We start from the raw sequence: 57,671 nt of genomic DNA, 5'->3' as shown, positions 1-57,671 counted from the left end.
GAACACTACGAAGTGAACTACCACCAAAAATACTATACAAATGACCCATCATCACCGCAAACCTCAGTATTTGGGTTCCATTATGAACATTTTTATATACTCAATACCTTCTAAACTTTTTCATCAAATTTAATATCAACTATCATTGGGCATTGCTTCATGCATTTTTCCTTTGCTTAAAGAATTAATTAGAGATACACATATTGTGCTGAGTTCAAGAAAACTTGCGCTAGAATAGCAGGTGTGAATGAATTATCAAATATTAGCAAAAAACAAGATATGGTTAGTAGTTAGAGTACGAAGCGTTCCGATTGTAGAAGTACAAAAAAAGTTATCTTTTAGAAGTACACCTAATGACTATTATGATAAATAGCAGTTTTATTAAATGTAAATAAGAATTTCATCATCGAGCTAACAGAATATGCCTAAAAGCAGCAGGTTACTAATGGGTATTGAGCTTAAAAGATAGAATTTAAAATTTGTAATTAATGACTGTTTTCTGAGCATAAAAATGTTTTTTTCATTTCGAGTGTTTTTTAGGCTCAAACGGCTACATATGTTAGCAATTCATTTCCTTACTTTCTCAAAGAATCAAAGGAGATATCTATAATTCTGTAATCTTTACGATCGCTATTGGGAGAAAGCGAGCCTAAATGAAGCTGTCTGAACAGCGTAATAAAGCAAAACCTCTAGCTCGGTTTGTGCCCCTTTCTGAGATAGAACTGAAAATTAATAAGGGCTGCTGAGAGCCTAAAGCGGCCATTAAATAAGTTGCTTTTTTATCTCTTTGGGCACATTGAGATACAGATAATATTACTTGTTATATTCTAAATTAGTGGTCAAAATCACTTACCCACTGCAAAGAGACTTGAAATTATTTTAGAATAAAGGAATAAAGGAATAAAGGAATAAAGGAATAAAGGAATAAGTATGAAGCTAAGATTTTTATCCCCTTACGTGCTTTGGTTATTTTTATTTTCAGTTAGCGCCCAAGCGGAAATGTTCACTTTTGCGGTTGCGGATAATGAAGCGCCTTTGAGTTATCAACACGAGGATATCGTGGCGGGTATTATTCCTGAAATAATTACGTTGATTTTTAGTTATTTGCCTAGTCACCAAGTAACGTTAAAAGCATACCCTTGGGCCCGAGCTCAGGTACAGGTGGAGTATGAGCAAGCAGATGGCTTTTTGACGTACCCATCAAAAAAACGGAAACAGTATGCGTACTTTACGTCAAGCCATGTCTATGAGTTAGATTTTGGATTTCTTATTTACCATAAAAATAATACTAACCGCTCTATCATTGAATCAGCAAAGAGCTTTGATGATTTAAGAAGTCTAAAAATTATTATTCAAAAAGGGGCTGAGTGGGAGTCCGATAACATTCCTGAATTTATGCCAAAGCTTGAAGCGAATAATTTGTACACGATGCTTCATTGGTTACTGTGGAGAGAGCAGGCTGATTTTTTAATTGCAATGCCTGAGCAGGCTAAATACATTACTAAAAAGTTTGGTTATCAAGAGATGGTTGCTTACCGACATGTCGACTTTATAAACGACTCCCTGATCCCCTTTCATATTGGTGTTCGTCAATCGCACCCCCTTGCCAGAGAGCTTACTGACAAGGTTGATGTTGTACTGAAAAATGAAGTGTTTCGTAAACAGGTTCAGGATATAGTCGCTCGTTATCGCTAGTTATTTAAGCTATTTGGTGTATGCAGTGGATGAGTGATATTGGCCACACAGTCATAAATTTCTAAGGCGCAATGGTGCGAAAGAGACTTAGAAATAATGTCTGCTTTGTCGGAACAGCTGACGTTACACATTCCCAAAGTGCACATAAATTCTAAGGCGCTATGTGCCGACCCAAACCGCCTTAGAAAACGTCCAAATTTGTTGCCACTATTACTTACTCTGCGATTGAGTGTCTGCGGTGACAGCCATGGTTATGTTTTTGCCTAACAGTTCAATCCTGCGTTCATTGCGTAAGGATATGTTTGGAAAGATCAGAAGTAAGAAGGCTGATCTCTTCATCACTAACAACATTTTTCTGTTTGAGATTTATTTTGGAAGAGCTTTTGGATTTAGACCCCAGCCCAAACTCTATTTTTTACATTGAGAACGTTCTCAATGTAGCAATCAGGAAAAACAATGACAGGAATAACACCGAGCGCGGTACTCCAATGCCGAACGTTTAAGAATATTTTAAAAAAACTTGAACGATCTGGAAAATAGATCATAATTCTCAACCTTATCTAGGGCGGTAATTACAAATGTCGCGTGCATTACCGAAAATGTTGAATTTTTTGATCTATAGATATATAAATGTACAAAAAAGGTGAAGATCTACTTTTTTTGGTAAATTGCTGGTTGAGTTGGTTAAACTTAGTTGGCATTAAAATTTTTTGCTCTGGTTAAGTTAGTTTATTAGTCTGCTGACTGGACGATGCTAAATATTGGATGTATTAAATGTTAGAAGTTGTTGCATATTTTGTAATACCCGTTTTAGTTATACTTGTCATTGCCTATTTTTATGTAGAAGCGCAGAAAAAAAAGGTCATAGAGGAAAATAAGAAAGCCATTGTTTTACGTATCGCTACAATGAAATATAATTTTAAGGCGGATCTGAAACGACTAGTCGAACAAGAAATATTAACAATAAGAGAGCAGGAGTCTGTCTATCGAATTGCTAATAACTTCTTTGTTTTTCAACCAGTTACAGTTGTAAATATAGAACATTGTGAACAGTTGCTTAAGAACGTTATCAGCGCTATGCCGACTGGTGGTCCCGATAGTATTAACTTCGATCTTGTACAAGAACAAGTTAGCTTATTTGTACGTTCATTACCTGCCGCCGCGCGTGGCCATAACGCCGCCTTTTACCGCAATGAACTTCCTGAATTAATTAAGCAGCTAGTTGATTCTCAAGAAAATATGTACGAAAATGAGAACGAAAATAGCAACGAAGAATCACAGGGTCCTGTGTCTGCGACAGCAGCTTAGAGAGGTAATGGCGTCTTTCCCACCAGAAAAGGCTGGACACTCAGAGCTTCTTTTCTTTAAATCATTACATTAAAGAAAAAGTCGTACTCAAATCAACTACAAGCTAAGGCGTTTTGTGTCCCATTATAATATTAGTTGTCTACAAATATCTAAGTATTACCAACGGCAGCTTTGAGCTTGAAGCAGTCGTTAGTAAATGTTCGTAAGGTGTGCCAAAGGAAGGCATTAGAGTTGGCTTAATTGTCTTGGTTTTATAGTGGGTCAACCACCGATAATTCTGAAAGCGAGTCTGATAACAGATCGAAGACTGCACGGATACGCTTACTACTCTTGAGCTGCTTATGAGCAACCAGCCAGATCGGGAAAATAATTACTTCAGAATCAGGGAGTACACGTTCTACCAGCGGTTCTCTGTCTCCAACGGCTTCTATCATCATTCCAAGTGTTATCCCTAATTTTGTATTTTCCCATTGAACCAAGTGGTTTTCAGAAACCACTGAAAAATTATTTTGTGTAACGGATAGACCAAGCTCACACAGGGGGATTATTGATTCATCGCTTCTATTAAAACCTGCAAACTCTGCTTTGTTAAGTTTGGCAACGGTAATGGGGCGACCTAATTTGTCGAGATATTCTTTAGATCCATAAAGACGAGCCGCTACATCACAGATTTTTTTTGCGACAAGATCTGGGTGAGTAGGCTGGATGTTTCGAATGGCAATATCCGCTTCTCTTTGACCCAAATTACTAAGCTCATTTGATGTTATAGCCAAGAATGGCGGGACAGCCAAACCTTTTATTTTTAAATCTAGCAAAGCATTATTTTTAACTTTTTATTCTTACTGAAGAAAACAAGATCCATTCCAATAAATCCCCTCTAAATGCAGAGATATTCATCTTACTATCTGAGCTAATGAAGCCTATTTTGCACGTTATTGGGATCTTTTGAGCCTTAGCGATTGGTGCTCGTAAACGGGAATTAGCGAGCATAATACGATCGACTTTTTACGTTAAAAAGATTCAGAAAAGATGATAGACACACAAAAACTCGACCGTTTAGGTCGCCTTTTGGATTGTTAGCGCAAGTTTAAAATGCCACATAATAATGATGGTGCAGGTTTTTACTTACTTGTATCTGCCACTAATACTACTTTCCCTATGTTCCAGCTAAGTAACTAACTCAATTAACACAACCTCAACCAACCCAATTAAAAGCCAATCTTCCCCATCTAGCGATGGTGAAATTGGCTTGATATTTTTCTGGCTGGTTAACTATCTGTTTTGTGGTGGATATAGGGCGTTATAATAAAGTTTTTGATACTGTTTAGCTGAATTTAACCAGTAAAAATGAGCGCGCATCGCTTGCGTTTTTAAGCGTAACATCTCTTCTGGGTGTTCTACATAGAGTAGCAATACACGTCGCATCAAGTTAAGTAAGTGACTCGGACTCGGCTCGTAAAATACGAAACCATTAGCATTATCTGGGTCCTGGTCATAGTCCAAAACCGTATCTTTTAAGCCGCCCACGCCGCGAACAATGGGTAAAGTACCGTAAGAAAAACTATATAGTTGATTCAAGCCGCACGGCTCAAAAAGGGAGGGCATCAGAAAGAAGTCTGCGCCCGCTTCAACCAAGTGGGACAGTCTATGACTGTAATTATTTATAAACCTAAATTTATCAGGAAAATGTGCTGCAATCGCGTTTAGTTGTCCTGTTATAGCCGGATCACCAGAGCCTATAATGATAAGTTGTAGGTTATGTTTTAACAACTGTTGTAACATTGGCAACAGTAAGGCAAACCCTTTTTGCTCGGTAAGCCGACAAATCATAGCGAAGATAGGGTTATCATTTTCGGGTAGACCTATCTCTATTTGTAACTCTTTTTTACAAATTAGTTTACCGCTGAGATCCTCCGCAGAAAAGTTTGCCGGTATTAATGTATCGGTTGCAGGGTTCCACTCATTGTAATCGCAGCCGTTTAAGATACCCTCAAAATCGCTAATTCGCTCAAGGAAGTGCTGCGACATACCATGAGATCCGAGCGTGGTTAGTAGTTCGCTGGCATAATTGGGGCTGACGGTGTTGATCTTGTCACTATAAATGACACCCACTTTTAGATAATTAATGTGGTTAAAATTTTCTAACACCCGCTCATCCATGCACGCACTCACTTCTGGAATTAAGTTAAGTTGCGATTTATCAAAAATCCCTTGGTAGCAGGCATTGTGTGTTGTTAATATCGTTTTAGTGTGGATAAAATATGGGTTGTCTTCGTAACGCGTTTTCAGTAGATAAGGAATTAAACCAGCATGCCAGTCATTACAATGGATAATGTCGGGGCTAAAGCCGTCAGCTTCGCAAGCCTGCAAAGAAGCTAAGCAAAAAAAAGCAAAACGTTCACCATTATCAGGGTAAGCGTGATGATCTTCTCCGTAGAGACCTGCTCTGTCAAAATAGTGTGCGTTATCAATAGTTAAAACAGGGATACCATCTAAATCCAGTTGTCGTACTTTAAATTGAATTTCTGGGCGTGCACTGTCTGTATTTAATGTTAGGCTAAAACGATGTTGCGCCTGTTCTCTCTGATTGATACTGCGGTAAAAAGGGGTGATTATTTTAACTTCGTGGCCGAGATTACGCAGCTCAAGGGGCAATGCTCTCGCTGCGTCTGCTAAACCACCTGTTTTAGAAAATCCTTCTACTTCGGCTGAAATAAATAGTATTTTTAGCTTTTTATGGTTCAATGCAATGCTCCTTTGATAATTTCACTTTATATGTGCCAGTAAAAAATATACAACTTTACGCTTTATGCGAGGTAAGCTGAAAACCATTGGGGCTTATACAATCATTAGTTAAAGCTTAGTCTAGAAACCGATCCGAGCACCTTTAGGAATAACAATAATGCCATTATCTGAAACGGTAAAGCGTTTCTTGTCGTCTTCTAGATTAATACCGATTTGCACATTGTCTGCAATCGATACATTTTTATCAATAATAACTTTAATCAATTTACAGTTTTCCCCGATTTTGGTGTTTCCTAATAAAACACAATGAGAAATGGTTGAGTTTTGCTCCACAAAACAGTTAAAACCTAAGATAGATTTTTTAATTGTAGCTCCTTTAATAAAACAACCATCGGAAATTTGTGATTTTCGAATAATACAATTAGAGTCATCACTATTTCTAAAATGAGCAGCAGGTAGTGCCGGATAGTAGGTATGCATTGGCCATTTGCTGTTATATAAGGAGATCGGCGGCTCTGACTTAATTAGGTCCATATTAGCTTGCCAATATGAATCAATACTACCTACATCGCGCCAGTAAGGAGCATCTTTTTCACCGGGAATGGTATTTGTCGTAAAGTCATAAACAAATACTTTTCCCTGTGGATAGAGATAAGGAATAATATCTTTGCCGAAATCATGGCTTGAGGTTTCTAATGCGGCATCTCGAAGCAACTCTTTTTGTAGCTCATTTGAGTTAAATATATAATTTCCCATTGACGCTAAAACATGATCAGGATCGCCCGGAATTGTCTTTGCCTCTTCGACCGTTGGCTTTTCAACAAAACCAATCATACGCCCCTCACCATCGACTTCTATGATACCAAAGCGGTAAGCTTGTTCTTTTGCTAGCTTGATGGCTGAAACTGTCAGAGTGGCTTCTTTTTTCTCGTGAAATGCAATTTTTTGGCGAATATCCATTTTATATATATGATCACTGCCAAAGACACAAATAAGCTCGGCATCATCTGATTCGATGAACTGTAAGTTTTGATAAATCGCATCTGCAGTACCACTGTACCAATGTTTACCCATGCGCATTTGTGCTGGGATCGCATCAATAAAAGTATCCGTAATACTGCATAATTCCCAAGCTTTATCAAGATGTTGATTAAGTGATTGGGATTTAAATTGCGTTAATACATAAATGCGCAATAGCTCAGAGTTTACAAAATTATTTAATACACAATCGACCAATCGGTAACTGCCACCAAACGGGACTGAGGGCTTAGTACGAGATTGTGTTAAAGGGTAAAGACGAGATCCTTCACCACCTGCTAGAATCATAGAGAGAACTTTTGCCATTTTGAGAACCTGCTTTTACTTAGAATACAAAATATTTAATTAACAACCGCTTGTTGTTAATATTTTTTATTTATCACCACAGTCGTGTTGTTGCAAACTGCAGTTTGCTGTGTCGTTAAGGTTGCTTTCAAAACCAACCTTACAGCCCTTGGCGATCACAACAACGCCACTGTCTGAGACTGTGAATTTTTGTCGATCTTCTTCCAAGTCTTCACCAATAACCGTACCAGGGGCAATTTCTACATTTTTATCGACAATCACTTTATTTAAACGCGCATTGCAACCGATTTTGACGTTACCTAAGAAAATGCACTCATTAATTACCGCTCCCGTACAAATATGACTCCTAAAACCTAAAATAGAATTACTTATCTGTGCACCGTTAACATAAGAACCTGCGCCAATCATCGAGTTAGATATATCATTTACAGAGTCACCCTGGTCACGAAATGTTGCCGGAGGCAGTGGCGGATGATAGGTGTGTAAAGGCCAATTTTTATTATAAAGAGAGAAAGGCGCTTCATCTGCGAGTAGCTGCATATGTGCTTCCCAGTATGAGTCAAGATTACCTACATCACGCCAGTAAGCGGTCACGGGTTCGCCCTTAATGTAATTATCACTTAATCTGTAAACAAATACTTTCCCCTTAGGATAAAGTTTTGGAATGATATCTTTGCCGAAATCATGGCTAGAGTTTCTATCGGCAGAATCATCATATAACTCTTTAAGCAGCACATCAGATTTGAATATATAGTTACCCATTGAGGCTAATACGTGTTTGTCATCTCCGGGAATAGTTTTAGCTTCTGCTATAGAGGGTTTTTCGACAAAACCGATCATACGGCCTTGGTCATCTACTTCAATAATGCCAAAGTTATAAGCCTGCTCTTTAACGACTCGGATCGCGGCAACAGTTAAAGAGGCTTGTTGAGTCTTATGATGTTCAACCATTTGCTGGACATCCATTTTGTAAATGTGATCACTGCCAAAAATGCAAACATGGTCTGGGGCGTGATTTTCAATAAATCGTGCGTTTTGATAAATCGCATCAGCTGTGCCTGAATACCAATTTTTATCGACTCGTTGCTGTGCGGGTATCGCTTCAATAAACTGTTTTGCAACGCTAGATAAGCGCCAAGCTTTGCGCAAGTGAACACTTAATGACTGGGATTTAAATTGGGTTAAAACATAGATTTTCATTAACTCGGCATTTACAAAATTATTTAATGCAAAATCAACAAGGCGGTAATTGCCACCAAAAGGGACTGCGGGTTTGGTGCGTGTTTGTGTCAAAGGGTAAAGGCGAGAACCTTCCCCTCCTGCAAGAATCATCGTTAGAATCCCAGCCATAAATGTCTCCGAAAAGGGGAATGTTATGTATATTTATACATAGTCGTTTTGTGATTATGCTAATTCCATTAATTAAATTTTCTATTTAGGCGTAGCAAAAATGCTTGAGGCAAGGTGTTGATTGCAGTCAATAGTTGTTCTAATTACTGCAATCAATAACCCAGCTAATAACTATTTTTAATAGGTATAAATGAATAGGAGATTATTGGATTTGGTATTAATCCTTTTATGGTTTATCCCTCTTTATTTACCCATGCTAGTTTAGTCGCTAGCTTGAATATAGATACTCCCAAAAAGAGATCAACTTATATGAAATGATTATTTATAATTTTTTGATGCAGGTCAAGATTTTAAATTTGTTATTTTCATCTGTTTTAAGTAAAACCGGAAAGACTTTATTGAGTAAGGGCTCATATTTCAAAAACTTATTAGCTACAAGAGATAGAGTCCCTTGTTCTTTTAAGTGCTGAGCTGATTGATTAATAAATGTTTCTGCCGCCACGTAATCAGTTTGCTTGCCTGAATGGAACGGTGGGTTAGAGAGCAATGTATTATATTTTTTGTGCACTTCTGAAAAAACATCCGATGGAAAAACATTACCTTTAAGTTGGTTTTTTATCAAAGAAAGTTTTGCACTTTCAAGTGCATAAACATTAATATCAACAAGATCTATTTCTACATGAGGGTGCTTCTTTTGAATATAACAAGCAATAACGCCAGCACCACAACCAAAATCAAGTACTGAACCAGATAGCTTTTCAGGTAAATTCAGCAGTAATAATTCACTACCCTTATCTAACTCTCCATAGCTAAATACGCCGGGCAATGAGCAGATCTGCAGTGCAATATTATCGATGTTTATCGGGTAAGTTTTTATCCATGATGTCTGATCAAATGGTTGTACAGTCTGATCTAATTCACTGTACAAAAGAGTGCAATGACGGGCCGAATCAATATTATTAACTGCTGATGAATAAGGTTTTAATAAAGCGTCCGCACTTTTTATACCACACTTTTTTTCACCTACTAAAATAATACTCGCGCCTTGTTGCAGATGCGGGATCAGGCTTGCCAGTAAATATTGCGTCTCTTTTTTTGCCTTGGGTAAAAAAATCAATAGCAAATCAAACTTTTTCTCCCCTTGATAATGTGCAGTAAAATGTAGCTCAGAGGCCGTTAATTTTGTAGATAATGCGCGATAGTAACGATAATCACTAAAACAAAATATGCTAGATAATGCGAGTTTTTCGAGTTGCATTGGATAATCATCATCAATATTGCCTGCAACTAAGATGTTTTTATTAGCAAAAAGCGCCTCATTACGCTGCAATAACTGGCTAGGATTTGAATATATTTGCTTCGTGAGTGACATTAGGTTTTCCTGTATTTAGCATGCAGCGTTTAGCGGAAGGGTTTCTGCTGGCCATTATGCCGCATTATAGGTTGACTGGCACAGAGATTAAAATATTTCGTCGTTCAGGAATGTAAATTCCTGAACTGCAAGTGATTAATGTGACCGCCCTAGCGATTTATTCGACACTTCACTGTGCGCCTAATATATAATAAATACTCATAGATTAGATAGGTTAACCACCTATTACCTATCATCGATTATTAGCTTGTTGTTTAATGAGAAAAATAAAATCAATATGTTGAAAACTATTTTTTCTAAAAAAGTACAAACCAAAATCAGCTTGTTCTTAGGAATAAATAGAATTGCTATTTGTTTATTAGAGAGCGGAGTAACCCGCTTACTTGCCCAAGCCACTGTATCGTCGGATTTGAAGTGGCCACAAGCATTTGCAGCTCTTGTTGATGAGCACAAACTCCATCAGGCTCAGGTGTCGGTTGTTTTAAGTCGTGATTTTTATCAAACATTTGATATAGAAAAACCCAAAGTAGAAGACGACGAGTTAATGGCTACGCTGCCTTTTGCCATAAAAGATTTGGTTTCTGAGAGTATTTTTGATCTCGTCGTTGATTACTATGATGTACCGTTCCAGCAACATAAAGGTGAGCAAATCACCGCTGTGTGCGTACCTAAACAACGTGTTATGAGCATCCGAGATATGATTTTAATAAAAGGGATGAAACTCAAAGAGATCATAACAGAAGAGTTAGCGCTTACTCGCTTATTGGGTGTTAGTGAAGAGGTTAATCTGCTTCTTTCACAGCAAAAAAGTGAATTGGTATTAACTGTGGTGAAAGAAGGGCAGTTGTTTTTTTCTCATCGTTTACGCGGTTTCAATGAACTATTGCCTCAACCACTGAGTGAGGATGAAAATACCTTGCTAGATGGGTTGAGTTTAGAGTTGCAACGGGCACTTGATTACATGAGTTCGCAATTACGCATCACGTCTATCTCACACCTTTATTTGGCGCTGGTTTGCCCTGATCTTGCCCTGTTAGCTGAAAAGTTAGGTAGCTATTTAGGGCGAAATGTTCAGCCCTTTGGCGAAAAAGATCAGTATGATTTTATCAATATTATCGCTTACGGCCCATTAATGGGAGGTGATGGTAAATGAAAAAACAAATAAACCTTTATCAGCCAAGTTGTTATCCAAGACGTGAAAAATTCACCTTCAAACATTTTTTATTGTTAGTGGCAGTGAGCGTGCTTTCGTTAATTTTGTTACAGTTTATTTTAAATAAACAACTGAGTAGGACAAAACAAATCGAGCAACAACAACAAGCCATCTTAGCAACAAAACAGAATGACTTGAGTGATCTCGTGATTAAATTACAAAACAACCGAGCCCCAGACGCTAAAGTACGCCAGCAACTCGCTCTGCAGGAGGAGGTGGATGCAAAACAGCGTATATTAGGGAGTTTAGCGGGTATTGAATTTGCTGTCGTAGTGAATTTCTCTGCTTTAATGAAGGGGCTTTCGTTAGCCAGTATGGATGCCATTAGTATTGATTATTTTTCACTACTTGCAGGGCGTCTCAATATATCTGGACAAGCTAAACGAAGCGATTCAGTTCCGTTATGGTTAAGTAAAATACAATCTACTAAGGAACTCTCGGGTATTGCCTTTGAAAAGTTAGCAATATCAGAGAATGCTGGTGGTTTCTTTTTCCAATTAAGCAACAGCCTTGAAAATAAATCCGTTAAGGTGCGCAAAAAATGATTAAGCTTAACTTTAATGAAGTTGAAAAAGCATTTAATAAATTGCTTTTGCGTGAACGTATTATTATTTTTTCTGGCTTACTCATTTGTATTATTTCAGCTGCTTATTTTTGGATAGCTACACCAGCGATGGAAAAACAGACAAAAGCCGAGCAAGCATTGCAGTTAAGCTACGAACAGGAAAATAAGCTTAATAGTGAGATTGCTGAACTTATATTACGTTTACAAAAAGATCCGCTACAAGAAATCAATAATAAAATTGCTTCTTCTTTACAGACTTTATCTGCGCTTGATAAACAGTTAGATAAAAAACTAGTTAAGTTTATTCATGCGCAAAAAATGCCGACTGCATTAGCGAAAGTACTGAGTAAAAGCCCGGGTGTGAAAGTGGAGTCATTAATCTCATTGCCTATTGAAAGCATCCGTTCATCTGCTGAAATTGTTGCCGGGGAGCGAGTACAAAATCTCTTTTATAAACACACCTTAGAGTTGCAATTAAGTGGTGATTACAACGCGATTTATCAATATTTGTTGAATCTTGAAAGCTTGCAAGAAAAGTTTTATTGGTTATCAATCACTTACCAAGTAAGCGATTATCCACTTGCCAGAGTGACTCTTCAGATTTACACCCTAAGTGATCAACAGGATTTAGTCAGTGGTTAAATATATTCTTTTACTTTGCGTGATAATAAGTAGCGATTTGATGGCTAATGCAGAGCCGTTAGTGGATCCAACAAAACCACTAAATAGCTCAACGAAAGCGATCTCAAAAGTGCTTCGTGCTACATTGCCTCAATTGCAGAGCATACTGTCTGCAGGTGAGCAACGCAGCGTTATTTTAAATAATCAATTATATAAAAAAGGGCAGTGGGTTAGTGGTTACCAGATAACAGGTATTGAATCTGATGCAGTGTTTTTACGTGATAAAGAACAGTCATATAAATTAAATTTATACACAAAAAAAGAGCGTTTCATTAAATAAACCTCTTATGGCCTTATGGAAAATAGATAAAATGAGAAAAATTCTTTCAATAAGTTGTTGTATTTTATTATTAACAGCATGTCAGGCGACTAAAAAAAACACAGCTGAAGAGCAAAAATTGCTGTTACAAACAAATATAGATAAACAAGTTGAAAATCTTGTTTTACCAGAAGATATCGCATCGGAATTGTATGCAGATTTGTCGCAACAATCTGAATTAGTGGCGGTTGAAGAAAAACGTTTTGATATTTCGGCAAGAGATGTTGATGCCGCTGTGTTTTTTGCTTCGTTAATTAATGATGCGTCACATAGCGTCGCCGTTCATCCTGACGTGCAAGGGAAAATAACGATTTCTCTCCAACAGGTAACGTTGACCGAAGCTTTACGCGTTATCGAAGATATGTTTGGCTATGAGATTAAGCAGAAAGGGCATATTTATTATATTTATCCAGCGGGTATGCGAGTCGCAAGCTTTACCCTCGATTATCTCTTTATGAACCGCATGGGTGGATCGCGGACGAGTGTTTTATCAGGCCACTTAAGTACACAAGACAGCGATTCTACTTCAGATTCCACTTCAGGTTCAAGTAGTTCAAGTAGTTCAAGCAGCAGTTCATCGAGCACTAAAGATAAAGAGTTTACCGGTGAGTTCTCGTCAAACAGTCTGCAAGACGGCACTGAAATTATTACCGTAACCAGTACTAATTATTGGGCTTATTTAGAAGAAAAAATAAATAAACTATTGGAAAACAAAAAAGGGCGAGATGTGATTGTCAGCCCGATGTCTGGGATGGTAACTATTCGAGCTTACCCTGAAGAAATTCGAGAGGTACGCAATTTTTTAGAAAAAGAAACGGATAACTTAAATCGCCAAGTGATTTTAGAAATTCAGTTGATCGAAGTCCAGTTGAATGACGAATACCAACAAGGTGTTAGTTGGAGTGATGCGGGGGACATGGTCAATAATACTAATATATTATTCAATGGTGTACATAAGATAGCCGATAGTGTTATTCAAAATACAATTGGTGGAGGCGGCGCATTAACCATTGCCAATGGTTCATTTACGGCGGTCGTTTCTATGTTAGAAACGCAAGGTGATGTGAATGTATTATCTAAACCGCGTATCACGGCGATGAATAATCAAAAAGCAGTTATTAAAGTGGGAGGGGATGAATATTTTGTAACCAATGTTTCAACAACAACAGTAACGGGGACGGCCACAACTTCTACGCCTAATGTTGAGTTAACCCCTTTCTTCTCGGGTATATCGGTGGATGTCACCCCAAAAATTAATGATGATGACTCCGTTATATTACATATTCACCCTGCGATTGTTGATATCGAAGAGCAGATAAAAACCATTAGTTTTGGCGCTACTTCCACGAGTGATTTAACTATTCCTGTTGCCAAAAGCGATGTACGGGAATCTGATACAATTGTAAAGGCACAGTCGGGTGATGTTATTGTTATTGGCGGATTAATGAAAACTATTGAAAAAGACATGGTTTCAAAAACGCCCTTATTAGGTGATATTCCTTGGTTTGGTGAACTGTTCACTAATCGCCAAAAATTAAATTTAAAAACAGAATTGATTATTCTCGTGAAGCCGCAAATTGTGAAACAAAATACGTGGAAGCAAGAGATGCAAAAATCGTCTGAATTAGTTGAGAAGTGGTACCCGACTAAATGATCTATTTAAAGCATTTTGGACTAGAAAAAGCGCCTTTTTCTCTGACTGCCGATCCGTGTTTTTATATCGATTTTATTCCGCATAAAGAAGCGTTACAAGTGATCACTACCGCGCTTTCTTTGGGGGAGGGTATTTTGAAAATAACGGGCGAAGTGGGCACTGGCAAAACGTTGTTATGCAATAAACTCGAGCAGGAACTCGCCGGTCAGTACCTTATTTGTGATATTGATAATCCCTACCTGACGGCGCATGAATTACGTTGTGCGCTTGCAGATAAGGTTGGCGTTAAAAAAGAAAATTTTGATGACCAATTTTTATTAACTGGTTTGATTAAAACGCGTTTATTAGCCCTCCTCGCAGAGGGAACAAAGTTGCTTGTACTAGTGGACGAAGCACAGGCGTTACCTGATTCTACGCTGGAAGCGCTGCGTCTTTTTTCCAATTTAGAAAGTACTTCTCAAAAACTATTGCAAGTGGTTTTATTTGCTCAGCCTGAATTAGATGTGCGCCTTGCTGAAACAAAGTTGCGTCAACTACGCCAACGGATCACATTCTCTTACCAGCTACGTGCCTTATCGGAAAAAGAGATTGAGCACTATATTGCACAACGCCTGAAACAAGCCGGTTATCGGGGGGCTTTGTTATTTAATAGTAAGGTGTGCCGTAAAATAGCACAAGCCAGCCGTGGCATTCCGCGCCTTATTAATATCTTATGCCATAAAATTTTATTGATAAGTTATGGTCATCAGGATTATAAGATTACCAGTAAACTGGTCCATACAGCAGCGGTTGATACAGAAGATGCCTACCCAGTGGCAAAGTTAAAATATTGGTGGATGGTACTGTGCTCATTTCTGTTGTTAAATCTGCTGTTATTATTATGGTGGAAGGGGCTGTTATGAGTATTATCAATAAAATGCACGAAGACTTCCAGCAGATTCAGCAAGCACAGCCCATTTTGTCTGCAATGCCGGCAACGAAAAGCAAACAAAAAGCCCTGCTTTTTATACTAATTGTGTTGTTAATAGGCTCCTCTTTAGGGCTTTCATATCTTATTTTTAGCCAAGATAAAGCGGTTAAAGAAAATCTGCATCAGATAATTAAAGAACAACAAATAGCGCCGCCCGTAGCGGCAGCGCTTTTAAGTAGCTCTGTGCAAGAAAAAGTAATCACAGCACCGAAACTGTTAAGTAGCCCGATGCAAGACAAAGTGATAGCCGAGCCGCTGCTTGTTAAGCAAGCCGTAGAGCAATCTTCTAATACTAATCTGCCAAATAAGTTAGCGGTCGTTAACCCCGTAAGCATAAAAAAAGAAGCGCAAAAAGCAGTCTTAGTGCAAACCAGTGATAAAAAAATCGGTGTTAAAAACACGACCTCGGTAATAACAGAACAGGCAAATGAAGAAAGCCATTTATCGATTAAAGCGTCACAACTAAGCAAACAAGAGCTTGCGCAGATCCATCTTAAAGAAGCTGATAAAGCACAAGACAAAGGTGACTTTAAGTTAGCCGCAGAAAAGAAACAGCAAGCCCTCGGGCTATTACCCGAATTAAACGAGGTCCGTAAATCATTGGCGCTCTATTATTATGGGCAGGGCGAGGTCGATAGAGCGCAACGATTATTAAAACACGGGGTAGTTATTTCCCCAGATTACCCCGATTTTAATTTAATGTTATCGCGTATCGCTTTAAAAGAGGGGGATCAGCAAAAAGCCTATCTTTATCTGGAACAGCATCCCCCCGAGGTAGAAGGCAATCTAGATTACTACGCGAGCTATGCGATTTTGGCGCAAAAATTTAAAAAGTATGAACAGTCTGAGCGCTTGTATAGTAGCTTACTTTCACAACGACCGAATAATGGGCGGTGGCGAATGTCTCTGGCGATTGTGCAAGACAGACAAGCCAAGAGGCAGTTGGCGGTTACAAATTATGAACAGGCCCTGCTACAGACCGATCTTTCGTCAAAAGCCAAAACTTATATTAAACAACGCTTAAGCTATTTAGGCCAACACTAAGGTATATATACCATGAAACCGCAATTAAAAAAGCGCTTAGGTGATTTACTGGTTGAAGAACAGCTGATTAGCGAAGCTCAATTACTGAATGCACTAAAAGAGCAGCGCCATTTAGGCCTCAAATTAGGTGCAAGCTTGATTCATTTGGGCTATCTCAGCGAAGACCAAATATTAACCTTCCTCTCACGTCAGCTTGATATACCTATTGTGGATCTACTTAAAATTAAAATAGATCATAATGCGGTGCAGTTAATTCCGGAAGTACATGCCCGACGACTGCGCGCACTGGCGATTCATGATAACGGTGAAATAATTACTTTAGTGGTTTCTGATCCGGCTGATTTACATAGTTTAGATGTACTGGCGAGCTTATTAAAAGGTCGCCCCTTTGAGCTAATGATTGCCCGTGAAGATCAGTTAATTGAATCATTTGACAGGGTATATCGGCGCACTAAAGAGATCGCGTCATTTGCCAATAAATTAAGTGAAGAGCATGGCGATAGCAGCGCATTTGATGCTACCGCGAGTCTGGATCTGGGAGGGGAAGGATCTGAGGCGACCGTTGCAAAATTGATCCAATCGCTGTTTGAAGATGCACTGCAAATGGGGGCTTCTGATATCCATATTGAGCCCGATGAAAATGTGCTACGCATCAGACAGCGTGTAGATGGCGTTTTACAGGAGACATTATTGCCTGAGAGCAGTATCGCTAGTGCGTTGGTATTACGTCTTAAATTAATGGCTAAATTAGATATTTCCGAAAAGCGATTACCCCAAGATGGGCGCTTTAATATCAATATTAAAGGACGCAGTATCGATATCCGTGTTTCTACTATGCCGATTCAAAAAGGCGAATCGGTGGTAATGCGTTTACTCGACCAATCTGCAGGTGTGTTATCTTTTGCAGAAATAGGTATTCCAGCTCAGCTGCAAGCGCGTTTAGAGTTACAGTTGCAGCGCCCAAATGGAATGATTCTTGTCACGGGGCCAACCGGTAGTGGTAAAACAACTACTTTATATACCTCTCTAAGCACTTTAAATTCGCCTGGTAAAAAAATAATTACGGTAGAGGATCCCGTTGAATATCGCTTACCGCGGGTTAATCAGGTACAGGTTAATGCTAAGATAGGTTTAGATTTTGCGACTGTTTTACGTTCTGCGTTACGCCAAGATCCCGATGTTTTACTGGTCGGGGAGATGCGCGATAGCGAAACCATGGAAATTGGCATACGTGGCGCACTAACAGGCCATTTGGTGCTATCAACTTTGCATACTAATGATGCCATAAGCAGTATTCTACGTTTATTAGATATGGGGGCGCCGGGATATCTTATTGCCAGTGCTCTGCGTGCAGTTATAGCACAACGTCTAGTGCGTCGCTTATGCGAAAATTGTAAAAGTGGTTCACATGCAGAGCTCGATCAGCAAGTTTTACTTGATCAACTAAGTGAAGAAAACTTGCAAGATAGCCATTTTTATTCCGCTCGTGGTTGCCAACGTTGCCAATTTACAGGCTATCGTGGCCGTATTGGGGTATTTGAGTTATTAGAACTTGATGAGCAGATGGTCTCGGCATTACGCCTAGATGATAGTGAAGGTTTTGCGATTGCAGCTAAAAAATCAGCGTACTTTAAACCACTTGCTTTAGCCGCGTTAGAATATGCAAAACAAGGAGTGACCTCCCTCGAGGAAGTTTTTAAATTGGTTGACCGTTTCGATAAAGTTAAAAGACCGCACAATGAACTGGATCTGATGGTAACAAAAAAAGATATTTTAACTGAGTCAGGTTTAACACTTTCGCCAATTGATGATTTGAGTAGTGGCGTAAGTTCATCACCATTGGGTTTTATTGAATAATGCCATCATATAAATATACAGGGCGTGATAACCAAGGAAATACAGTTAAAGGTGAACTGGAAGCAGCTTCAATCGACTTTGCGGTTGATAAGGTAATGCAAAAAGGGATCCAGCCGATAGAGGTAAAAGAAAAAGCGGCAGGGGGACAATCACTGGATCTTGGCAATATCTTTGCGGCACAAGTAAAAGTCGCTGATTTAATTATATTTACGCGACAAATATATTCATTAACAAAAGCGGGCATCCCTATTTTACGTGCATTAGGTGGTCTTGCCGATTCAACTCACTCGGCGTTGCTTAGTGAGGCGTTACACGATGTCTTAGATCGTATGCATAACGGGTATTCCCTTTCGGTTGCAATGTCCTCTCATCCGCGTGTATTTTCGCAGTTGTACCTCTCTTTGGTACAAGTCGGTGAAAATACCGGTCAATTAGATCGTATTTTTCTACAGTTATCCCAATACCTAGAACAAGAAGTCGAAACGCGTATGCGCGTTAAAAGCGCAATGCGTTACCCAAGTTTTGTCTTAATTGCATTAGTGGCTGCAATGGTCATTTTAAATATTTACGTTATTCCAACCTTTGCTAATATGTTTGCTAAGTTTCATGCGGAGCTACCATGGACAACGCGACTTCTTTTGGCAACTTCGTCTTTTTTCGTCAATTACTGGCCTTATCTTTTATCAGCTATAATCCTTCTTTTTGTGGCGATCAAAATTTGGTTAGGTTCGCAAGAAGGGGCTTATATATGGGATAGATGGAAGTTGCGCATTCCTATTATTGGTAGTGTTATTGAACGTTCTTTACTGGCTCGTTTTTCCCGTAGTTTTGCAATGATGTTAAGTGCCGGGGTGCCGTTAAATAATGGCCTCTATTTAATTGCTTTTGCGGTAGATAATAGCTATTTAAAAGAAAAAATATTAGCGATGCGTACGGGTATTGAATCAGGGGAAACACTCTTAAATACGGCCTCATCAGCGCAGCTATTTACGCCATTGGTGTTGCAAATGATAGCGGTGGGTGAGGAAACCGGGCAAGTCGATGATCTGCTTAATGAAGCTGCCGATTTTTATGAACGTGAAGTTGATTATGAACTTAAAAATATGACAGCTAAAATAGAACCGATATTAATATCCATTGTTGCCTGTATGGTGTTAATTTTAGCTTTGGGTATTTTTACGCCAATGTGGGATATGATGAGTGCAATGAAGGGGCGCTAGCAGTATCGTTTATTTGAAGATAAATCGCTATCCAATGGCATGCTTATTCTTTATTGCTAACAACACGGTAGTGATTAAGTAAAAAAACCGAGTATGAAAACTCGGTTTTTTATACAGACTGAAGGTCAATCAAGGCTATTTCGGCTCACCAATAGGAAGTACGCTACGGCCAAACTGTTCGTTGATCACTTCTGCCATTGCTAAGTAAATCGCACTTAATCCACAAATCACCCCCTCAAAACCTGCAATCGTACCAATTACAGTGGAGTCGGTAAAATCACGCACGGCTAATAAGAAGAATAGCACCGTTAAACTCGCGAATATAAATTTAAGAACAAAGTTACCGCGCAGCGTACCGACAAACATAAAACCGGTGAAAATTCCCCACATCACTAAGTACCAAGCCATAAATCCGGCTGGTGTTGCCTCAGCTAAACCCAATTTAGGGAAAATGATTAACGCGACTAAACTTATCCAGAAAAATCCGTAGGAAGTAAAAGCTGTTAAACCAAAGGTATTGCCTTTTTTGAATTCTAATATTCCGGCAATCACTTGTGCTATGCCACCGTAACAAAGACCCATTGCCAGGATCATTGCACTCATTGGGAAAAAACCAGCATTATGGATATTAAGTAGAACAGTTGTCATCCCAAAGCCCATCAGGCCTAGAGGCCCTGGATTAGCATAGTTATTAGTTTGTGACACGTAATGTACCTTTTTATGTTAGTTGGATGGATAAATCGCGCGGACAATAGCATGGTGCGGTTTTTTGTAAAGAAAATAGTGTAAATAGGATTTAACTCTCTTTTTTTAGACCCACTTGCGTTGTAATTTAGTGCTCAGCTCTTGTGCCTGCATTGTTTTTGTGCAGATGGGTATCCATATTTGTATGAATGTCACTCAAAGCAAAGCTTTCAATTAATTTGATTAATTTCGTTTAATAAAGCAGGTACAATAAGTGCAATTGCCAATAAAAATGAATATTAACTATGACTATACCAACCTTATCAATAAGAAATTTGCACAAATCGTTTGCAAATCATGAAGTATTAAAAGGTATTGATTTAGACGCACACAAAGGTGATGTTATCTCTATTCTAGGGGCGTCTGGTTCAGGTAAGAGCACACTATTACGTTGTGTTAACTTGCTTGAAACGCCGACTTCCGGCGACATTTGGGTCAATGGCGAATTGATCCAAATGAAACAGGATAAGAAAAGAGGAGCAATACCCGTTTCAAGTAAGCAGGTAGAGCGGATTCGTTCTCGTTTGGCGATGGTCTTTCAAGGCTTTAATTTATGGTCGCATATGACAGTGATAGAGAATGTAATTGAAGCACCTGTACATGTATTAGCGGTTCCTAAAAAAGAAGCCATTGCTAAAGCCGAAGCTATTTTACAGCGTGTTGGCTTGTATGAAAAAAAAGATTATTTCCCTGGTCAACTTTCTGGTGGTCAGCAGCAGCGGGTTGCGATTGCCCGTGCACTTGCCGTTGAGCCTGACGTGATGTTATTTGATGAGCCTACCTCTGCACTTGATCCTGAGTTGGTCGGAGAAGTACTAAATGTAATGCATGGTCTTGCGGATGAGGGACGTACTATGTTAGTGGTGACTCATGAGATGTCCTTTGCGCGCGATGTTTCCAGTAAGGTGCTTTTTTTACATCAAGGTTTAGTTGAGGAAGAAGGAAAACCTGAAATTGTTTTTAAAAATCCATCTTCAGAGCGTTTTAAAAAATTTATTTCATCAGTTTATTAGTAATGCGCAAAACTCCTCTGCTTGTTGGCAGAGATTAACAATTTAATTATTTACTCACTCAAAAGGATATAAAATGAAAAAAATCAGTTTATTAATCGCTCTGCTTGCTTTCTCTTTTAATGCGGCACAGGCCAAAGAATGGAAAGATATACGCATTGGTGTTGAGGGGGCTTACCCTCCCTTTAGTAAAACTGAAGCAGATGGCAGTGTGACCGGATTTGATATTGATCTTGCCAATGCTTTATGCGCCGAGATGAAAGCGCGCTGTACCTATATAAAACAAGACTGGGATGGCATAATTCCAGCACTATTGGCGCGCAAATTTGATGCTGTTATTGCCACTATCGATATTACAGAAGAGCGCTTGAAGATGGTTGCTTTTACTGATAAATACCAACATATACCAGCACGCTTTGTAGCATTAAAAGGATCTGAATATCAGGCATCTACAGCGTTTATGGCGGGTAAGAAGATAGGCGTACAGCGTGCAACGTCAATGGATCTTTATATTTCAGATAATTACCCGGATGCGCAAATTAAACGTTACGGTTCTGCCGATGAAGCTTATCTTGATCTTAAAGCGGGGCGTTTAGATTTTATTTTAGCGGATTCTGCTGCTATTGCTGGCGGATTGTTAGACAAAGACGGGGGTGATAAATTCGCATTTATTGGTCCTAAATTTACCGACCCTAAATGGTTTGGTGCAGGTGCTGGTATAGCCACCCGTAAACAAAATCAAGATCTTGTTGAGCAATTCAATCGTGCAATTACAGCCATCCGTGCTGATGGAACCTATAATAAAATCCAAGATAAATACTTTAGTTTCGATGTTTATGGCAGTGAACTATAAGCATTAATTAACTTAACCGTAAAGGAGGTTTCCCCTCCTTTACAGTTGTAACGGAATAAGAACTATTTATGCTTGAACTGCAAAGTTACCAGACAATATTGCTTGAAGGTGCATGGTTAACCGTACAAGTTGCATTACTTTCATTATTACTGGCTATTTTTTTAGGCCTGCTCGGTGCATTGGCTAAGCTGTCGCACTCAACGATCTTAAAAGGGATCGCGACATTATACACCACGGCTATTCGAGGTATTCCTGATCTGATCCTGATGCTGCTGATCTTTTTTGGCGGTCAGATGTTAGTTAATGATTTAAGTTACCGTTTAAATGGGTGGCTTAATGAAGTGGCTATGCATTTTATTCCGACACATCAATGGTCCGCTTTTCTACCCGATTACATTGATATCAGCCCCTATTTTGCTGGCATTATCACTATCGGTTTTATCTTTGGAGCCTATATGGCTGAAACATTTCGCGGCGCTATTATGTCAGTGGAAAAAGGTCAGTTAGAAGCTGCAACTGCTTATGGTATGAATCGCTATAAAATATTCACACGCGTGATGTTTCCGCAAATGATGCGCCATGCGCTGCCTGGGATCGGTAATAATTGGCTGGTCTTATTAAAAACGACGGCATTGGTATCTATTATTGGCTTACAGGATATGGTTAAGATTGCTGGAGATGCTGCGGGTTCAACACAAAAGCCTTTTACCTTTTATTTGGCGGTTGCTTTTATTTACCTTTTCTTTACTTCTGTTTCAACTACTTTTTTAAAGTGGGCAGAGCGTAAATATACCATTAGAACGAGGTAGAGATGAATTTAGCTATTATTACTAATGAGTACCCGTTATATCTCGAAGGGCTATGGACAACTATCTACTTAGTCTCTTTTTCATTATTGTTGGGACTCTTCATTGCAATACCCGCTGGTATTTTACAAAGTAGTGAAAACAGAGCTATTCGAGGGGCCATTTGGATTTATATGTATTTCTTTCGCGGCACGCCGTTATTAATACAGTTGTTTATTATTTATTATGGCAGTGCGCAGTTTGATTTTCTGCGCGAAAGTTGGTTGTGGGATTATTTTCAAGATGCCTGGTTTTGTGCTTTATTAGCTTTAACATTAAATACGGGTGCATATACTGCCGAAATTGTGCGTGGAGTTATAGGTACGGTACCTCAGGGGGAGCTAGAAGCAGCTAAAGCTTATGGCATGAGCCGCTGGAAAATGTTACATCGAATTATTCTCCCCAACTCATTGCGTCGTGCGTTACCTGCTTATAGTAATGAGGTGATCTTTATGATTCACGGTAGCGCGATTGCTGGTATCGTTACTATTGTCGATATCACAGGCGCCGCGCGCGTAGTAAACGCGCGTTATTATGCGCCATTTGAAGCGTATTTGGCGGCTGCCTTATTATATATGTGCCTAACCTTTTCCGTTATATTTATATTTAGGCAATGGGAAAAGCGTTATTTACAGCATTAATATTTAATCAGTTAAAATTAATTTTTAGATGGTTTTTATTTGTTGTTTATATTTTATATTTTATATTTGCTTGATCTCATATGACGTCTATTTATTTATAACTCATGGTATATTTAACACTATCATATTTGCCAGTATAGAAACGTGTACCAATATTAGTTTTTTCTTCTATTAAGGTCACTTGTACGAGTCAACATTTTTTTTAAATAGGGATATTATTAATATGCAAATTAAAATATTAATGGCAGCGTTAAGCTTTATGTCATGTTCGGTTTTTGCGGAGATAACAACTCTCGCTCATGATGTACACGAAAATAGTGAAGTGACAGTGCAAAGTATAGGTGATAGCGCTTGTCTTTTGAGCTATAAAAATAGTGATTACCTAACAAGTGAGGGGAAATCAGTCTTTTATACGTTCCAAGTTGAACTGGGTAAGGGGAGATTGCAGCATGGAATGCAATCTTGGTTGCCTTATGGTATTACCGCTGGAGAGCCCACAACATTATCTTTTCATGATAAGCGTATTGGAAAAATATATGAATATACTGACAATATTTCTCAGTACGGCGAACTGTTTTATCAAACGGATTTATTTCCACATTTCCTCACTGTGGATAACATATTTATCCGTCAGGGCAATGTGACCACAAATATGCCTGTTTATAGAAAGGCCGATATATCGGAGAGCACGCAAAAATCCTTTCAAAACTGTATCAACAATCTTAATAAAGTTTTATCGACGTTTTGCAAAAGTTCTAGTGATGCATCGAAATTATGCGAAGCTAAAAAAATCGAGTCCCAAAAGCCCTACATGAACGAGGTTATTAAGGACGATCCGAAGTTTATTGCTGTAGCTAAAGCACTGGAAAAAGCCAACGCGATTGCAGCCGTTAAGGCCCGAGCGGCAGATAAAGCACTGTCAGAGATGAAAGCAACCGAGGCAGCCAAAGCCACAGCCAAAGCTAAAGCTTTTGAAGCAGCGGTCGCCCTTGAAGTCGCTAAAGCTGTTACAGCAGCTAAGAAAGCTGGAATAGCGGAGAGAGCAGCGAGGGCTGCTGAAATCAAAAATAGGAAGAAGTTAGCTATTTTTGATGATAAAGCTCAAGCCCCTTACCAGTTCAAAACATTTGATCGCATTATTACTAAAACAGCCAATAGTGGGATGCGCGGCAAGGTAATGCGTGTTAATTATTCGACCGATAAAGGCGTCGCATATTATGCTAGTGATAAAGCCATTGATTACTCTGAGTATGATTATATTGAATTTGATCTCAAGCTAATAGCGGATCCTAGTCACGATAGTGGTCTCAATATTAGAATGGATTGTCTAGGTTTTTGTAGTTCAGGTATATACAAAATTGAAAAGCCAAGGTTAGGTGAGTGGAAGCATTATAAAGTGAGTTTTAAAGATCTAATTAATAACCCTGGTTCAAACCTAGATATTACCAGCGTCAATGTACCATTTGCTATTTTGCCTGATAGAGGCTTTCAAAAAGGTGTTGCATTGCTGATCGATAGCATCTATTTGACTAATTACTAATGATAATATAGCGTCACTGATATTTATTAATTGAAATCAACGTAGTGATAAATTGTTCTCCAGAATGTATTTGTGAACAGCAAAAGCACTCTGGATGGAGACAACAAGAGTGATTCTATAAAAAGGTTAACGAGATAAAATCGTTAACCTTTTTTATTTGTCTTGTAAAGCGGGAAAGTTGTTTACTTGTAATATATTGTGCAGCAGATATCGGATCTGGGTGTCAGTTGGATTGCTCCTTTTACTGTTACGTAAACGCAATAATTCAACAAAAGAATATATACCTATGTTACTTCAATATGCAAAATTGCAATAAAATGCTCGGCGAAAAATTGAAGCCTGGTGGATTGACATTGATATTTATAAGGATGCAGATGAGTCGAATTTAGCCTGCTCTAGGGGCTTAGCCTCAAAGAGTCTTGTGTGCGCCTTCTTCTCGTTTCCGTTAGTTTCAGACTCTTCTTGTGAAAGCGCTTACTTATGTGCGGTAACTCACTTTTATCTGTCGCCTAAATAGGTATACTTTACTGGGTGTTTTGCACTTATTTAGTGTTTTTTTTGACGTTAAAGTAAGCGCTTACTTTTGGTGCGGGTGGTTGGCTAATTTAAAAAAATGTGAGGTTAAGTCTCCCCGGTTTTGACTTGGACAAAAGCAGTTAACGGATTCTCGCATTTAAAAAAAGGAATATTATAAAATATGCAATGTAAAATTTTAATAGCGGCTTTAAGCTTTATCACATATTCAGTAATCGCAGATGCAGAGACACTTGCGTATGAAGCAAATGGTAATAGTGAGGTGGTAGTGCAAAATATAGGTGATTCAGCTTGTATTTTAAACTATAAAAATAGTGATCACCTCACTAGCGAGGGATTTTCTGTGTTTTATAATTTTCAAGTAGAAATCAAAGATGGCGGATTACAAGAAGGTACGCAATCCTGGTTACCGCATGGGATTAAACCCGGCGAGTCTGCGACACTGGTATTTCACGATAAAAATATCGGAAAAATTTATGAATATACTGCCGAGGCATCTAAACACGGCGATATTTTCTATAAGGCAAATTTATTCGCTCGTTTTTTGGCTGCTGAAACAATATCTATTCGTCAGGGAAACGTGATGCAAGCAATGCCTGTTTATACAAAAACGGATGTTCCAGATGCAGTGGTGAAATCATTCCAACAATGTGTTGATGGTCTTAATACGGTATTGCAAGATTTTTGTTTAAGTTCTACTTCTGCATCAAAGCTTTGTACTGAAAAAAAACAGAAAGCCAAAAAGCAGGTCACAGGTCTCGTCATTAAGAACGATCCAAAAGTAATGGCGGCGATAGCGAAAGCGAAGGCGCGAGCAGATGCGAAGGTGCTAGCAGAAGCGAAGGTGCTAGCAGAAGCGAAGGTGCTAGCAGAAACGAAGGCGCGAGCAGAAGCGAAGGCGCGAGCAGAAGCGAAGGTGCTAGCAGAAGCGAAGGCGCTAGCAGAAGCGAAGGCGATTATAGCAGCTAAACGCGCGCAAATAGCTAAAGAAAAATTAAAAGCAAAAGAAAGAAGAATTATTACTATTTATGCAGATAATGTTGCTCAACCCTACCTTCTAAGGACATATGCTCAGTATGATAGTATTTCTGCGAAGGCTCAGATAGATGAAGGCCAAGGTATGGTTACACGTATTCGCTACTCGACCAGCAAGGGCGTTGCATATTTTGAAAGCAGTAGAGGCATAGATTACTCCGAATATAATTATCTTGAATTCGATCTAAAGCTAGTCTTTGATCCGCGTGAGGAAGGGGGATTATCAATTAAGATGGACTGTTTTGAAAATTGTAGCTCGGGTGAGTACTCAATAAAAAAACCGCCATTCAATATCTGGACACACTATAAAATTAGATTAGCGGATTTAATTAACCAACCGGGATCGAATCTTGATATTACTAATGTCAATACACCCTTTGCAATTCTGCCTGATTGGGGCAACCAACGCGGAGTGGTTTTAATGATAGACAATATTAGCATCAGTGATTAATATTCATTTTCATAAATATCTGTTCAATCAATCTGACGGGTTAAATGTTTGCCCACTTAATTAAGCGCAGAGGGATAAATATAATCGATAGTAAGTAAATAACCTCAGCTGAGAGGAAAAGTAAATCAATATGGTGCGACGTTTTTGCGATTAACTCAGTGTAATTATCAATACCGTAGGTGATGAATTTTTCAACCTCATGATACTAAAGATTATTACGCTTTCATAACGTCAGCGGAGGTTAAATAATAAAAGGTTAGTGCTTGCTGGGCATTAACCTTTTTACATACCAGATCAGTGCGATAAAATCTGATCTAAAAACAGCTTTAGGCGATCCGATTGTGGGTTATCAAAGAACTCGTGTGGTTCGTTTTCTTCAATGATCTGCCCTGCATCCATAAAAATAACGCGGTCGGCGACTTTCTTAGCAAACCCCATTTCATGGGTTACACAGATCATCGTGATCCCTTCATCGGCTAATTCAACCATGACATCGAGGACTTCTGATACCATTTCTGGATCTAATGCCGAGGTCGGTTCATCGAATAACATAATAGTGGGATTAATGCATAAACAGCGTGCAATGGCGACTCGTTGCTGCTGCCCGCCTGATAATTGATTGGGGTACTTATCTGCCTGATCTGCAATTTTCACCCGCTCTAGATAATACATGGCTGTTTTAATAGCTTCTTTGCGCGGTTTTTTATGCACCCAGGTTGGCGCTAAAAGGAGGTTTTCTAGCACTGAAAGGTGCGGAAATAGGTTGAAGTGTTGGAATACCATGCCAACTTCCGCACGGATATGGCGTACTACTTTAACATCGTCAATGAGATCGGTGCCATTAATGTTGATTTTTCCTTTCTGAAACTTCTCGAGGTAATTCAAACAACGAATGGTGGTCGATTTACCTGAACCTGAAGGGCCACAAATAACCACTTTTTCGCCTTTTTTAATGGTTAAATTAATATCTTTAAGTACGTGAAAATCACCATACCACTTGTTTACTTTTTGCATTGTGATCATATTTTCTTGTGCTGACATGATATTTCCTTAATGCTCAGTATTATATTTGCGTTCAATTGATTTAGAGTATTGCGACATAGAAAAACAGAACACCCAGTAAATCATAGTAACAAAGACATATCCCTCGACCTCGAAGCCAAGCCAATTGGTGTCACTATTGGTGAGGCTGACCATGGCGAGTACATCGAATAAGCCAATAATAAGAACCAGCGTGGTATCTTTAAACAGCGAAATAAAAGAACCGACTAAATTTGGAATCGATATTTTAAGGGCTTGTGGCAAAATAATTAGAATCATTCCTTGCCAATAACTTAATCCCAATGAATCTGCCGCTTCATATTGCCCTCTAGGTATGGCCTGTAAGCCACCACGAACAACTTCTGCAATATACGCAGCTTGAAAAAGAGTGATTCCGATTAGAGCGCGTAGTAACTTATCAAATTCAATTCCATCATGGAAAAAAAGGGGCAAAATGACCGATGCCATAAAGAGAATGGTGATAAGTGGTACACCACGAATAAACTCAATAAAAGCGATGCATAAGGTGCGTACAATTGGCATCTTAGATTGGCGACCTAAAGCTAATACAATACCGATCGGAAATGATACGATAATACCGACTGCAGCCACCAGTATAGTTAACATTAACCCCCCCCATTTTTCAGTCGGTATTATCTCCAGACCGAAACCTCCTGAGATGAGAACAAAACTGATAATGGGGTAAACGAGTATTAGTCCTATTTTGATTTTAAGGTTGGAGATAAAGTTCATGGATAATATGAAAAAAATCGATATCAAAGCAGCTAAATTAGGACGCCAATGCAGTGCTTCTGGGTAGAAGCCATATATGAACTGATCAAATTTTTCGAAGATAAAAATCCATCGGGCGCCATCATTAATAATTTCTTCTTTTGTACCACTCCAAGTAGCATCAATAATCATCCAATTGATTAATGGCGGAACAATGAGGTAGATAAAGTAACATCCCAATAGTGTGAAGAGGCTATTTGTCACATCAGAGAATAAATTCACGCGTAACCAGAGCAGCACGCCTTTACTTGCTAAAGGCGCTTTTTCAGCTTTCTTAATTGTATAAACCGCCATGCTATCTCCCCTTAATTTCCATTTTTGAATTGACCCAGTTCAGCACCATTGAAATAACGAGACTAAATGTAAGGTAAACCGCCATAGTCATTAAAATTATCTCAATGGCCTGACCTACTTGGTTTAATGTTGTCCCAGAAAACAGAGTAACAATTTCTGGGTAGCCGATGGCAGTTGCTAATGAGGAGTTTTTTACCAGATTTAGATATTGGTTAATAACCGGTGGAATAATCACGCGTAAGGCTTGTGGTAAAACGACTTTACTTAAAATAACATGTTCTTTTAGACCCAGTGATTTTGCTGCTTCCTTTTGGCCACTGGGCACAGATTCAATGCCTGCGCGCACTGCTTCTGCGATGTAGGTTGCAGTGTAGATACTAAGTGCAAATACTAAGGCTAACAATTCAGGGATGATAGCTAGCCCGCCCTTGAAATTAAATCCTTTAAGCACCGGATACTCAGCACCGATAGGTTGGCCACTCATAAAGTACACCAGAACGGGAGAAATAACTAAAATGGCTAGGGACACTTTAATTAACGGAAACTCTTCACCCGTTAATATGTGACGTTTTTTTGCCCATTTGCTGAGAAAGAATACGCTAATAATAGCGAGTATAAAGGCAATCAAGATAGCGCTGCTACCGGCTTCAAAAAGTGGCTCAGGTAATAGTAGACCGCGGTTATTTAAAAAAATAGCATCCCAATAGTTAAAGCTTTGCCGAGGACTTGGTAAGGCTGCGAGGACGACATTATACCAAAACAGGATTTGCAACAAAATTGGGATGTTTCGAAACAGTTCAATATAAACAAGTGATAGTCGAGAAATCAAATAGTTCTTTGATAATCGTCCGATGCCAATTAATAGCCCTAGCACCGAAGCCAAAATAATCCCAATAACAGCGACTAGCAAGGTATTTAGTATGCCGACTATAAAGACATCATAGTAAGTTGATGTGCTATCACTATAGGCTATTAGGGTTTGGCTTATACCAAAGCCCGCGACATTATCTAAAAAAGAAAAGCCAGTGTTAATACCGCGTTTTTCAACGTTATCAAACATATTATTAGTGAAATAATAGGCTAAGAAAAAAACCAATAGCAATGCCATTATTTGATAGATAATGGCTCGATGTTGAGGGTTATTTAAAAACCCGAGCGCTGAGTCTTGATGAGTTTTTTTATTCATAACAAGCCTTTAAAGAAGGGGACTAGGGGGCCCCCTTGCATGTGTTTATCGGATCGGCATTGGGTACATTAATCCACCCTTATTCCATAACTTGTTAATACCACGTTCTATTTTTAGTGGTGAATTTTGACCTACATGTTTATCAAATGACTCTTGGTAGTTACCTACTTGTTTCACTACTTGATAAGCCCAGTCAGCTTTTAAGCCTAAGTTTTCACCCGCAGTACCCGTTGTGCCTAATAGGCGCATAACGCTTGGGTTTTTAGATTTAAGCATTGCTTGTACATTGCTTGATGTGACGCCGAGCTCTTCTGCTTCCAATGAGGCAAATAGAGTCCAACGTACGATATTAAACCAGCCATCATCACCTTGACGCACCACCGGCCCTAATGGTTCTTTGGAGATGATTTCGGGTAAAACCATCACCGATTCAGGATCGTCCATTTTTATGCGTAGGCCGTATAATTGTGAGGCATCTGAAGTCACAGCATCACAGCGACCTTTTTTGAAGCCATCAATAGTCTGACCTGAGGTATCATAGGTAACTGCTTTATATTCCATACCCGTTGATTTGAAATAATCAGTCAGATTAAGCTCGGTAGTAGTCCCCGCTTGAATACAGAATGTTGCTCCATTCAACTCTTTAGCTGAAGTGATTCCGAGTTTTTTATTAACTAAGAAACCTTGCCCATCGTAGTAGTTAACTCCTGCGAAATTAAGGCCGAGGGAGGTATCACGGGATGCTGTCCAAGTAGACGAACGGGCTAACACATCAATTTCGCCACTTTGCAGTGCGGTAAAACGTTCTTTTGCGGTAAGAGGAATATATTTTACTTTGTCTGCGTCACCTAACACGGCTGCTGCAATTGAACGGCATAAGTCAACATCTAAGCCTTTCCATACTCCCTTCGAATCAGTTGAAGAAAAGCCCGGAATACCCGTTGATACACCACATTGAAGCACATCTTTTTTAATCACTTTTTCGAGTGTTGTTGCGAAAGATAAGTTAGGAATAAGTACAGTAAGACCGACCAATAAAGCTATTTTATTAACTTTCATCTTAATTTCCTTGTGTTGGTTATATTATGATTTTGTTTAACAGTGAAATCACCAATAAGAATAGTACAAATAACGGGGCAATGTTTTTTGTGTTTTTTATATTGATAATGCCTCTAAAATGGAATGTGCTTAACGTCTACACCATAGTCTCGTCAGCGCTCAATATATATTGTCAAAACTCAACTCGAAGACCAACATCAGGCGCAGTCTGAGGACTGATAGAGGATTATTTGCAGGTGTATAAATGCCACAAGCATTTAGCTCCTTTAATGTTGGCTCTCCTAGCGAATGCTGCGACGTAATACTTTTGGGAAGATATTTTATACTGAGTCGTTTATCAAGAGAGACTGCTGAAGCGGCTTGCTGATTGATATTACGTTTGTTCGAGGCTCCCCTACAGATTATATTGCCTGATCGCCCGCAATGCTGATAGCAGTGTGCATCGCTGTGTTTTCAACCGCAGGGGGGGGGATTGATACGCATAAAAAAGGCTAGCTTGTTGTCAAGTTAGCCTTTTATCTGAAAACAGTATTGATTAGTGCGATAAGATCTGATCTAAAAATATTTTTAAACGATCCGATTGTGGGTTATCGAAGAACTCATGTGGTTCATTTTCTTCAATAATCTGCCCAGCATCCATAAAGATAACACGATCGGCGACTTTTTTAGCAAACCCCATCTCATGGGTTACACAGATCATCGTGATCCCTTCATCGGCTAATTCAACCATGACATCAAGTACTTCTGATACCATTTCTGGATCTAATGCCGAAGTCGGCTCATCGAATAACATAATATGAGGGTTAATACATAAACAGCGAGCAATAGCGACACGTTGCTGTTGTCCACCCGATAATTGATTCGGATACTTATCTGCCTGATCTGCAATTTTTACCCGCTCTAGGTAATACATCGCTGTTTTAATTGCTTCTTTACGCGGTTTTTTATGCACCCAAGTCGGAGCTAAAAGAAGATTTTCTAGCACCGAAAGATGTGGAAACAGGTTAAAGTGTTGGAATACCATGCCTACTTCTGCGCGGATATGACGTACCACTTTTATATCATCTGTGAGCTCTGTACCATTGATTGTGATGGTGCCTTTTTGGAACTTTTCAAGATGATTTAAACAGCGAATAGTGGTTGATTTTCCTGATCCCGATGGGCCGCAAATCACCACTTTTTCGCCTTTTTTAATGGTTAAATTAATATCTTTAAGTACGTGAAAATCACCATACCACTTGTTCACTTTGTGCATTGTGATCATATTTTCTTGTGCAGACATGACATTTCCTTTTAGGCCCCTCTGATTAAACAAATGGCCATTTAAAATTGCTTATAGTGGTTATCAATGTTCAGTATTAAATTTACGTTCAACTGATTTCGAGTATTGCGACATACTGAAACAGATACACCAGTAGATCATTGTGACAAAAACATACCCCTCAACTTCAAACCCTAACCAGTTAGTATCACTAGTGGTCAGTGTAACCATCGCCAAAACATCGAACAGCCCAATAATTAAAACCAGTGTCGTATCTTTAAATAACGCGATAAATGAGCCAACAATATTTGGAATCGATATTTTAAGTGCCTGTGGCAAAATAACTAAAATCATCCCTTGCCAATAACCTAAGCCCAGTGAATCTGCTGCTTCGTATTGTCCTTTGGGAATAGCCTGTAATCCCCCTCGAACCACTTCGGCAATATAAGCTGATTGGAAGAGTGTGATACCTATTAATGCGCGCAGTAATTTATCAAAATCGATACCATCTTGGAAAAATAACGGCAACACCACTGAAGCCATAAATAAGATAGTAATTAAGGGCACGCCACGAACAAACTCTATAAAGCCGACCGACAAAGATTTTACAATCGGCATATGTGATTGACGCCCTAATGCTAATACAATGCCCAGTGGAAATGAGGCAATAATACCGACCGCTGCGACAATCATAGTGAGCATCAATCCGCCCCATTGTTCAGTTTCAACGGTTTCAAGACCGAACCAGCCGCCACTGATAAGTATGAAAGAGATAACCGGTAGTAAGAGGATCATGGCTATTTTAATCTTCATATGCTGGACATATTTCATCGCGACAATAAAAGCAGCACAGAGCAATAGCACTAGGTTGGGGCGCCAATGCAACGCTTCTGGATAGAAACCGTACATAAACTGATCAAATTTTTCGATAATAAAAATCCACCTGGCACCCGACTTGACTATCTCCTCTTTGGTTCCCGTCCAAGTTGCATCAATGATCATCCAGTCAATTAACGGCGGAACAATAAGATAGATAATGTAGCATCCCAGCAGTGTGAAGAAGCTATTGGTAATATCTGAAAATAGGTTTTCGCGCAGCCAAAAAAACAGGCCTCTGTTGGAGGAAGGTGCGGGTTGTGCTTCTTTAAGCGTATAAACTGCCATATTATCTTCCTTTAATTTCCATTTTTGCATTTACCCAATTCAGCAGCAGAGAAATAAGTATGCTGAATGTTAAGTACACCGCCATCGTCATTAATATAATTTCAACCGCTTGGCCAACTTGATTTAAGGTTGTACCGGAAAATAGGGTGACTATTTCGGGATAACCGATGGCGGTTGCCAACGATGAATTCTTAAGCAGGTTGAGATACTGATTGATAACCGGCGGAATAATCACGCGAAGTGCTTGTGGTAGAATAACTTTGCGCAGTACGATGCTCTTTTTTAGCCCGAGCGATTCCGCTGCTTCTGTTTGTCCTTTAGCGATGGATTGGATTCCTGCACGTACTGCTTCAGCTATGTAGGTCGCAGCATAGATGCTGAGAGCAAAAACCAAGGCCATAAATTCAGGAAGAACATTCAGTCCACCTTGAAAGTTAAACCCTTTTAGTATGGGATATTCCGCGCTGATAGGTTGTCCGCTTAAAAAATAAACCAGCAGAGGTGAAAGAATGAGTATGGCGAGTGATACTTTCACTAAAGGAAATTCTTCACCACTTAAGTTATGACGTTTTACCGCCCATTTACTTAGAAATATAACGGCGACACAGGCAAGTAAAAAAGCGATTAGGATAGCTAGGCTGCCGGACTCAAAAATAGGCTCGGGTAACTGTAAACCGCGGTTATTTAAAAATACAGAGCCAAGATAATCTAAGCTATTACGCGGGCTTGGCAGTGCAGCGAGGACCACGTTATACCAAAATAAGATTTGTAATAAGATAGGTATGTTACGAAATGTCTCGATATAAACCAGAGACATCTTTGAGATTAAAAAGTTAGAGGATAGACGACCTATACCGAGCAGCAACCCCAATATTGAGGCGATAATTATGCCTATTACAGAAACCATTAACGTATTTAATAAGCCAACCACAAATACATCTAAGTAGTTAGAGCTGCTATCACTATATGCGATTAATGACTGGCTGATGCCAAAACCGGCTGTCTCATTTAAAAAAGAGAAACCCGTCGTTATTCCTCTCTTGGCAATATTTTCAAACATATTAGTCGTGAAATAGTAGGCACATAAAAAAACTAATATTAGAGCGCAGAGTTGGTAAATAACGGATCGTTTTTCGCTGCTATTGAGTAATACATGGGAACTGGGAGCGCGTTGCGAGTCTTTCATAATAGTGAACCTTTAGTATTCAGAATAAGCCTTTAAAAAGAGGGGTGTTTAGCACCCCCTCAGAAGATAAAGTTTATCGAATTGGCATGGGATACATTAACCCGCCTTGGTTCCACAATTTATTAAAACCACGACTAATACCTAGTGGAGAGTCTTTACCGACATGTTTATCAAAAGATTCAGCATAGTTACCGACCTCTTTTACTATTGTGTATGCCCAGTTAGCTTTTAAACCTAAATTTTCACCCGCAGTACCTGTCGTACCTAGTAGGCGCATTACACTTGGGTTTTTAGACTTAAGCATTGCATCCACATTGCTTGATGTAACACCTAGCTCTTCCGCTTCTAAGCTTGCGAACAGCGTCCAACGGACAATATTAAACCAAGCATCATCACCTTGGCGAACAGCCGGGCCTAAAGGCTCTTTTGAGATTATTTCGGGTAACACCATTACAGAATTAGGATCGTCCATTTTAAGTCTTAAGCCATATAATTGTGATGCATCAGAGGTTACTGCATCACAACGGCCTTTTTTGAAACCATCGATCGTCTGACCTGATGTGTCATAGGTAACCGCTTTATATTCCATACCCGTTGATTTAAAATAATCGGTCAGATTAAGTTCAGTCGTTGTCCCCGCTTGAATACAAAAAGTTGCTCCATTCAATTCTTTAGCTGAAGTGATTCCTAGTTTTTTATTAACTAAGAAACCTTGGCCATCGTAGTAGTTAACGCCAGCAAAATTTAACCCTAAAGAAGTGTCACGTGTTGCCGTCCACGTTGTGGTACGTGACAGTAGATCTACTTCTCCACTTTGCAGAGCCGTAAAACGTTCTTTGGCTGTTAGTGGAATATATTTAACTTTATCAGCACTACCAAGTACAGCGGCTGCAACAGATCGACAAAAATCAACATCGAGTCCTTCCCAAACTCCTTTTGAATCGGCGCTAGAAAAACCAGGAATGCCCGTTGAGACACCACAACTGACTATCCCTTTTTCAAGTACTTGCTCTAGTGTGCCTGCAGACGCGAGATTAGGCAGTAGTGCGGTTGAGCTTAGTAATAAAGCAATTTTTGTAAATTTCATGTTAATTTCCTTAGCTAGGTTACTACTCTATATTTCATGGTAAATAATGAAATGGCTACAGAGTGCATCGCAAATAACGAGCCAACTTGGTTTTTTGCTAAAGGAAAATATTTAATTGCTTTTTATTCAATTGGTTATGGTTTTTTATTTATGCCTTGAGGGTGTGGCCAACGTTTTTTTTTATCTCCGTTGGCTGCCATATAAACTGGTTTATGGTGCGCAGCGCACTGACTTGGTGCGCCAAATTGGTGGGTGAAGAGGCCTTACAGGGTGCTTATTTCTGCGGATTTAACTGCATAATATTATCTGCTGATTGGTTCTTTTTTTGTTGTCTGTGTTTTTCTATTAATAATGACAGTGGGTCTGCACTCCAGTTAATGGAAGGATTGCTGCATGCCATTTCTAAGCGTTTTATTTCATATAACAATTCGGCTTTCTCCGAAGCACTTAAGTTACTGTATTGTACCAGTTGAGTAAGTCGCGTTAGCGTTGGAAACTCACTTTGTGCAAAGTTTAAGAGCGCTTGATAAGTCAGCTGTGCATTTCGTTTTTTGAGTGCCTCTTGCAAACTTAAATAGGCGTTATCCAAGGGCGCTGGTACTTGGGCGGTTGCTTTTAATACCTGAGAACGTCGAAATGAGAGGTGGTAAAAAAACAGTAGAATAAGTGCGAGCAGTAATAAAATTGCAGCAATTTGCCAGTAGATTAGGCTTGGGTTATCAACCACGACAGCTTCAGGAAGCTGCTTTTCGGGAATGATCGGCGTCGCGGGAGAGGGCATGGGGACATCTTTTTGACTCTTTTCGGCGGCTAATATAGTGATTTTTTGTGCGGGTAAAACCGCAAATTCTTGTTTATCTGTTTGACTATTCCACCAAGGCAGTTTTATTTCCGGCAGAGTAAGATCTCCCGCCTGATTGGCGATAATCGCATGGCGTAGGCTGCGGACCCCATAGGTCAATCCGTTGGCTTGTCCCTCTTTTACTTGATCTTGGTCGGGATAGAAACGTAATGATTTAGGGTAGTTAAATTTTATTGTGGGCAGTTTATCGGAATCGACTGAAGCGACTTGCAGAGTGATATTACGGGTGATCGGTTCACCCACATGATAAGTTTGCTGGTTTAATGCTGGCTCTTCAAACAGGCGCACATCTTCACTAATCAACCACTCTCCTTGATAGGTTGCCGGTTTTGCTTTTATCTCGACATCTAAACTGTCGCCTCGAATATTGATTGGTTTAGCAATTATTCGATTATGCCAATCACTTACGCTCACAACTTCCCGCAAGCTCCCCCTGAGTAATGGTGAGCTTATTGTAAATTGACCCGCTTGCTTGGCATTTATCTCAAACTGCCTTGTAATTGTCTGATAACGTATGCCGTTGCGGATAGTCTGGCCTTTTTTATCTTGCCCATAAACCTTAATATCAGCTCCTGCTAATTCCGGTGCAAGCAGTGCTAATTCGTTCGCTTCTTGTGAGATAAATAATTGCGTGGTTAATATAAGTTGTTGACCGAGATAAGCGCTGCTTTTATCTAATCTATTTTCCATAAAGACTTGATTATCCGGCGTCTTTGTTGCTTTATCTGAAGCATTTTTGACTGATATTGTTATCGCTTTGGTTATCAGTGTCCCCAGTTTTAATGGGGGAATGGTTAACTCGCCGATGCTCTTAGGCTGCAGCGTTATTTGCCATTGTGTGTGCTGGCTAAACTCTCCATTGATATACTTACTGCTGCGGTTTTGTGATGGCCGATAAACGGTAAAGTCTTGCTCTAATGGTCGAGTGTCTAATTGAAAGTCTGAATCACTGTCGTTGAGATCGATGGTTAATATAAATTGATCTCCTAATGATACCTGATTATCACTCACTGAAGCTTGGATCTCGGATGTTGCCCAAGCGTTTGATATTAAAAAAAGTGATATAAATAGGGCTATAACGCTTGTTTTTTTTATTTGCATCACCAGATATCTCCGTTATTTTCTTGCTTGACAGGTTGGGATTGTGCTCTTTTTTGATATTCTAGACGCATTTTATTACGCAATAATAAAGAGGGATCATCAGGCATGTTTTTTAACCAGTTAGGTAAGTTTTCTAACTCTTGGTTGCCTTGTTCCATTTTTTGACGTTTAGCTGCTTGTTTTTCTTTTTCAGTTTGTTGATCGCTTTTCTGTTGCTCGGCTTTCTGTTGCTCGCTTTTTTGCTGATCGCTTTTCTGCTGCTCGCTTTTCTGCTGATCGCTTTTCTGCTGATCGCTTTTCTGCTGCTCGCTTTTCTGCTGCTCGCTTTTCTGCTGCTCGCTTTTCTGCTGATCGCTTTTCTGTTGCTCGCTTTTCTGCTGCTCGCTTTTCTGCTGCTCGCTTTTCTGCTGCTCGCTTTTCTGCTGCTCGCTTTTCTGTTGCTCGCTTTTCTGCTGCTCGCTTTTCTGCTGCTCGCTTTTCTGCTGCTCGCTTTTCTGCTGATCGTTTTTTTGTTGTTGCTGCTTTTTCAGTTCTTCAATTAATGTTTTATTTTCTTGTGCCGCTTGCAAATCAGGATTGATACTCAGTGCCTGTTGGTATGCTTGTAACGCTTTATCGAACTCCTGTAATTGTGCATAAGCATTACCCTGATTATAAAAAGCGTTGGCATTATTGGGATGGTTAACGGTTGCTTGGGTGAATTCATCAAGTGACTGTTGATACTGTTTGTTTTTGTATAAAGCGCTACCTTTTGCAAGTGGGGTCTGATAGAGATCAGTTGCTACTTTATAGTTTTTATCTTGGTATGCCTGAAAAGCATTTTGTTGTTGGTTTTTCCAAATCGATGCCTGCACATTATGGCTGGAAAAAGGCATGATCACACCTAATACAAGTATGTAAAAAATACCTTTTCTAAACAGTAATAAGAATAGTGGCAGCAGTAAATACGCCAACCAATAACCATCATCTATTGCAAACTGCTTCTGCCCCGATTGCCCACTCTCTTTTTTTTGCGCATTTTTTAGAGTAAAAAAAGTGGCTAATTGTTCTATATCATGACTGTTATTACTGTATGTTAAAAACAGTCCATTACTAGCCTGAGTGATAGTGTATAAAGGTTGCGTATTTAGTCTGGGTAGGACAATTTCACCTTGTTTATTTTTAAGCAAACTGCCATCGTTTAATTTTATCGGCGCCCCCTGCACGGTCGCCATCGCTAAAACAGACACGACCCAGTCGCTGCCTTTTAACCGTTTTAGCATTTTTTGTGACGTTTGCTGATCAATGTCATCAGTGATAAAGACAATATGGCCCTTTGTATAACCAGCGTTTTCTAGCAAAGCGATCGCTTTTTCTAATGCGAGATCCGTGCGCGCACCTGTTACTGGCATTATCTCTGGCGAAAGCTGTGGAATATGGTTGATAATGGCATTACCATCGCGAGTTAAAGGAGATATCGTAAAAGCATCTCCTGCGTAGGCGATCAGTGCTTTTTCACCTTCACTCCATTTTTTTATAAGATCAATCGCTTTGTATTTTGCCAAGCTTAAGCGGTTCGGCTTGATATCTGTTGCATACATAGAATAAGAAAGATCCAAGGCAATAATCTGTGCTTTTTCCATCTCATAAACAGGCTGCTCTAAGCTGCGCCAGCTTGGTCCCGCTAATGTAATGCAAGCAATAATCGCGAGTAGATTAAAAGTGATTTTCTGCGTTTTTAGGTTATCTGGGGAGCTAACTAAGTGCTTACTTAAATGCGCTGCTATTAAATGTTGTGGGGTATCTTTTTTAGACCTTTGATGGCGCAATATTGCAAATAAAAAAACAACGATTAATCCCAATAACCACAGAGGTCGTAAAAATTCTAAGGGGAGAAAAATGCTTTCAGGCATCATAATTACCTCTTAATTTGGCCGAGAGGGCAAACATAAATAGCAGCATAATAGCCGTCGCTAATGGCCAGTAAAAAAGATTTTTTTCGGGGCGAAACTCTAAAAAGTCGCTATCAATAGGCTCTAATTGGTCTATTTTTTGGTAGATATTTTGCAGCTCTTGTTGGTTTCTAGCTCGGAAATATTGACCACCTGTGAGTTTAGCAATTTCCTGCAACGTCTTTTCATCGAGATCGGCTGAGGGATTAATACGTTGGCGGCCAAATATGGTACGTTGAACCATTTCATCTGCTCCAATCCCAATAGTGTATATAGTAATATTGTTTTTTGCGGCTTGTTTGGCTGCTTTGATTGGATCTAGTGTACCTTCAGTATTCATCCCGTCGGTGAGGAGGATTAAAACGCGCTGCTCATTTTTATTTTCCACAAACCCTTTAATCGCCATCGCAATTGATTCGCCAATTGCCGTACCGCGGCCGACCAATCCTATTACTGTTTCATCAACCATTTGCGAGATGGTTTTTAGATCAAAAGTTAGCGGTGTTTGCAGGTAGGCGTGATCTGCAAATAAAATAAGCCCTAAGCGATCTCCATGACGTTTTTCGATAAAGGTTTTTAAGAGATCTTTTACTAAGGTTAAACGATTTACTCCCTGTCCGTTTAAGGACATATCTTCGACTTCCATACTGCCGGAAAGATCCAGTGATAAAACTAAGTCACGGCTTTTCTGCTGCAGACGAATGGGCTCTCCAAAGTAGATCGGTTTGGCTAATGCGCTTAATAATAAAAGCCAAACTAGCCAGGGGATAAATACCTTAAGTGAATGCTTTTGTCGCTTTGATTGCTGCCCTGTTAGACCTTGCGCTAATGGGATCCAAATTTGTGTGTAGTCACGTTTCTTGGCGGTTAAGAAATAACGAACTATAAGTGGCAAGGGGAGCAGTAAAAATAGCCATAAATAAACAAATTCAAACATTTTTATTGCTCTCTTTTTGTTGTTTTTTGATCTGTTTAGGAAGTTCTATTATCCACGCTTTTGCCTGTGTAATATCTTCCGCTGAGCAGAGTTGCTCGACGTTATTGTAAAGTCGAGCAATAAAAGTTGCTTGCTTTCCAAAAATGGGGCGCGCTGAGTAAGACTGTAAAAAATCAAACCATAATGGACCATGCAGAGAGGCTACCTGATGGCGAGGGAAATAGACTAATGCCACTCCTTTAAGCAGCTGATTCAATTCAATGAAATTAGCGTTACTCTCTTTTAAATGTTGCAGTTCTAATAATGGTCGCTGTTGTGTTAATTGCATTTTTTTTAAATTTCTAAATAAATAGAATGTAGCAATAAGTAAAATAATAACAGCCAGCGACAAAAACCAGTAGATGGGAGCAGGGGGCCACCAACTGGGCGCTATTGGTGCTATTATATCGTTTAGTTTGTCGAGTGGGTTTTGATTAGCGAGCGGGGACATGGAACTGCTCCATTAATGGTATCGACGCAGACAACTGATAAAGGGGGATTCCCTGTTTAGTAAATAACTTATGCACATTTATTTGGCGTTCGTTAGCGTCATTTTGGTATTGTTGTAACGCGCCTTTTTGTTTAAAGAATCCACTGCCATAGAGGCTATTTATTTTCAATCTCGCTTGCAGCGCTTCTTGGGGTAAAACGCGTTCAAGCGGATCGCTAATTTGCCAAGCATTGAGTTGATTATGACGGCGCATCTGTGCGATCAATTTTTGGCAATTTTGATCGAGTTGTGAAAAATCGCTAATAAGGTGAATTTGACTGCCTGTTTGTACTAAACAGGAAAGACGTTTAAGCTGCGTAAATAAGGATTGTGTGCTGTTTACCGGTTTTAAAGGCTGTGATTTACATAAGCGTTCACTTTGGTGGAAAAAAGTCATTAATCCTTTGCTTCTACCTGTCGGTTTTAACTCGGCAACCTCTTCTTGGTTAAAGATAATGCCACCCAAACGATCATTACGCTGCTTTGCTTGCCAGCTAAGTAATGCGGCAAGATGGCAAGCCTGTACTGATTTAAAAACAAACTGGCTACCAAAAATCATACTGTCGGAAAGATCTAATAAGATAAAAACTGGGCGTTCTTTTTCTTCCTGAAACAATTTGGTATGCGCTTTACCTGTGCGCGCGGTGACGGCCCAGTCAATAGTGCGTATATCATCACCAGCTTGATAACGGCGTACTTCAGCAAACTCCATGCCGCGGCCTTTAATTTTAGCCAGATAGTTACCGGCAAGTTGTCGATGGGCCGCGCTGGCCGCTGGATGCAGATGCAGTTTTGCATGCGGCTTATAACTGAGTAATTCTTGCAGGCTAATATTCGTCCCGGTGATATAGGGGGTATTAGCAAAGATTATGGGCTTAGTTATACTCATTAGGCTGGGATCGCTACCTGATTGACAATCTCTTGAATAACACGGTTGGCATTGATCCCTTGTGCCTCCGCTTCATAACTCAAAATAAGGCGGTGACGCAGCACTGGATAGAGATTGCTAATAATATCGTCAGGCATCACATAATCACGATTATCAAGCCATGCCCGAGCTTTTGCCGTGCGCATTAAGGCTAGCGTTGCACGCGGACTGGCGCCGTAACTTATCCATTCCTTTAATTGTGCGCCATAGCGTTGTGGCTGCCGTGTCGCGATAATAAGATCAATCAGATACTGCTCTAAATGCGGTGCAATCTTAATCGTCATTATTTCTTTACGGATAGCAAATATTTGTTCATTTAATAAGGGAGTTACTTCGGCAATAGTCTCTTTTAAAATCTCTTTATGATTGAGATGTAAGATCTCTTTTTCCGTTGCTGCATCGGGATAATCTAATTCGAGATGCATAATAAAGCGGTCTAATTGCGCTTCCGGCAATGGATAAGTGCCTTCCTGCTCGATTGGATTTTGTGTCGCCATCACTAAAAAAAGTTCCGGTAACGGGTACGTTTTTTTACCGACGGTAATTTGATGCTCGGCCATCGCTTCTAATAAAGCGGATTGTACTTTAGCAGGGGCGCGATTTATTTCATCAGCAAGAATTAAATTATGAAATAGTGGGCCTTTTTCGAAAATAAATTCACCCGTCTCTTGACGAAAAATGTCAGTGCCAGTCAAATCTGATGGTAACAGATCAGGCGTAAATTGAATGCGATGAAAATCCCCTTCGATACCCTTTGAAAGTGCATTAATCGCGCGGGTTTTTGCCAGTCCCGGTGGGCTTTCAACGAGAATATGGCCATCAGCCAGTAAAGCAATCAATAGGCCATCTACCAATTCGCTTTGTCCTAAAATCATTTTATTAAGGTAAGTTCGTAATGCGTCAAGTTGTTGTTTTGCCATGTTTATAATCTGCTTGAATTAAGATAAGTAAAAATATACTGCTAATAATAGTCAACTTCAAGGCATAAAAGTTCCCTGATAAGGTGGAAATTAATTTATCTGCAAAACGTATTTTTCTGCATTAACCTTGAGAGCTGTGCATGTTTTATGATTTTGCACATGTTTTTTGGGACGTTTTTACGTATCATTAACATTAGCGCAACTAAGTATGAGCCAATACAATAAGCAAATTAAAATTTTTTATTCGCTATACACATTATTTGCCCATACAAACTTTTTTTATTGCAGGACTTATCGCTGTTGTTGTTTTAAGCTTATTTTTACAAAACAGCAATTAAAGATTAATAACGAAGATTGCAGGGCAAAGCCAATCTAGGTTTCCTGTGCGCGGTTAATTGCGCTTTTTATGGTGAGATGTTTACTATGCAGATTTATATTATGCGTCACGGTCAAGCTGAAATGATGGCAGAGTCAGATGAAAAAAGAGAATTAACTTTGCTTGGCCGCTTAGAGTCTGAAAAAATGGCCGCGTATTTAGCGCAATGTCATCTTTGTTTTGATGCGGTATTGGTTAGTCCTTATTTGCGAGCCCAGCAAACGTGGGATTCTGTACGACCATTTCTCCCTGAGGTAAAGAATGTGCAAACGGTGAAATATTTAACACCAAGTGGCAGTGCGCATAAAACAGTGAATAAAGTTTTGGCGTTACAAGCTGCGGGAGTGGATAAATTATTAATTGTTTCTCATCTACCATTAGTGGGGTATATCGTTGGTGAACTGGCCCCCGCGGCTGGAGTTCCCGCATTTTCCACCTCTACTGTCGGGCATGTTGAGATCGATTCAAGTGGTTTTGGTTGTCTGCATAGCCTAACAACCGTTTCTCAGTTAAAAGAAATATAGCCAGTGCCGAGTGAGTGGTGCTGCACTGTTATACTAGACCCAACAATTAAGCGCAATCAGCTACCCACTGTATTATTATCGATCTGATTTTAGAGGGGAACATTCTTTAGCATTAACTTATTCGTTAGGCTGGGCATTGAAAATATTCCATCTCGTTTGTCAGTATTTTTCTCTATTTTGCCTACCACTTCAAATATTCATCATAATAACCGCCTTTTTTTAAGTTTATAGGTGATGAATCCAGTTCTGTTGTCATAGAATACTTAATCTATTTTTGCAAGGAAGCTATATGAATTATACAATTTCAAAAATGACGCTGGCAATGGCGCTGGCACTAAATTTAGCAGCTTGTGGCGGTGGTGGTGACAGCGGTGACGGCGGTGGCGGTGTGGTACCAATTGTAGACTGTCAAATTGAGCATTCAACATTGGCTTGTTACCAAGGCAATGAAGCTGTTGCTGCTGATTGTGGCTTGATCACTTATCAAGTGATGGTGGAATCTTTTGTCGATGGCGACACGAATATCGGCTACGGAACCGGTTATGGTGATAGCCACCATGAAGGCGATCTGCAAGGCGTGATAGACTCTCTTGATTATATTAAAGGTTTAGGTGTTAACGCTATTTGGTTAACGCCGATCTTCCAATCTACTGCTATTTCGGGGCAGGACGATTGGACTGATCGTTTAGATGCAACGGGTTATTTTGCTAGTGATTATTTTAAAATTGATACTAATTTTGGCGATATGGCGAAAGCAAAAGAACTCGTTGATGCAGCTCATGCTAAAGGGTTATATGTGTTTTTTGATGGCGTTTTTGGTCATCACAAGAGTAATGTAGCCGCTTCTCCTAATGGATTAACACCGCAAGGAGGTGATAATCCAGTCGATTATCCGGGCAGTTTGGCGTTTTATAAAGAAGTGGCAACGTACTGGATCAATGAGCTTAAAATTGACGGATGGCGTTTAGACCAAGCATACCAAGTTCCGGCTGCACAGTGGACTGAACTGCGCGAAGCTGTTGAAGCCGCTTCGGCGAGTGTGACTTACACCGACGCACAGGGTAAAACAGTCAATCCGTTAGGTTATATGGTCGGAGAAATTTGGAAAGGTCAGAATGATATCGCTACGCAAGGATATTGTTCTGATGAGTCTCCTGCCCTGCATTCTAACTTTGACTTCCCTATGCGCTATAGCGTGGTGCAAACTTTTGCTGTGGAAGAAAGCGGTGCTGGTGGACGCCCTGCAACAACATTGAACAGCGGTTATATGAGCCATCTTTCTTATCCCGCTCACGCGATGCCAAATCTAATGCTAGGCAATCACGATTTAGTGCGTTTTGGTGATCTGCTACAACGTGGTGATATTGCTAATCCTGTCGATGCAGAATACTGGGAAAGGCATAAAGGGGCATTTAGTTTTATGGCCGCTTATTCTGGTCCTATCACGCTTTATTATGGTGAAGAGATCGGTGATGAATTACCGGGCTTTGCGGATAATGAAAGTCCATGTGATGCGACTTTAGGACGTTGTGACGATCATGTTGCACGCACTAGTGCGAAAGTTGAAGGTGTAACAGGCATTACATTAAGCAGTAAGCAAACCGAGCTAAAAGCTTATGTTGCCGATTTAATGGCGATGAGGACTGCTAACCCAGCATTATTTAATGGTGAACGTACTCATATCTACTCAGACAATGATATTTATATTGATCATAAAAGTGCTAAAGATAATAATGTGCTTTATCTGATTAATATTAGTGATAGCAATGTAACTCATGAGTTAACGGGTCTAAGTATCGGTAGCGATGGCGATCTAACGGATCTGTTAACGGGTGACGTACACAAAATAGCGGGTGGTATTTATACATTAACATTAGCGCCATTTGAGGCTCAATTTTTGAATATAGAGTCACCTTTAGCTGATGGACCACAATCACCAACAGGCGATGCGATTGTCGGAAACGGTTTTATGGCATCTTGCACTAATCCAAACTCTTCAGAAAGTGCTCCGCTTACTAGTGATATGTTTATTCGTGGTACTTATGACGGTGGCGCTGGTTTTGATGCAACACCAACGTCACGCCAGTTTAGCTACAAAGGCCAGAATACTTATCAGGTTGTGGTTAATGAAGCAAGCACCACCTCTTATGGTTTTAAGTTTGCCGCGAGTGATTGGTCTGTTGAATTTGCGGTTGCTGGCAGTGCGCCAGTTATTCTGGCTACAGAGCAGGGCTTAGCTCCAGCGGTAGGCCCCGGTACTGAGTCTTCTATCGCGATTCCAGAAGTAGGGGATTATGTGTTTAGCTTTAGTGTTAATGACGACGGTTCAGCAAACAAAATGATGGTCAGTAAATGTGCTGATTAGCGTTAAATATAAACGCTAACAGTATGACAAAAAATGGGCTGCTCAGTTAAATGACCAGTCCATTTTTTATTCCCTCTGCGATTTAAAAGTATAGAAATAACAACCTCCTCGTAGATTCAGTTATAATCACGGCTTAACTCTCTTACGGGAAAAGCACTTTGCCAGCAAAAAAAAAATTTGATCCTGTCTGCACTTACTCCTTAAATGAATCTATCCCTCATTCTCAGATTAAAATAGCGACGTTTAACCTCTTTAATTATCTCGAGCCGCCTTTCGCCTATTATGATTTTGAGCGTATTTACAGTGCGTTGCAGTGGACTAAAAAGCAGCGCTGGATTGGTGATTATTTGGATGAATTTCAACCGGACGTGATCGGTTTTCAGGAGGTATTTAGCCCCGAGTCATTATCCACTTTGCTTTTGAAGCATGGATATCGCTATTTTGCTGTAGTGGATCAGGCCGAAGTTACTGATGATTTTATCTGCAGGAGTCCGGTGGTGGCGCTCGCTTCGCGCTATCCGATTAAAGAGGTGCAAGCTGTGACTGCCGATGCTGATTTGGCTATTGCTATGGGATTGAAGGGAGATTTCTCCTTTAGCCGTAAAGTGATTCGGGCAACGGTTGAACTTCCGCATATTGGCGATTGTGATTGTTACGTAGTGCATTTTAAATCTAAGCGACCAATGCTTGAACATGTCAAAAATGACCAGTTTTCATCGGAAAAAAACATTATTGAATCTTTAAAATGTCAGGTGGTGGGGGGCTGGGGATCGACCATACAACGCGGATCAGAAGCGGCTCTGTTATTAGTGAATATGATAAGCCGACGAGAGAAGAGCGGCCTGCCGATGATATTGATGGGGGATTTTAATAATACCTTAGCGGATGGGGTATTAACGCATTTAATCACCGACTCTCTGCGTTTTGTTTCGAAATACGATAGCGAAGCTTTTGTTGCTAAATATTGTTTAAAAGACGCATGGGATCTCTATCTGGCAACTGATAACGACACACAGCACATCACCCGTAAAGCGACCCATTACTTTGGTGAAAGCAGTTCTGTGCTCGATTATATTTTATTCTCCTGTGAGTTTGATGCCTGTCACCAATCGAGTGTTTTTGAATTAGCGGCCTACCACACTTACGATAGGCATCTTATCAACCCGATCTTTGATCGTGATGGGGAAAGCACAGATCATGCAATTGTATCTGTGACACTGGAATTACGCAGCTAGCGTTAAGAAAAGCAAAAACTACCAATAATAAGATATTTGATAGTTTAAGCAGGCTAAAAAAGAATGCCTTGACTGGCTTATAAACGCACACCTTCAACATGTAATTCCATATCGACATAACTTGAACTGCCCATAACAGGAATTGCAAAATCTGCTAGCTGTAAACGTGTTGTACCTTGAAAACCGGCCCGGTATCCTCCCCACGGATCCTTACCTTCGCCAATAAAGTGTGCGTCAATAGTGATTGCTTTAGTGACACCATGTAGCGTTAAGTCACCGCTAATTGTTAAGCCGCCATCGGCTTTGGGGCTTGCTGTCGTACTCACAAATTTTGCTGTTGAAAATTTACTCGCGTTAATAAAATCGCCGCTTTTTATATGTTTATCTCGCTCTGCATGATTTGAATCTAAGCTGCTTGTATCCACGTTGACGGTTACTTTAGAAGCGCTAATATTTTTCGGATCAAAGCTAAATTTTCCGTCAAAGGTATTAAAACGACCTTGGATAAAGCTGTAGCCTAAGTGGCTCACTTTGAAATTGATTGAAGCGTGTGCGCCTTTAGTATCTATAATGTAATCGGCTGCATTGGCAAATGTGGGTATCAACATCGCCGCGACTAAGGTTGCTGGTAAAAGTAATTTTTTCATTAATAAATCCTTATGGTTATTTAAAGCGGAGCATCTTGTTGAGCGTATTGTCTTTGTTAATAAAGTGGTGCTTTAATGCGGCAAGCGCATGAACGGTCGATAATGTTATTAGGGTTACCGCAAGGTAGAAATGGATAACGCCGGCAATATCTTCTTGATTGTCAAAAAAAGAGCCGAAACCAGGCACTAAAAACCAATTGAACAACTCGATAGGGCGTCCATCTGCAGTCGAAATCATATAGCCGGAAATGAAAATGCAGAACAGGATAAGGTAGATCGCTGCATGTGCTAATTTTGCGCTTTGGATTTCCCATTTTTTCCCCTCAATGGGCGGTGCTGTTGTGATTATTTTCCAAATAAGCCTGAACAGAGTCAGCGCCAGTAAACACAAACCAATCGATTTATGCCAGTAAGGAGCAATTTTATACCATTGGTTATAATAGGTGAGATCAACCATCCATAAGCCTAATAGGAATAGAGCAACAATCAATAGGGCTGAAGTCCAATGCAGGAATTTGGCGCTGCTATTATATTGTTTTACCACTTTTGACATTTGATCACCTTTTTGATTTGACAAAAAAAACATTTTTGCGAGTTAATTGTAGGTGATATTTTTGAGAAGCCAATAGACAGAAACAGAATGGTTTGTTCAAATATTTTGATGATTTAAATGCATTGTTGGCCTACCTTGGAGGATAGGCGATGAAATTGTGGTTTTTTACTGTGCTTCAGGGAAAGTGATTTGCTGTTTGGATTCAAGCCAAGTGGGATATTCTTTCATTATGGACTGAAACAGCGTGGAGTCGATAAAATTGGCCAACCAGATTTTTATCCTTGGGTAGGGCGCTTGTGAAAACCACGCTTTATCGACGGCGGAAAACTGACGTATAAAGGGCAATATAGCCATATCAGCAAGGCTGATTCTGTCACCAAATAGATAAGCGTTATTCCTAAGTTGGTGCTCAAGTTGGGTTAAAAACTCTTCTGCATTATCCCGGTAATAAAGAGGGGAGTGCTCTGGGTAACGGTCCGCATATTTATATTTATCGAGCCAGCCTTTAAATTCAAAATCATTTTCATCAATCAAGCTTAACATCTCAGATAAGTTGCCCTGTAGCCACCCGTCCGGATCGGAGCCTTCCAGTGCCCATGCCATAATATCTAAACTTTCATCAAGCACAGTGCCGTCAGCTAACTGTAAAACGGGAACCGTGCCTTTAGCAGAGACTGCCAGCATTGTTTGTGGTTTTGCTTTTAAAGAAATTTCTCGCAGTTCAACCAATTGTTGGCTATAGGCGATCGCTAAACGTGCTCGCATCGCATAAGGGCAGCGACGAAATGAATAAAAGAGGTGATTCATGAGTGATCCTAAGCAAATATTTTATATAAAGTAACGCTTACTGTCTGTGTTCGCAAGTGTTGCGCTTTTTTTTGTATTGTGTGTCGCTATAATCAAATTCTTACTTTTTTACCATTAATAGGTAGACAAATGAATGAATGAATCATTTCGATGGGACACGTATTTTGTTACCGGAGTTAAAGAGGTTGACGAGCAGCATCTTTATTTGGTCGGCTTAATCAATCAATTTGGTCACTTATTGGCTAAAAACAAATTATCTTTGGAAGATATTGAAAGCGTTTATCAAGAACTGCAAGATTATACGGTTTATCATTTTCAGGAAGAGGAAAAGATAATGGAAACCGCGGGTATAGACCCACGTTTTTACGGGCAGCATATTAAAGTACATGCAGATTTTTTATTAAAAATAACCGAGATGCATAGTGAGATATCAGTTGAAAATCCAGCAGGATCAATTCATCTTTTAGAGTTTTTGACCCATTGGCTGGTGTACCATATTTTAGGTATGGACCAAAATATGGCTAGGCAACTTACTGCCATTCAAAATGGCAGCAGTGCAGCGCAAGCATTTGAGGCAGAGAGTACAGAAGTTGATAGTGCGACCGAAGCGTTATTAAGCTCTTTAAGTAGTTTGTTTCAGCAGGTCTCTGAGGGTAATAAAGAGTTGCACCTATTAAATCAAACGTTGGAAATAAAAGTAGCACAGCGAACACAAGCACTGGAGGAGGCCAATCAACATCTTGAGCAACTTGCGATAACTGATATGTTAACTAACCTGCCTAATCGTCGTTATGCTATCACTCATCTAACGCTCTTATGGGAGAAAGCACTGCAGAATAATAGACCACTCTCCTGCTTGATGATTGATGCAGACCATTTTAAAGTGGTTAATGATACTTACGGGCATGATGCGGGTGATGATGTATTAATCGCACTGAGCCAGCAACTGCAACAAACATTACGTAATGACGATATTGTCTGCCGTTTAGGCGGGGATGAATTTCTGGTTATTTGTGAAAATACCGACATTGTTGGCGCTAAGCATATTGCCCAGCTACTGCTTGATGCTATGGGCGAGCTTAACGTACGCGTTGGGGAAGGTCATTGGGCAGGAAGCGTCAGCATTGGTGTGGCAAGTAAACAAGATAATATGCAGCAAATGGAAGCGTTAATTAAAATGGCAGATCAAGGTGTTTATTTAGCAAAAAAAGCCGGAAAAAATTGCGCTAAAAGTATTACTTAAGCAGTTTCAGAGCTCTTTTAATTCTCAATAGGCCTGCTCTAATATGGATGCACAGGTTAAATTTAGTTACGCTTGCAATTTCTTAGGAACAAAAGATTATTCATAAATAGCCGCGATTATGACAGGCATTGTTCGCTAAGCTATTTTGTTTGTCTATTGTTTAGCCATTTTTACAGCAAACGGTGCGTAGGCGCATAGTTTTCTTGTCTCTCTTTGCTTTGACTACTATTCGATGTTATTTTTATTTTTTTCGCCATTAACTCAAGTCACTTGAGGATAGTCACTTTCAGCAAGATGACTGATAAAGCATCTTGGGGTGGCATGGCTATATAAATGGCAGCATAACAAATTAAGGAATAACATTTTGCAAGGAATAGTGGATTTTTTAAATGGAATTATTTGGAGTCCCGCGCTAATTTATTTATGTTTAGCCGCGGGTCTTTTTTACTCGATGCAAACACGCTTTGTACAAGTTCGATTATTTCGTGAGATGTATCAGTTATTACTTTCGGGTAAAAAATCAGAACATGGTATCTCCTCTTTTCAGGCATTAGCGGTGTCATTATCGGGGCGCGTGGGTACGGGAAATATTGCGGGTGTAGCTGCTGCGATCGGGTTCGGCGGACCTGGTGCTGTATTTTGGATGTGGATGGTGGCATTTCTTGGCGCCGCCACAGCCTATATAGAATCTACATTGGCACAAATTTACAAAGAGGTAGATCAGGGGCAATACCGCGGTGGACCTGCATATTATATTGAAAAAATAACCGGACAAAAATGGTATGCCATTTTATTTGCACTGGCGACTATTTTAGCCTGTGGTCTGCTCATGCCGGGGGTTCAGTCAAACAGCATTGGTAATGCCGTTGAGTTGACTTTTGGCACGGGTGATATGATCAATACCGGTATTGGCATGATCAGCTCAACTAAAATAGCCACCGCATCTGTGATTGTTTTAATCTTAGGCTTTATTATTTTTGGTGGTGTAAAGCGTATTGCAATTTTTGCTCAATTTGTTGTGCCATTTATGGCCTTGGCCTATATGATTGTCGCCTGCATAATTATAGCGCTCAATATTACTGAGTTGCCAAATGTGTTTATGATGATCTTGAGTGATGCATTTACACCGATTGCGGGAATGGGGGCAGCGATTGGATGGGGAGTTAAGCGAGGTATTTACTCTAATGAGGCAGGCCAAGGTACTGGGCCACATGCCGCCGCCGCTGCAGAAGTTGAACATCCTGCACAACAAGGCTTGGTACAGGCATTCTCTGTGTATATTGATACGTTGTTTGTGTGTAGTGCAACTGCATTTGTGATCTTAATCACCGGCGCTTATAACGTGCATGGTCTCGGTGAAACATTTTTAATACAGAATGTTTCTGCTGATATTGCAGCTAATAGCCCCGCTTACACGCAAATAGCCGTTGAAGGTGTGCTTCCTGGGGTCGGCAAACCATTCATCGCTTTGGCGTTATTCTTTTTCTCGTTTACGACAATTTTGGCTTATTACTACATAGCTGAAACTAATGTGGCTTATATTCGCCGTACCCTAAAATTACCGAACTTTACGTTCATTCTTAAGGTTGCGCTGATGCTGGCAACCTTTTATGGCACGATTAAGGCAGCTAATCTCGCATGGGGGCTGGGAGATATAGGTGTTGGCTTGATGGCTTGGTTAAATATTGTTGGTCTATTAATCATCTTCTTTATGGGGCGACCTGCTATTAAAGCCTTAAAAGATTACGAACTGCAGCGCAAAGCGCGTAAAGAGGTATATACATTTGATCCACTCAAATTAGGTATTAAGAATGCTGATTTTTGGGAACATAAGCATAAAGTTAATAACATTGATGTTGAAGATGATGAGCAAGATTTGATAAAGAGATAAAATTAATTGGTCGTCGTGGATAGACAAACGCCACGCTAAACGTGGGCTATTAAGTCAAACTGTGGCTACTCACTAAGGTGAATAGCCTTTTTTGTTCCTGTAGCCCAATAAAAACGATATAAAGTCAGTGTTTTTTAGGTGAAAATCACACGAGGAACCATTTTTATTCAATTACTTACTGTCATTTTTTTGAATTTTTATTAATCATATCCACAGAATATGAAACATTTTTTCTAAAGGTATAGGTTATTAGAAAATAGAATGCTTGTATTACTCATAGGGTGATAAAGATACCAATGATTGCTATGCACTATTCAATAGTTTTACTGGCATTATTTTTTAATGATCACGACTGATTTTATTATATGTTAAGACTTCCTATTAATGGAGCTTAGTAATTGTAATATCTTGATTATAATGAATTATCGTGCTAATTTTAATCAACGGTGGCGTATCGCTGCTCTACTTTAGTAAATCAACAAAATATTTTTCACTTTAGCTAGTTCAGTTTTGACTAGCGTCTTAAGCTTTTGCATTAAGACAACACCAAGGCCTCTGGCTTCGCTCCGCCCGCGAGCGACCGTAGCGAAAGTAGCGCTAAAGCGCCATGATATGCCTAGCCGCAATCAAGATCAGGTAAATGTGAATGAATAGATTTGTTAAGTAGCTGGATTTGGTTGTAACCTATTGTATGGGTAGGCTAGGTATATATTATTTTGGAATGATCTCGGATGTCATATAAATACGACTTTGGTAAACGGTCGAAACGCTCTATAGGTAGTATTGCTAAATTGATAGCGGTATTAGATATTACACAAAAAGAGTTAGACATTGTTAATTTACTAACTGAAACACAAAAATACAAAAAAAAGGAAACCGTTAAATCTGACGGAACTGTTCGTGTTGTTTACAATCCAGATAAAACTTTACGAAAAATTCAAAGAAGAATAAATAAAAGAATTTTTAACCAACGTGGTAATAAGGGGGGATTGATATCTTGGCCTAATTACATATATGGTTCAATTCCGAATACCCCCCAATATAATTCAAATCAAAAAAACTTAGATTTTTCAAAAGACTATGTTGCATGTGCAGCTAACCACTGTGGCTCTAAAAGTTTATTAAAAATGGATATAAGTGACTTTTTTGATAACATTCATTCGGTTCATGTTAAAAGTGTTTTTACTGATCTGTTAAAAATACCCGATGATGTTTCAGATTTACTTACTGCGTTGTGTTGTTTGAAAGGAAATGTTGTACAAGGAGCCTTAACATCAAGTTACATCGCAAGCGCTGTATTATTTGACGTTGAAGGTGATGTTGTCAGGCGGTTGCATTTTAAAGGCCTCACGTATACTCGCTTAGTAGATGATATTACTGTTTCTAGTCAAAAATTGAATTATGAATTTACATTTGCCCAGAATCTCATAGCAGATATGCTGTCAAAAAAAGATTTACCGATAAACTTAAATAAAACAATAATTTCCAACTGCTCTACAGAAGAATTAATCGTACATGGACTTCGAGTTAACTTTAAAGAACCAAGACTACCATCAAGTGAGGTTTCTAGAATTAGAGCTTCAGTTAAGCATTTAGAGTTATTGTCACAAGACTCAATATATCGTGTTAGTCGTGATTACCGGAAAAGTTATGACAGATGTCTAGGTAGAGTTAATAAACTAGGCAGGTTAGGGCATAAACAACATGCAACTCTCCTGACTCGGGTATTAAGAATTTGGCCTTTGCCTAATAAAAAAGACATAAATCTTGCAAGTAATTTAATTAAGAAACTTGAGGGTTGGCACCTAACAACAAAGGCAGATGAATATTGGTATTATCGATTATGTAACAAAGCGCATTCAGAACTTAACATACTTCAAAGAAGCTATAGTAAAACAGCTTTATCTTTAAGAAAAAGATTAAAAAATATCACTCCTAATCGAGAAGATTACCTATGAATACTGGATATGAAGAAGTTCACATTCTTTTAAAATACATAAAGATTTATTTATGGGCATCCTTGGTATTAGTTATATTATTTGTAATATTCTTACTTGGAAAAGAAGGTCTCTACAGTCTGTCATTTTGTATTAGTTTTCAATGTATTGACACTGTTTTTGTCGCCATAGTTAGCGTTATTTCATTAATTGAACTATTAATAAAAATTTTAGTCGCCTCTGTTACAATTTTTGGTGTTTATCATGCCTTAAATAATTATCTCAGTAGCATTGATGCATCTAGATCTAATATACATTTAACACACTTGAATACATTCAAGCATTATCTAATATCTGAAGTAGAAGCTCATGACCGATTGAAAATTAAAAGCTTTAATACTTTTAAGTGGTATAACATAGCGTTCCCTTTATCCAGTAAAGGTAAACTAGATATAGGTGATGATTATAAAAATTGGATTGATGATCTTAATTCTCAAGTTGAAAATTCCAATAATATGATTAATGGAACTACTCCCAAAGGCTTTGATTATAAAGAACACCAAACTAGAATAATTTTAGTATTAACTAAAGTTGGTATCAAATTACCACGATTACCGAGAAATGACTTTTACGAACTTGAAGGCGAGATATTTCATTTGATAAATAAAATTAATCAAGAGTACTGTTTTCTTAATAAAAATATTTTTAAGCGTGACTATATTTAAAAATATTTTTATTAAGCTTTGAACGGACGGTATGATTAATTAGTTACTAGTTTCAATATTGGTATTAAAGAATGAATTCACGATTGAAGCTAAAATTTAAAATATCTTGGGCGCTACAAACTTTATCTACTATACCTACGCGCTGTGCCGGTGTCGTAGGCTCATCTTTACTTCTCTTCTGTTTTAGAGACTTTTCATTAGTGCGACAAAAATTATTATAAACACGCATTATTTCGATTAGTTTACACATCCACGTAGGGTTATAGCCTGCGTATGCATTCCAGCGTTTTGAGTTTGTTGCACTAGTAACCGGCCTTTCAAGCATGTTTACTAGTCTACGTAATACTTGAAACCAGTTATCTACGCCATTCAGCGATGTAGACTGTAATATCATTGATGCTTGCTCTATTGAATCCTCATTAATGCCAGTCAACGGCTGTACGGCCACATAACGAGAATTTGGATTGGGGTTAATTAGCCATTCTGAACGTTTACCTGGTTGTGTTACAGGCCTATCAAACTGTGTTTTCCACATACGTTGCCACAGTTGCTTTTCTGATTCATCAGGATATTCAGCTTGTAGAGCTAATGCTCTTGTTTTTAACTCTTCAGTCATCCCTGCATCTAATAAATTTGCCCCACCACTTTTATCTGTTGTTAAAATGTAAGCATAGAGCTTATCTTGAGTGATCAAATCTTGAAATACAGATGGAAAACCAAGCTTAAAACCACTGTCGTTATCCAGAAAATAGATAAAACGAGGACAATCAATAAGCAAGCCTTTAACCTTTTCAAAGTGAGCTAACGTGCTATACGTTTGATGAACTAAAAGTCCTTTACGTGGGATTTGCAATGGTACATTAATAAAGTTGTTGTCTGTTGGTGATTCAACTTCATCATCCGATAAAATGTATTGAGCAAATCGCCTGTAGTAACGAGGTTTATCACCTTCTTTTTTTCGCTTGTATTCACTCTTGATATAGTTTGAATCGGATGTAGAGTCGAAATTCACAGTCGATGCCAGTACATAACCAGACAAGTTATCTACAGTTGATGTATTAACAATTCTAGATGGCATAGGTGTATGCGTATCATTCCAATTAGACAAATAGTATTGGCGATCACAGCTCAATACAGGAGAAACTTCAGCGAAACGACTCTTTAAAGTAACTTCGTGAAACCGGCTAAACAATAAAGACTGTTGATAAAAGAAATCTATCTTGTCGTATACCGTTTGCGGATTCAGACCAAGTAAGTCAGTCTGCCTGTTGACGATGCCTTTATTTACGAATGCTAAATACAGTTGCTCATTTATATCTCTACGATAATGTTTTTGTTGAGGATCGAGCACTACTGAAAAATTCTTACCGCATGATTTACACTGAAAGCGCTGTGAGCCATGCATTAATTGCATCTCAACCTTAGTTTTTGGCTTACTATTATTTCTCCCTTTCTCAACTATAGGAATAGCCCAACTTCTTGTTTTTCTAGTAAAGCCATTTTTTTTATAGATGCTAGGGTAGCTATAAATACCCTTACCCACATTGCAGCAATCTTTTGAGCGATTAGTACATGAAGGTTCGTTGGGTACGCCAATAGAATCAATACGAATGGACTCTTGGACATGAGCTCTATTGTTAATCATCGTGAAGCTTTCATTGCATAGCTGACATGTCAATAAATATGATGAAACACGTTTGCTATAAGTAAGTTTATATTTATTCCCTAACCCTCTATTAGGTGTTCTATCTGGTTTTAAACGTGGATTTTTCGCGGCCACACCAAAATTGCAGCAATCTGCATTTTTACAAAAGTTAAGTTGCACCATCATACCTGTTACTGGATGTTTGTAGGCACGAGGTATGGTGTTAGCTTTAGGTTCTCTATGTTTTACTTGTTGAGGAGTATGTTTAAGTGGTTCACTTGAGCTATCTATTAACTTGAAATACAAAGAAGCAGTTAAGGCTATTAGACGACAATTAACTTGACCGGTCGTATTGCCTCATTAAAAAAACATACTACATTTAAAGATTTGTTACCGCATATGTAAGTAAGAATCAAATGACATAACAGACTAGAAGCCCCTTTAGCAGTATGATA

General features: G+C 39.3%; 49 protein-coding genes (1 of these 49 running past the window's edge). 24 read left to right on the top strand and 25 right to left on the bottom strand.

The genetic code is table 11. From position 1 onward, the window contains the following. On the bottom strand, nucleotides 1-52 hold the 5' end (the start) of the coding sequence (locus KSO91_RS06950; RefSeq protein WP_238742234.1) for a hypothetical protein. It extends 275 nt beyond the left edge of the window; 52 of the gene's 327 nt are visible here — the first part of the coding sequence; the start codon lies at nucleotides 50-52; its stop codon lies beyond the left edge, outside the window. A gap of 878 nt (nucleotides 53-930) precedes the next feature. On the opposite strand from KSO91_RS06950, the gene KSO91_RS06945 reads away from it, so the two are divergent. Both KSO91_RS06945 and KSO91_RS06940 read left to right on the top strand, forming a co-directional pair. After that, nucleotides 931-1,695 (top strand): substrate-binding periplasmic protein, encoded by a 765-nt coding sequence (locus tag KSO91_RS06945; protein WP_238742233.1) that lies wholly within the window; start codon nucleotides 931-933, stop codon nucleotides 1,693-1,695. A 774-nt stretch (nucleotides 1,696-2,469) separates the two neighbouring features. Further along, nucleotides 2,470-3,003 carry a hypothetical protein gene (locus KSO91_RS06940; protein ID WP_238742232.1) on the top strand — a complete coding sequence of 178 codons (534 nt, stop codon included), beginning with the start codon at nucleotides 2,470-2,472 and terminating at the stop codon, nucleotides 3,001-3,003. A gap of 251 nt (nucleotides 3,004-3,254) precedes the next feature. Here KSO91_RS06940 and KSO91_RS06935 read toward each other — a convergent pair whose 3' ends face one another. From KSO91_RS06935 to rsmC, 5 genes are all read right to left on the bottom strand, one after another. After that, nucleotides 3,255-3,776, bottom strand: a complete 522-nt coding sequence (locus tag KSO91_RS06935) for a LysR substrate-binding domain-containing protein (protein ID WP_420830942.1) — start codon at nucleotides 3,774-3,776, stop codon at nucleotides 3,255-3,257. Between the two features lie 499 nt (nucleotides 3,777-4,275). Continuing rightward, the gene (gene glgA, locus KSO91_RS06930) at nucleotides 4,276-5,748 is read right to left on the bottom strand and encodes a glycogen synthase GlgA (protein WP_238742230.1); all 1,473 of its coding nucleotides are present in this window, start codon (nucleotides 5,746-5,748) and stop codon (nucleotides 4,276-4,278) included. A 120-nt stretch (nucleotides 5,749-5,868) separates the two neighbouring features. Continuing rightward, the gene (glgC, locus tag KSO91_RS06925; RefSeq protein WP_238742229.1) at nucleotides 5,869-7,092 is read right to left on the bottom strand and encodes a glucose-1-phosphate adenylyltransferase; all 1,224 of its coding nucleotides are present in this window, start codon (nucleotides 7,090-7,092) and stop codon (nucleotides 5,869-5,871) included. A gap of 66 nt (nucleotides 7,093-7,158) precedes the next feature. Next, nucleotides 7,159-8,442 carry a glucose-1-phosphate adenylyltransferase gene (gene glgC / locus KSO91_RS06920; protein WP_238742228.1) on the bottom strand — a complete coding sequence of 428 codons (1,284 nt, stop codon included), beginning with the start codon at nucleotides 8,440-8,442 and terminating at the stop codon, nucleotides 7,159-7,161. Between the two features lie 322 nt (nucleotides 8,443-8,764). Next, nucleotides 8,765-9,814 carry a 16S rRNA (guanine(1207)-N(2))-methyltransferase RsmC gene (gene rsmC / locus KSO91_RS06915; RefSeq protein WP_238742227.1) on the bottom strand — a complete coding sequence of 350 codons (1,050 nt, stop codon included), beginning with the start codon at nucleotides 9,812-9,814 and terminating at the stop codon, nucleotides 8,765-8,767. Between the two features lie 277 nt (nucleotides 9,815-10,091). Here rsmC and KSO91_RS06910 point away from each other — a divergent pair, with 277 nt between their 5' ends. The 9 genes from KSO91_RS06910 to KSO91_RS06870 are packed head-to-tail and all read left to right on the top strand — an operon-like array spanning nucleotide 10,092 to nucleotide 19,337. Continuing rightward, nucleotides 10,092-10,967, top strand: a complete 876-nt coding sequence (locus KSO91_RS06910) for a hypothetical protein (protein WP_238742226.1) — start codon at nucleotides 10,092-10,094, stop codon at nucleotides 10,965-10,967. Further along, a complete protein-coding gene (locus KSO91_RS06905) occupies nucleotides 10,964-11,572 on the top strand; it encodes a hypothetical protein (RefSeq protein ID WP_238742225.1) in 609 nt (202 codons plus the stop codon). Before KSO91_RS06910 ends, KSO91_RS06905 begins: the two co-directional genes overlap by 4 nt. After that, nucleotides 11,569-12,234 (top strand): hypothetical protein, encoded by a 666-nt coding sequence (locus KSO91_RS06900; RefSeq protein WP_238742224.1) that lies wholly within the window; start codon nucleotides 11,569-11,571, stop codon nucleotides 12,232-12,234. The genes KSO91_RS06905 and KSO91_RS06900 overlap by 4 nt, the downstream gene beginning before the upstream one ends. A gap of 40 nt (nucleotides 12,235-12,274) precedes the next feature. Beyond that, nucleotides 12,275-12,553, top strand: coding sequence for a general secretion pathway protein GspB (locus tag KSO91_RS06895; protein WP_238742223.1), 279 nt, complete (start codon nucleotides 12,275-12,277; stop codon nucleotides 12,551-12,553). Between the two features lie 31 nt (nucleotides 12,554-12,584). Beyond that, a complete protein-coding gene (gene mshL, locus KSO91_RS06890) occupies nucleotides 12,585-14,246 on the top strand; it encodes a pilus (MSHA type) biogenesis protein MshL (protein WP_238742222.1) in 1,662 nt (553 codons plus the stop codon). Beyond that, the gene (locus KSO91_RS06885; protein ID WP_275113930.1) at nucleotides 14,243-15,148 is read left to right on the top strand and encodes an ExeA family protein; all 906 of its coding nucleotides are present in this window, start codon (nucleotides 14,243-14,245) and stop codon (nucleotides 15,146-15,148) included. Before mshL ends, KSO91_RS06885 begins: the two co-directional genes overlap by 4 nt. Beyond that, nucleotides 15,145-16,260 (top strand): tetratricopeptide repeat protein, encoded by a 1,116-nt coding sequence (locus tag KSO91_RS06880; RefSeq protein ID WP_238742221.1) that lies wholly within the window; start codon nucleotides 15,145-15,147, stop codon nucleotides 16,258-16,260. The genes KSO91_RS06885 and KSO91_RS06880 overlap by 4 nt, the downstream gene beginning before the upstream one ends. Nucleotides 16,261-16,272: 12 nt before the next feature. Beyond that, nucleotides 16,273-18,117: a GspE/PulE family protein gene (locus KSO91_RS06875; RefSeq protein ID WP_238742220.1), complete on the top strand. Its 1,845-nt coding sequence runs from the start codon at nucleotides 16,273-16,275 to the stop codon at nucleotides 18,115-18,117. Beyond that, nucleotides 18,117-19,337, top strand: coding sequence for a type II secretion system F family protein (locus KSO91_RS06870; protein WP_238742219.1), 1,221 nt, complete (start codon nucleotides 18,117-18,119; stop codon nucleotides 19,335-19,337). The genes KSO91_RS06875 and KSO91_RS06870 overlap by 1 nt, the downstream gene beginning before the upstream one ends. Before the next feature lie 135 nt (nucleotides 19,338-19,472). On the opposite strand, the gene KSO91_RS06865 is transcribed toward KSO91_RS06870, so the two are convergent. Beyond that, complete coding sequence (locus tag KSO91_RS06865) at nucleotides 19,473-20,042, bottom strand: acetate uptake transporter (RefSeq protein ID WP_338049745.1); 570 nt, start codon at nucleotides 20,040-20,042, stop codon at nucleotides 19,473-19,475. 284 nt (nucleotides 20,043-20,326) lie between these two features. Between KSO91_RS06865 and KSO91_RS06860 the strand changes: the two genes are divergently transcribed. The 6 genes from KSO91_RS06860 to KSO91_RS06835 all read left to right on the top strand — a co-directional run bounded on the left by KSO91_RS06860 (nucleotide 20,327) and on the right by KSO91_RS06835 (nucleotide 26,990). Then, nucleotides 20,327-21,094 (top strand): ABC transporter ATP-binding protein, encoded by a 768-nt coding sequence (locus tag KSO91_RS06860; RefSeq protein ID WP_238742218.1) that lies wholly within the window; start codon nucleotides 20,327-20,329, stop codon nucleotides 21,092-21,094. 73 nt (nucleotides 21,095-21,167) lie between these two features. Continuing rightward, nucleotides 21,168-21,944 (top strand): ABC transporter substrate-binding protein, encoded by a 777-nt coding sequence (locus KSO91_RS06855; RefSeq protein ID WP_238742217.1) that lies wholly within the window; start codon nucleotides 21,168-21,170, stop codon nucleotides 21,942-21,944. Nucleotides 21,945-22,012: 68 nt separating this feature from the next. Further along, complete coding sequence (locus KSO91_RS06850; RefSeq protein WP_238742216.1) at nucleotides 22,013-22,753, top strand: ABC transporter permease; 741 nt, start codon at nucleotides 22,013-22,015, stop codon at nucleotides 22,751-22,753. Between the two features lie 2 nt (nucleotides 22,754-22,755). Beyond that, the gene (locus KSO91_RS06845; RefSeq protein ID WP_238742215.1) at nucleotides 22,756-23,430 is read left to right on the top strand and encodes an ABC transporter permease; all 675 of its coding nucleotides are present in this window, start codon (nucleotides 22,756-22,758) and stop codon (nucleotides 23,428-23,430) included. A 466-nt stretch (nucleotides 23,431-23,896) separates the two neighbouring features. Beyond that, nucleotides 23,897-24,970 carry a hypothetical protein gene (locus tag KSO91_RS06840; protein WP_238742214.1) on the top strand — a complete coding sequence of 358 codons (1,074 nt, stop codon included), beginning with the start codon at nucleotides 23,897-23,899 and terminating at the stop codon, nucleotides 24,968-24,970. Nucleotides 24,971-25,667: 697 nt separating this feature from the next. Beyond that, nucleotides 25,668-26,990 carry a hypothetical protein gene (locus KSO91_RS06835; RefSeq protein ID WP_238742213.1) on the top strand — a complete coding sequence of 441 codons (1,323 nt, stop codon included), beginning with the start codon at nucleotides 25,668-25,670 and terminating at the stop codon, nucleotides 26,988-26,990. Nucleotides 26,991-27,284: 294 nt separating this feature from the next. On the opposite strand, the gene KSO91_RS06830 is transcribed toward KSO91_RS06835, so the two are convergent. From KSO91_RS06830 to KSO91_RS06765, 14 genes are all read right to left on the bottom strand, one after another. Beyond that, on the bottom strand, nucleotides 27,285-28,031 hold the full coding sequence (locus KSO91_RS06830; RefSeq protein ID WP_420830941.1) for an amino acid ABC transporter ATP-binding protein: 747 nt from the start codon (nucleotides 28,029-28,031) through the stop codon (nucleotides 27,285-27,287). A gap of 9 nt (nucleotides 28,032-28,040) precedes the next feature. Beyond that, entirely contained in the window at nucleotides 28,041-29,117 is a 1,077-nt protein-coding gene (locus KSO91_RS06825; RefSeq protein WP_238742212.1) for an amino acid ABC transporter permease, read from the bottom strand. A gap of 1 nt (nucleotide 29,118) precedes the next feature. After that, nucleotides 29,119-30,303, bottom strand: a complete 1,185-nt coding sequence (locus KSO91_RS06820) for an amino acid ABC transporter permease (RefSeq protein ID WP_238742211.1) — start codon at nucleotides 30,301-30,303, stop codon at nucleotides 29,119-29,121. 45 nt (nucleotides 30,304-30,348) lie between these two features. Further along, nucleotides 30,349-31,362 carry an amino acid ABC transporter substrate-binding protein gene (locus tag KSO91_RS06815; RefSeq protein WP_238742210.1) on the bottom strand — a complete coding sequence of 338 codons (1,014 nt, stop codon included), beginning with the start codon at nucleotides 31,360-31,362 and terminating at the stop codon, nucleotides 30,349-30,351. Between the two features lie 535 nt (nucleotides 31,363-31,897). Beyond that, a complete protein-coding gene (locus tag KSO91_RS06810; protein ID WP_420830940.1) occupies nucleotides 31,898-32,644 on the bottom strand; it encodes an amino acid ABC transporter ATP-binding protein in 747 nt (248 codons plus the stop codon). Between the two features lie 63 nt (nucleotides 32,645-32,707). After that, nucleotides 32,708-33,787, bottom strand: coding sequence for an amino acid ABC transporter permease (locus tag KSO91_RS06805; RefSeq protein WP_238742209.1), 1,080 nt, complete (start codon nucleotides 33,785-33,787; stop codon nucleotides 32,708-32,710). A 1-nt stretch (nucleotide 33,788) separates the two neighbouring features. Beyond that, nucleotides 33,789-34,973 carry an amino acid ABC transporter permease gene (locus KSO91_RS06800; protein ID WP_238742208.1) on the bottom strand — a complete coding sequence of 395 codons (1,185 nt, stop codon included), beginning with the start codon at nucleotides 34,971-34,973 and terminating at the stop codon, nucleotides 33,789-33,791. A gap of 73 nt (nucleotides 34,974-35,046) precedes the next feature. Further along, nucleotides 35,047-36,060 carry an amino acid ABC transporter substrate-binding protein gene (locus KSO91_RS06795; protein WP_238742207.1) on the bottom strand — a complete coding sequence of 338 codons (1,014 nt, stop codon included), beginning with the start codon at nucleotides 36,058-36,060 and terminating at the stop codon, nucleotides 35,047-35,049. Between the two features lie 274 nt (nucleotides 36,061-36,334). After that, nucleotides 36,335-38,023 (bottom strand): BatD family protein, encoded by a 1,689-nt coding sequence (locus KSO91_RS06790; protein WP_238742237.1) that lies wholly within the window; start codon nucleotides 38,021-38,023, stop codon nucleotides 36,335-36,337. After that, on the bottom strand, nucleotides 38,023-39,918 hold the full coding sequence (locus KSO91_RS18045; RefSeq protein ID WP_238742206.1) for a vWA domain-containing protein: 1,896 nt from the start codon (nucleotides 39,916-39,918) through the stop codon (nucleotides 38,023-38,025). The genes KSO91_RS06790 and KSO91_RS18045 overlap by 1 nt, the downstream gene beginning before the upstream one ends. Then, nucleotides 39,908-40,891, bottom strand: coding sequence for a VWA domain-containing protein (locus tag KSO91_RS06780; protein ID WP_238742205.1), 984 nt, complete (start codon nucleotides 40,889-40,891; stop codon nucleotides 39,908-39,910). The genes KSO91_RS18045 and KSO91_RS06780 overlap by 11 nt, the downstream gene beginning before the upstream one ends. Further along, nucleotides 40,884-41,381 (bottom strand): DUF4381 domain-containing protein, encoded by a 498-nt coding sequence (locus KSO91_RS06775; RefSeq protein WP_238742204.1) that lies wholly within the window; start codon nucleotides 41,379-41,381, stop codon nucleotides 40,884-40,886. Before KSO91_RS06775 ends, KSO91_RS06780 begins: the two co-directional genes overlap by 8 nt. After that, the gene (locus KSO91_RS06770) at nucleotides 41,365-42,309 is read right to left on the bottom strand and encodes a DUF58 domain-containing protein (RefSeq protein WP_238742203.1); all 945 of its coding nucleotides are present in this window, start codon (nucleotides 42,307-42,309) and stop codon (nucleotides 41,365-41,367) included. Before KSO91_RS06770 ends, KSO91_RS06775 begins: the two co-directional genes overlap by 17 nt. Then, the gene (locus KSO91_RS06765; RefSeq protein WP_238742202.1) at nucleotides 42,309-43,268 is read right to left on the bottom strand and encodes an AAA family ATPase; all 960 of its coding nucleotides are present in this window, start codon (nucleotides 43,266-43,268) and stop codon (nucleotides 42,309-42,311) included. The genes KSO91_RS06770 and KSO91_RS06765 overlap by 1 nt, the downstream gene beginning before the upstream one ends. 423 nt (nucleotides 43,269-43,691) lie before the next feature. Here KSO91_RS06765 and sixA point away from each other — a divergent pair, with 423 nt between their 5' ends. The 3 genes from sixA (at nucleotide 43,692) to KSO91_RS06745 (ending at nucleotide 47,768) form a co-directional block, all read left to right on the top strand. Further along, nucleotides 43,692-44,168, top strand: coding sequence for a phosphohistidine phosphatase SixA (gene sixA / locus KSO91_RS06760; protein ID WP_238742201.1), 477 nt, complete (start codon nucleotides 43,692-43,694; stop codon nucleotides 44,166-44,168). A gap of 289 nt (nucleotides 44,169-44,457) precedes the next feature. Then, nucleotides 44,458-46,533: an alpha-amylase family glycosyl hydrolase gene (locus KSO91_RS06750; protein ID WP_275113929.1), complete on the top strand. Its 2,076-nt coding sequence runs from the start codon at nucleotides 44,458-44,460 to the stop codon at nucleotides 46,531-46,533. Nucleotides 46,534-46,691: 158 nt separating this feature from the next. Further along, nucleotides 46,692-47,768: an endonuclease/exonuclease/phosphatase family protein gene (locus KSO91_RS06745; RefSeq protein WP_238742200.1), complete on the top strand. Its 1,077-nt coding sequence runs from the start codon at nucleotides 46,692-46,694 to the stop codon at nucleotides 47,766-47,768. A gap of 77 nt (nucleotides 47,769-47,845) precedes the next feature. Here KSO91_RS06745 and KSO91_RS06740 read toward each other — a convergent pair whose 3' ends face one another. The 3 genes from KSO91_RS06740 to KSO91_RS06730 form a co-directional block, all read right to left on the bottom strand. Beyond that, the gene (locus KSO91_RS06740; RefSeq protein ID WP_238742199.1) at nucleotides 47,846-48,415 is read right to left on the bottom strand and encodes a YceI family protein; all 570 of its coding nucleotides are present in this window, start codon (nucleotides 48,413-48,415) and stop codon (nucleotides 47,846-47,848) included. Between the two features lie 16 nt (nucleotides 48,416-48,431). Further along, nucleotides 48,432-48,968: a cytochrome b gene (locus KSO91_RS06735; protein ID WP_238742198.1), complete on the bottom strand. Its 537-nt coding sequence runs from the start codon at nucleotides 48,966-48,968 to the stop codon at nucleotides 48,432-48,434. Between the two features lie 165 nt (nucleotides 48,969-49,133). Next, the gene (locus tag KSO91_RS06730; RefSeq protein WP_238742197.1) at nucleotides 49,134-49,775 is read right to left on the bottom strand and encodes a glutathione S-transferase; all 642 of its coding nucleotides are present in this window, start codon (nucleotides 49,773-49,775) and stop codon (nucleotides 49,134-49,136) included. Nucleotides 49,776-49,908: 133 nt separating this feature from the next. Here KSO91_RS06730 and KSO91_RS06725 point away from each other — a divergent pair, with 133 nt between their 5' ends. The 4 genes from KSO91_RS06725 (at nucleotide 49,909) to KSO91_RS06710 (ending at nucleotide 55,571) form a co-directional block, all read left to right on the top strand. Beyond that, a complete protein-coding gene (locus KSO91_RS06725; RefSeq protein WP_238742196.1) occupies nucleotides 49,909-51,018 on the top strand; it encodes a GGDEF domain-containing protein in 1,110 nt (369 codons plus the stop codon). Nucleotides 51,019-51,382: 364 nt separating this feature from the next. Then, nucleotides 51,383-52,909: an alanine/glycine:cation symporter family protein gene (locus tag KSO91_RS06720; protein WP_238742195.1), complete on the top strand. Its 1,527-nt coding sequence runs from the start codon at nucleotides 51,383-51,385 to the stop codon at nucleotides 52,907-52,909. A gap of 731 nt (nucleotides 52,910-53,640) precedes the next feature. Further along, on the top strand, nucleotides 53,641-54,867 hold the full coding sequence (locus KSO91_RS06715; protein WP_238742194.1) for a reverse transcriptase family protein: 1,227 nt from the start codon (nucleotides 53,641-53,643) through the stop codon (nucleotides 54,865-54,867). Then, complete coding sequence (locus tag KSO91_RS06710; protein ID WP_238742193.1) at nucleotides 54,864-55,571, top strand: retron Ec48 family effector membrane protein; 708 nt, start codon at nucleotides 54,864-54,866, stop codon at nucleotides 55,569-55,571. Before KSO91_RS06715 ends, KSO91_RS06710 begins: the two co-directional genes overlap by 4 nt. 64 nt (nucleotides 55,572-55,635) lie before the next feature. Here the strand turns inward: KSO91_RS06710 and KSO91_RS06705 are convergent, their stop codons facing one another. Continuing rightward, entirely contained in the window at nucleotides 55,636-57,402 is a 1,767-nt protein-coding gene (locus KSO91_RS06705; RefSeq protein ID WP_238742192.1) for a hypothetical protein, read from the bottom strand. Nucleotides 57,403-57,671 lie beyond the last annotated feature (269 nt).

Source organism: Psychromonas antarctica, from assembly GCF_022267535.1.
In the GTDB taxonomy this organism is placed as follows: Bacteria; Pseudomonadota; Gammaproteobacteria; order Enterobacterales; family Psychromonadaceae; genus Psychromonas; species Psychromonas antarctica.
Note: the sequence above shows the minus strand (reverse complement) of the source record. Positions and strands in the feature narration are given on the sequence as shown.

Bases quoted from the DNA above. Each gene is read 5' to 3' on its own strand.
- KSO91_RS06740 (WP_238742199.1), bottom strand. From the start codon at position 48,415: ATGAAAAAATTACTTTTACCAGCAACCTTAGTCGCGGCGATGTTGATA.
- KSO91_RS06910 (WP_238742226.1), top strand. From the start codon at position 10,092: ATGTTGAAAACTATTTTTTCTAAAAAAGTACAAACCAAAATCAGCTTG.
- KSO91_RS06870 (WP_238742219.1), top strand. From the start codon at position 18,117: ATGCCATCATATAAATATACAGGGCGTGATAACCAAGGAAATACAGTT.
- KSO91_RS06765 (WP_238742202.1), bottom strand. From the start codon at position 43,268: ATGGCAAAACAACAACTTGACGCATTACGAACTTACCTTAATAAAATG.
- KSO91_RS06860 (WP_238742218.1), top strand. From the start codon at position 20,327: ATGACTATACCAACCTTATCAATAAGAAATTTGCACAAATCGTTTGCA.
- KSO91_RS06855 (WP_238742217.1), top strand. From the start codon at position 21,168: ATGAAAAAAATCAGTTTATTAATCGCTCTGCTTGCTTTCTCTTTTAAT.
- KSO91_RS06905 (WP_238742225.1), top strand. From the start codon at position 10,964: ATGAAAAAACAAATAAACCTTTATCAGCCAAGTTGTTATCCAAGACGT.
- KSO91_RS06945 (WP_238742233.1), top strand. From the start codon at position 931: ATGAAGCTAAGATTTTTATCCCCTTACGTGCTTTGGTTATTTTTATTT.
- KSO91_RS06940 (WP_238742232.1), top strand. From the start codon at position 2,470: ATGTTAGAAGTTGTTGCATATTTTGTAATACCCGTTTTAGTTATACTT.
- KSO91_RS06835 (WP_238742213.1), top strand. From the start codon at position 25,668: ATGCAATGTAAAATTTTAATAGCGGCTTTAAGCTTTATCACATATTCA.
- KSO91_RS06790 (WP_238742237.1), bottom strand. From the start codon at position 38,023: ATGCAAATAAAAAAAACAAGCGTTATAGCCCTATTTATATCACTTTTT.
- mshL (WP_238742222.1), top strand. From the start codon at position 12,585: ATGAGAAAAATTCTTTCAATAAGTTGTTGTATTTTATTATTAACAGCA.
- KSO91_RS06885 (WP_275113930.1), top strand. From the start codon at position 14,243: ATGATCTATTTAAAGCATTTTGGACTAGAAAAAGCGCCTTTTTCTCTG.
- KSO91_RS06715 (WP_238742194.1), top strand. From the start codon at position 53,641: ATGTCATATAAATACGACTTTGGTAAACGGTCGAAACGCTCTATAGGT.
- KSO91_RS06770 (WP_238742203.1), bottom strand. From the start codon at position 42,309: ATGAGTATAACTAAGCCCATAATCTTTGCTAATACCCCCTATATCACC.
- sixA (WP_238742201.1), top strand. From the start codon at position 43,692: ATGCAGATTTATATTATGCGTCACGGTCAAGCTGAAATGATGGCAGAG.
- KSO91_RS06810 (WP_420830940.1), bottom strand. From the start codon at position 32,644: ATGTCTGCACAAGAAAATATGATCACAATGCACAAAGTGAACAAGTGG.
- KSO91_RS06750 (WP_275113929.1), top strand. From the start codon at position 44,458: ATGAATTATACAATTTCAAAAATGACGCTGGCAATGGCGCTGGCACTA.
- KSO91_RS06830 (WP_420830941.1), bottom strand. From the start codon at position 28,031: ATGTCAGCACAAGAAAATATGATCACAATGCAAAAAGTAAACAAGTGG.
- KSO91_RS06820 (WP_238742211.1), bottom strand. From the start codon at position 30,303: ATGAATAAAAAAACTCATCAAGACTCAGCGCTCGGGTTTTTAAATAAC.
- KSO91_RS06895 (WP_238742223.1), top strand. From the start codon at position 12,275: ATGGCTAATGCAGAGCCGTTAGTGGATCCAACAAAACCACTAAATAGC.
- KSO91_RS06875 (WP_238742220.1), top strand. From the start codon at position 16,273: ATGAAACCGCAATTAAAAAAGCGCTTAGGTGATTTACTGGTTGAAGAA.
- glgC (WP_238742229.1), bottom strand. From the start codon at position 7,092: ATGGCAAAAGTTCTCTCTATGATTCTAGCAGGTGGTGAAGGATCTCGT.
- KSO91_RS06780 (WP_238742205.1), bottom strand. From the start codon at position 40,891: ATGTTTGAATTTGTTTATTTATGGCTATTTTTACTGCTCCCCTTGCCA.
- KSO91_RS06825 (WP_238742212.1), bottom strand. From the start codon at position 29,117: ATGGCGGTTTATACAATTAAGAAAGCTGAAAAAGCGCCTTTAGCAAGT.
- KSO91_RS06730 (WP_238742197.1), bottom strand. From the start codon at position 49,775: ATGAATCACCTCTTTTATTCATTTCGTCGCTGCCCTTATGCGATGCGA.
- KSO91_RS06795 (WP_238742207.1), bottom strand. From the start codon at position 36,060: ATGAAATTTACAAAAATTGCTTTATTACTAAGCTCAACCGCACTACTG.
- KSO91_RS06725 (WP_238742196.1), top strand. From the start codon at position 49,909: ATGAATGAATCATTTCGATGGGACACGTATTTTGTTACCGGAGTTAAA.
- KSO91_RS06805 (WP_238742209.1), bottom strand. From the start codon at position 33,787: ATGGCAGTTTATACGCTTAAAGAAGCACAACCCGCACCTTCCTCCAAC.
- KSO91_RS06705 (WP_238742192.1), bottom strand. From the start codon at position 57,402: ATGATGGTGCAACTTAACTTTTGTAAAAATGCAGATTGCTGCAATTTT.
- KSO91_RS06880 (WP_238742221.1), top strand. From the start codon at position 15,145: ATGAGTATTATCAATAAAATGCACGAAGACTTCCAGCAGATTCAGCAA.
- KSO91_RS18045 (WP_238742206.1), bottom strand. From the start codon at position 39,918: ATGATGCCTGAAAGCATTTTTCTCCCCTTAGAATTTTTACGACCTCTG.
- rsmC (WP_238742227.1), bottom strand. From the start codon at position 9,814: ATGTCACTCACGAAGCAAATATATTCAAATCCTAGCCAGTTATTGCAG.
- KSO91_RS06800 (WP_238742208.1), bottom strand. From the start codon at position 34,973: ATGAAAGACTCGCAACGCGCTCCCAGTTCCCATGTATTACTCAATAGC.
- KSO91_RS06735 (WP_238742198.1), bottom strand. From the start codon at position 48,968: ATGTCAAAAGTGGTAAAACAATATAATAGCAGCGCCAAATTCCTGCAT.
- KSO91_RS06815 (WP_238742210.1), bottom strand. From the start codon at position 31,362: ATGAAAGTTAATAAAATAGCTTTATTGGTCGGTCTTACTGTACTTATT.
- glgC (WP_238742228.1), bottom strand. From the start codon at position 8,442: ATGGCTGGGATTCTAACGATGATTCTTGCAGGAGGGGAAGGTTCTCGC.
- KSO91_RS06775 (WP_238742204.1), bottom strand. From the start codon at position 41,381: ATGTCCCCGCTCGCTAATCAAAACCCACTCGACAAACTAAACGATATA.
- KSO91_RS06845 (WP_238742215.1), top strand. From the start codon at position 22,756: ATGAATTTAGCTATTATTACTAATGAGTACCCGTTATATCTCGAAGGG.
- KSO91_RS06710 (WP_238742193.1), top strand. From the start codon at position 54,864: ATGAATACTGGATATGAAGAAGTTCACATTCTTTTAAAATACATAAAG.
- KSO91_RS06850 (WP_238742216.1), top strand. From the start codon at position 22,013: ATGCTTGAACTGCAAAGTTACCAGACAATATTGCTTGAAGGTGCATGG.
- KSO91_RS06900 (WP_238742224.1), top strand. From the start codon at position 11,569: ATGATTAAGCTTAACTTTAATGAAGTTGAAAAAGCATTTAATAAATTG.